Annotated in this window: 55 protein-coding genes and 1 tRNA gene (2 of these 56 cut by a window edge); 38 read left to right on the top strand and 18 right to left on the bottom strand. The window is 63.6% G+C overall.

The genetic code is table 11. The annotated features are described in order from the left end of the window. Positions 1 to 54, top strand: the end of a protein-coding gene (locus EAH73_RS12030; protein ID WP_205012993.1) for a hypothetical protein. The gene continues 237 nt to the left of window position 1, outside the view; 54 of the gene's 291 nt are visible here — the last part of the coding sequence; its start codon lies off the left edge, out of view; it ends in the stop codon at positions 52 to 54. Between the two features lie 164 nt (positions 55 to 218). On the opposite strand, the gene EAH73_RS12025 is transcribed toward EAH73_RS12030, so the two are convergent. Then, positions 219 to 1,184, bottom strand: a complete 966-nt coding sequence (locus EAH73_RS12025) for a hypothetical protein (protein ID WP_140466815.1) — start codon at positions 1,182 to 1,184, stop codon at positions 219 to 221. Between the two features lie 138 nt (positions 1,185 to 1,322). On the opposite strand from EAH73_RS12025, the gene EAH73_RS12020 reads away from it, so the two are divergent. The 13 genes from EAH73_RS12020 (at position 1,323) to EAH73_RS11960 (ending at position 13,613) form a co-directional block, all read left to right on the top strand. Further along, entirely contained in the window at positions 1,323 to 1,886 is a 564-nt protein-coding gene (locus tag EAH73_RS12020) for a terminase small subunit (protein WP_161599523.1), read from the top strand. Continuing rightward, a complete protein-coding gene (locus EAH73_RS23465) occupies positions 1,876 to 3,438 on the top strand; it encodes a terminase large subunit domain-containing protein (RefSeq protein WP_140466811.1) in 1,563 nt (520 codons plus the stop codon). The genes EAH73_RS12020 and EAH73_RS23465 overlap by 11 nt, the downstream gene beginning before the upstream one ends. 82 nt (positions 3,439 to 3,520) lie before the next feature. Beyond that, on the top strand, positions 3,521 to 5,035 hold the full coding sequence (locus EAH73_RS12010; RefSeq protein ID WP_140466809.1) for a P-loop NTPase fold protein: 1,515 nt from the start codon (positions 3,521 to 3,523) through the stop codon (positions 5,033 to 5,035). Positions 5,036 to 5,232: 197 nt separating this feature from the next. Then, positions 5,233 to 5,865, top strand: a complete 633-nt coding sequence (locus tag EAH73_RS12005; protein ID WP_140466807.1) for a hypothetical protein — start codon at positions 5,233 to 5,235, stop codon at positions 5,863 to 5,865. 47 nt (positions 5,866 to 5,912) lie between these two features. After that, positions 5,913 to 6,113 carry a hypothetical protein gene (locus EAH73_RS12000; RefSeq protein ID WP_140466805.1) on the top strand — a complete coding sequence of 67 codons (201 nt, stop codon included), beginning with the start codon at positions 5,913 to 5,915 and terminating at the stop codon, positions 6,111 to 6,113. Positions 6,114 to 6,145: 32 nt separating this feature from the next. Further along, positions 6,146 to 7,927 carry a hypothetical protein gene (locus EAH73_RS11995; protein WP_140466803.1) on the top strand — a complete coding sequence of 594 codons (1,782 nt, stop codon included), beginning with the start codon at positions 6,146 to 6,148 and terminating at the stop codon, positions 7,925 to 7,927. Continuing rightward, the gene (locus EAH73_RS11990) at positions 7,896 to 8,612 is read left to right on the top strand and encodes a hypothetical protein (protein ID WP_140466801.1); all 717 of its coding nucleotides are present in this window, start codon (positions 7,896 to 7,898) and stop codon (positions 8,610 to 8,612) included. Before EAH73_RS11995 ends, EAH73_RS11990 begins: the two co-directional genes overlap by 32 nt. 107 nt (positions 8,613 to 8,719) lie before the next feature. Next, the gene (locus EAH73_RS11985; RefSeq protein WP_140466799.1) at positions 8,720 to 9,727 is read left to right on the top strand and encodes a hypothetical protein; all 1,008 of its coding nucleotides are present in this window, start codon (positions 8,720 to 8,722) and stop codon (positions 9,725 to 9,727) included. A gap of 123 nt (positions 9,728 to 9,850) precedes the next feature. After that, complete coding sequence (locus tag EAH73_RS11980; RefSeq protein WP_140466797.1) at positions 9,851 to 10,942, top strand: hypothetical protein; 1,092 nt, start codon at positions 9,851 to 9,853, stop codon at positions 10,940 to 10,942. A 68-nt stretch (positions 10,943 to 11,010) separates the two neighbouring features. Next, positions 11,011 to 12,267, top strand: coding sequence for a hypothetical protein (locus EAH73_RS11975; RefSeq protein WP_140466795.1), 1,257 nt, complete (start codon positions 11,011 to 11,013; stop codon positions 12,265 to 12,267). Positions 12,268 to 12,269: 2 nt separating this feature from the next. Further along, on the top strand, positions 12,270 to 12,713 hold the full coding sequence (locus EAH73_RS11970; RefSeq protein WP_140466793.1) for a hypothetical protein: 444 nt from the start codon (positions 12,270 to 12,272) through the stop codon (positions 12,711 to 12,713). Continuing rightward, the gene (locus tag EAH73_RS11965; protein WP_140466791.1) at positions 12,710 to 13,039 is read left to right on the top strand and encodes a hypothetical protein; all 330 of its coding nucleotides are present in this window, start codon (positions 12,710 to 12,712) and stop codon (positions 13,037 to 13,039) included. The genes EAH73_RS11970 and EAH73_RS11965 overlap by 4 nt, the downstream gene beginning before the upstream one ends. 1 nt (position 13,040) lies before the next feature. Beyond that, positions 13,041 to 13,613 (top strand): hypothetical protein, encoded by a 573-nt coding sequence (locus EAH73_RS11960; protein WP_140466789.1) that lies wholly within the window; start codon positions 13,041 to 13,043, stop codon positions 13,611 to 13,613. A gap of 25 nt (positions 13,614 to 13,638) precedes the next feature. Here the strand turns inward: EAH73_RS11960 and EAH73_RS11955 are convergent, their stop codons facing one another. Further along, positions 13,639 to 13,905 (bottom strand): hypothetical protein, encoded by a 267-nt coding sequence (locus EAH73_RS11955; protein ID WP_140466787.1) that lies wholly within the window; start codon positions 13,903 to 13,905, stop codon positions 13,639 to 13,641. A 56-nt stretch (positions 13,906 to 13,961) separates the two neighbouring features. Between EAH73_RS11955 and EAH73_RS11950 the strand changes: the two genes are divergently transcribed. Together EAH73_RS11950 and EAH73_RS11945 are read left to right on the top strand one after the other, a co-directional pair. Continuing rightward, complete coding sequence (locus EAH73_RS11950; RefSeq protein ID WP_140466785.1) at positions 13,962 to 14,255, top strand: hypothetical protein; 294 nt, start codon at positions 13,962 to 13,964, stop codon at positions 14,253 to 14,255. A 248-nt stretch (positions 14,256 to 14,503) separates the two neighbouring features. Continuing rightward, complete coding sequence (locus tag EAH73_RS11945) at positions 14,504 to 16,258, top strand: NACHT domain-containing protein (protein ID WP_140466783.1); 1,755 nt, start codon at positions 14,504 to 14,506, stop codon at positions 16,256 to 16,258. 102 nt (positions 16,259 to 16,360) lie between these two features. Here the strand turns inward: EAH73_RS11945 and EAH73_RS11940 are convergent, their stop codons facing one another. Genes EAH73_RS11940 through EAH73_RS11925 form a run of 5 tightly spaced genes read right to left on the bottom strand, consistent with a single transcriptional unit; the run spans position 16,361 to position 18,464 of the window. Next, positions 16,361 to 16,837 carry a hypothetical protein gene (locus EAH73_RS11940; protein ID WP_140466781.1) on the bottom strand — a complete coding sequence of 159 codons (477 nt, stop codon included), beginning with the start codon at positions 16,835 to 16,837 and terminating at the stop codon, positions 16,361 to 16,363. Beyond that, positions 16,834 to 17,499, bottom strand: a complete 666-nt coding sequence (locus tag EAH73_RS11935) for a GIY-YIG nuclease family protein (RefSeq protein WP_140466779.1) — start codon at positions 17,497 to 17,499, stop codon at positions 16,834 to 16,836. Before EAH73_RS11935 ends, EAH73_RS11940 begins: the two co-directional genes overlap by 4 nt. Then, a complete protein-coding gene (locus tag EAH73_RS23075; protein ID WP_161599522.1) occupies positions 17,499 to 17,657 on the bottom strand; it encodes a hypothetical protein in 159 nt (52 codons plus the stop codon). The genes EAH73_RS11935 and EAH73_RS23075 overlap by 1 nt, the downstream gene beginning before the upstream one ends. 25 nt (positions 17,658 to 17,682) lie before the next feature. After that, positions 17,683 to 18,027, bottom strand: a complete 345-nt coding sequence (locus tag EAH73_RS11930; protein ID WP_140466777.1) for a hypothetical protein — start codon at positions 18,025 to 18,027, stop codon at positions 17,683 to 17,685. Then, on the bottom strand, positions 18,024 to 18,464 hold the full coding sequence (locus EAH73_RS11925; RefSeq protein WP_140466775.1) for a hypothetical protein: 441 nt from the start codon (positions 18,462 to 18,464) through the stop codon (positions 18,024 to 18,026). The genes EAH73_RS11930 and EAH73_RS11925 overlap by 4 nt, the downstream gene beginning before the upstream one ends. A gap of 76 nt (positions 18,465 to 18,540) precedes the next feature. Between EAH73_RS11925 and EAH73_RS11920 the strand changes: the two genes are divergently transcribed. From EAH73_RS11920 to EAH73_RS11850, 15 genes are all read left to right on the top strand, one after another. Continuing rightward, positions 18,541 to 20,739 (top strand): hypothetical protein, encoded by a 2,199-nt coding sequence (locus EAH73_RS11920; protein ID WP_140466773.1) that lies wholly within the window; start codon positions 18,541 to 18,543, stop codon positions 20,737 to 20,739. A 10-nt stretch (positions 20,740 to 20,749) separates the two neighbouring features. Next, positions 20,750 to 22,282, top strand: coding sequence for a hypothetical protein (locus EAH73_RS11915; RefSeq protein WP_140466771.1), 1,533 nt, complete (start codon positions 20,750 to 20,752; stop codon positions 22,280 to 22,282). 104 nt (positions 22,283 to 22,386) lie between these two features. Then, the gene (locus EAH73_RS23885; RefSeq protein WP_140466769.1) at positions 22,387 to 25,695 is read left to right on the top strand and encodes an Ig-like domain-containing protein; all 3,309 of its coding nucleotides are present in this window, start codon (positions 22,387 to 22,389) and stop codon (positions 25,693 to 25,695) included. Positions 25,696 to 26,060: 365 nt separating this feature from the next. Further along, positions 26,061 to 26,969 carry a hypothetical protein gene (locus tag EAH73_RS11905; RefSeq protein ID WP_140466767.1) on the top strand — a complete coding sequence of 303 codons (909 nt, stop codon included), beginning with the start codon at positions 26,061 to 26,063 and terminating at the stop codon, positions 26,967 to 26,969. A gap of 200 nt (positions 26,970 to 27,169) precedes the next feature. Further along, positions 27,170 to 28,348: a hypothetical protein gene (locus EAH73_RS11900; RefSeq protein ID WP_140466765.1), complete on the top strand. Its 1,179-nt coding sequence runs from the start codon at positions 27,170 to 27,172 to the stop codon at positions 28,346 to 28,348. Positions 28,349 to 28,456: 108 nt separating this feature from the next. Further along, positions 28,457 to 28,780 (top strand): hypothetical protein, encoded by a 324-nt coding sequence (locus tag EAH73_RS11895; RefSeq protein WP_140466763.1) that lies wholly within the window; start codon positions 28,457 to 28,459, stop codon positions 28,778 to 28,780. 147 nt (positions 28,781 to 28,927) lie between these two features. Then, positions 28,928 to 30,358, top strand: coding sequence for a hypothetical protein (locus EAH73_RS11890; RefSeq protein WP_140466761.1), 1,431 nt, complete (start codon positions 28,928 to 28,930; stop codon positions 30,356 to 30,358). 1 nt (position 30,359) lies between these two features. Then, a complete protein-coding gene (locus tag EAH73_RS11885) occupies positions 30,360 to 30,689 on the top strand; it encodes a hypothetical protein (RefSeq protein WP_140466759.1) in 330 nt (109 codons plus the stop codon). Between the two features lie 33 nt (positions 30,690 to 30,722). Next, the gene (locus EAH73_RS11880) at positions 30,723 to 31,460 is read left to right on the top strand and encodes a hypothetical protein (RefSeq protein WP_140466757.1); all 738 of its coding nucleotides are present in this window, start codon (positions 30,723 to 30,725) and stop codon (positions 31,458 to 31,460) included. Between the two features lie 44 nt (positions 31,461 to 31,504). Next, positions 31,505 to 32,071 carry a hypothetical protein gene (locus tag EAH73_RS11875; protein ID WP_140466755.1) on the top strand — a complete coding sequence of 189 codons (567 nt, stop codon included), beginning with the start codon at positions 31,505 to 31,507 and terminating at the stop codon, positions 32,069 to 32,071. Next, the gene (locus tag EAH73_RS11870; RefSeq protein ID WP_140466753.1) at positions 32,068 to 32,676 is read left to right on the top strand and encodes a hypothetical protein; all 609 of its coding nucleotides are present in this window, start codon (positions 32,068 to 32,070) and stop codon (positions 32,674 to 32,676) included. Before EAH73_RS11875 ends, EAH73_RS11870 begins: the two co-directional genes overlap by 4 nt. After that, positions 32,651 to 33,085: a hypothetical protein gene (locus tag EAH73_RS11865; protein ID WP_140466751.1), complete on the top strand. Its 435-nt coding sequence runs from the start codon at positions 32,651 to 32,653 to the stop codon at positions 33,083 to 33,085. Before EAH73_RS11870 ends, EAH73_RS11865 begins: the two co-directional genes overlap by 26 nt. Positions 33,086 to 33,095: 10 nt before the next feature. Further along, positions 33,096 to 33,365 carry a hypothetical protein gene (locus EAH73_RS11860; RefSeq protein ID WP_140466749.1) on the top strand — a complete coding sequence of 90 codons (270 nt, stop codon included), beginning with the start codon at positions 33,096 to 33,098 and terminating at the stop codon, positions 33,363 to 33,365. A 5-nt stretch (positions 33,366 to 33,370) separates the two neighbouring features. After that, positions 33,371 to 37,732: a phage tail tape measure protein gene (locus EAH73_RS11855; protein WP_140466747.1), complete on the top strand. Its 4,362-nt coding sequence runs from the start codon at positions 33,371 to 33,373 to the stop codon at positions 37,730 to 37,732. A gap of 12 nt (positions 37,733 to 37,744) precedes the next feature. After that, entirely contained in the window at positions 37,745 to 37,939 is a 195-nt protein-coding gene (locus EAH73_RS11850) for a hypothetical protein (RefSeq protein WP_140466745.1), read from the top strand. Between the two features lie 5 nt (positions 37,940 to 37,944). Here EAH73_RS11850 and EAH73_RS11845 read toward each other — a convergent pair whose 3' ends face one another. Beyond that, entirely contained in the window at positions 37,945 to 38,316 is a 372-nt protein-coding gene (locus EAH73_RS11845) for a hypothetical protein (protein WP_140466743.1), read from the bottom strand. Between the two features lie 39 nt (positions 38,317 to 38,355). Between EAH73_RS11845 and EAH73_RS11840 the strand changes: the two genes are divergently transcribed. Then, on the top strand, positions 38,356 to 38,607 hold the full coding sequence (locus tag EAH73_RS11840; RefSeq protein WP_140466741.1) for a hypothetical protein: 252 nt from the start codon (positions 38,356 to 38,358) through the stop codon (positions 38,605 to 38,607). A 227-nt stretch (positions 38,608 to 38,834) separates the two neighbouring features. Here the strand turns inward: EAH73_RS11840 and EAH73_RS11835 are convergent, their stop codons facing one another. The 6 genes from EAH73_RS11835 to EAH73_RS11810 all read right to left on the bottom strand — a co-directional run bounded on the left by EAH73_RS11835 (position 38,835) and on the right by EAH73_RS11810 (position 43,564). Further along, complete coding sequence (locus tag EAH73_RS11835; protein ID WP_161599521.1) at positions 38,835 to 39,299, bottom strand: hypothetical protein; 465 nt, start codon at positions 39,297 to 39,299, stop codon at positions 38,835 to 38,837. Positions 39,300 to 39,492: 193 nt separating this feature from the next. Then, entirely contained in the window at positions 39,493 to 39,825 is a 333-nt protein-coding gene (locus EAH73_RS11830; RefSeq protein ID WP_140466737.1) for a hypothetical protein, read from the bottom strand. Between the two features lie 116 nt (positions 39,826 to 39,941). Then, a tRNA-Thr gene (locus EAH73_RS11825) sits at positions 39,942 to 40,014 on the bottom strand. Between the two features lie 64 nt (positions 40,015 to 40,078). After that, entirely contained in the window at positions 40,079 to 40,444 is a 366-nt protein-coding gene (locus EAH73_RS11820; RefSeq protein WP_140466735.1) for a glyoxalase superfamily protein, read from the bottom strand. A gap of 154 nt (positions 40,445 to 40,598) precedes the next feature. Further along, complete coding sequence (locus EAH73_RS11815) at positions 40,599 to 42,908, bottom strand: DUF349 domain-containing protein (RefSeq protein ID WP_140466733.1); 2,310 nt, start codon at positions 42,906 to 42,908, stop codon at positions 40,599 to 40,601. A gap of 98 nt (positions 42,909 to 43,006) precedes the next feature. Next, positions 43,007 to 43,564 (bottom strand): YqgE/AlgH family protein, encoded by a 558-nt coding sequence (locus EAH73_RS11810; protein WP_140466731.1) that lies wholly within the window; start codon positions 43,562 to 43,564, stop codon positions 43,007 to 43,009. Positions 43,565 to 43,900: 336 nt separating this feature from the next. Here EAH73_RS11810 and pdxH point away from each other — a divergent pair, with 336 nt between their 5' ends. From pdxH to EAH73_RS11785, 5 genes are all read left to right on the top strand, one after another. Continuing rightward, positions 43,901 to 44,554, top strand: coding sequence for a pyridoxamine 5'-phosphate oxidase (gene pdxH / locus EAH73_RS11805; protein WP_140466729.1), 654 nt, complete (start codon positions 43,901 to 43,903; stop codon positions 44,552 to 44,554). A 105-nt stretch (positions 44,555 to 44,659) separates the two neighbouring features. Beyond that, the gene (locus EAH73_RS11800; protein ID WP_140466727.1) at positions 44,660 to 46,018 is read left to right on the top strand and encodes a DUF1015 domain-containing protein; all 1,359 of its coding nucleotides are present in this window, start codon (positions 44,660 to 44,662) and stop codon (positions 46,016 to 46,018) included. Positions 46,019 to 46,029: 11 nt separating this feature from the next. Further along, positions 46,030 to 47,793 carry a hypothetical protein gene (locus EAH73_RS11795; protein ID WP_140466725.1) on the top strand — a complete coding sequence of 588 codons (1,764 nt, stop codon included), beginning with the start codon at positions 46,030 to 46,032 and terminating at the stop codon, positions 47,791 to 47,793. Between the two features lie 88 nt (positions 47,794 to 47,881). After that, the gene (locus EAH73_RS11790; protein ID WP_140466723.1) at positions 47,882 to 48,478 is read left to right on the top strand and encodes a Maf family nucleotide pyrophosphatase; all 597 of its coding nucleotides are present in this window, start codon (positions 47,882 to 47,884) and stop codon (positions 48,476 to 48,478) included. Between the two features lie 52 nt (positions 48,479 to 48,530). Further along, positions 48,531 to 50,342 (top strand): hypothetical protein, encoded by a 1,812-nt coding sequence (locus tag EAH73_RS11785; protein WP_140466721.1) that lies wholly within the window; start codon positions 48,531 to 48,533, stop codon positions 50,340 to 50,342. 77 nt (positions 50,343 to 50,419) lie between these two features. Here the strand turns inward: EAH73_RS11785 and EAH73_RS11780 are convergent, their stop codons facing one another. Then, entirely contained in the window at positions 50,420 to 50,848 is a 429-nt protein-coding gene (locus tag EAH73_RS11780) for an EamA family transporter (protein WP_140466719.1), read from the bottom strand. 99 nt (positions 50,849 to 50,947) lie between these two features. Here EAH73_RS11780 and EAH73_RS11775 point away from each other — a divergent pair, with 99 nt between their 5' ends. Further along, positions 50,948 to 51,283 (top strand): DUF3592 domain-containing protein, encoded by a 336-nt coding sequence (locus EAH73_RS11775; RefSeq protein ID WP_140466717.1) that lies wholly within the window; start codon positions 50,948 to 50,950, stop codon positions 51,281 to 51,283. A gap of 20 nt (positions 51,284 to 51,303) precedes the next feature. On the opposite strand, the gene EAH73_RS11770 is transcribed toward EAH73_RS11775, so the two are convergent. The 3 genes from EAH73_RS11770 to EAH73_RS11760 all read right to left on the bottom strand — a co-directional run. Further along, entirely contained in the window at positions 51,304 to 52,293 is a 990-nt protein-coding gene (locus tag EAH73_RS11770) for an NAD(P)H-dependent glycerol-3-phosphate dehydrogenase (protein ID WP_140466715.1), read from the bottom strand. 184 nt (positions 52,294 to 52,477) lie between these two features. Next, positions 52,478 to 53,878, bottom strand: coding sequence for an efflux RND transporter periplasmic adaptor subunit (locus EAH73_RS11765; protein WP_140466713.1), 1,401 nt, complete (start codon positions 53,876 to 53,878; stop codon positions 52,478 to 52,480). A gap of 107 nt (positions 53,879 to 53,985) precedes the next feature. After that, positions 53,986 to 55,332: the 3' portion of a TolC family protein gene (locus tag EAH73_RS11760; RefSeq protein WP_140466711.1), read on the bottom strand. 207 nt of this gene lie beyond the right edge of the window; 1,347 of the gene's 1,554 nt are visible here — the last part of the coding sequence; the start codon falls outside the window, past its right edge — the gene reads right to left on this strand; it ends in the stop codon at positions 53,986 to 53,988.

Raw genomic sequence — 55,332 nt, 5'->3', positions numbered from 1 at the left:
TACCACATCGTGGAAACCGTCGACCAGGCCCTGGCCATCATCACCCAGCCATAAAAAAATATCGTTCGGCTTGTTTACGCATCTTGGCCAGACAGCTTTTGGGCTAGTGGCAATGCTTGAACAAGCCGAACGACGTGCTTTTCCCTTATTGATTGTCTATACACGCTGGTCAAGGCCTCCTAGCAATCTCATTGAAGCTAAGTGCCTCAGCCCTCCTATTAGCTACAGCTAATATATGTTAGTGAGTTGTTGTTATTGAGTTCAACCCGGAGCCAATGCCCAGGGAATTGAGTTTGCTCTATCGACAGACTCACGCCGCCCCGTAAATCCTTCATCAAGCGTAAGAATGCCTGCTGATTCACCGCTACGCTGTTGTTGACGTTGATGCCATAGCTGACATATAAGTTTTGTAAGTCGGCCCGCTTGGCAGGGGTCGTTAAGTAGCGGTCACCAAACACGGAAAAGAAGTAAGCGTCGGATGCTACAAGGGAATACACTGGCCCGGCTGCTGTATAGATTTCGAAATTAAAGTAGCTTGGTACCTTGGCCCCCGGCAAGGTAAATCTGGCCGTATAATAATTGTACAAATCCGTCACGGTGTAAATGGAAAGCATACCCGCCGTATGGGTGCTCATTATGCCATCTAACGGAGCAGGTTGGGTGGTATTGGGATAATAGGGATAGCTAATGGCCACTTCAGGCTGATTAGGTCCGGGAGATAGTTCAGACGCCGCCGGAGTGGGATTGCCGCCAGACACGTCATAAGAATACGCGTAACCGGAGGTTTGTGATTGACTTACTCTGCTGCGCAGTTGGTTGGCCAAAGTCCTGTGCAGCGGTATCGACATATAACCATTGGCATTACAAACCACGTCTGCCTGAGTGTCGCCGGGCTCCCCACCAGGGTCACTGGGAGGTGTATCGATGCCGCCGCCGCCGCCGCCGTCATTGCCGTCTACGCAAACCCGGCCGAGGTTTTGTTCCGAAACGATATGCCCCTGGGGATCATAAGTCGTTTTGATTACATTCCAGCACTCGTCAGCAACCAGATTAGTGGCGACTGCCGAAGCGGGTTTTTTGCCTTGCGCGGGTTCTGGCGCTGCCTTCGAACAGGCTTGTAAGCCAGCTCCAGCCATGGTTAGCCCACCTAACAGCAGGCAGCTGTAATAGAATGATTTTGACATGTGTGAAGAGGAAGTAAGTGAGCTGTAATTATAGTTAAGAATGTGATTACAGAAATGTTAATTTATTTAAGCAGTAAACAATTGTGCTTATTTTACGCATTATATCGGTGTACACTTCTGTACATTTCACTCCCGCGCATGTTCACCCCCGGCAAAAAGCCCAAGCCCAAACGTCTGACGCCGAAGCAGCTGCGCTTCGTCGAGGAATACTGCGTGGATTGGAACGGCACGAAAGCCGCTGAGCGGGCCGGTTTTTCCCCGAAATCGGCCCGCCAGCAGGCCGCCAACATGCTGGCTGAGGAGCACATTCAGGGGGCCGTAGCCAAGCGCATGGAGGGCTTCTCGATGTCAGCGGCCGAGGCCATCGCCAAGCTCGCCGACTGGGGCCGCGGCACCGTGGGGCGCTTTCTGAAGGTGAACGAGGACGGCGTGGCCACCATCAACCTGGCGCACGTCGAGGCGAAGGAGTACCTGCACCTGCTCAAGAAGGTGAAGCAGAAGCGCCACATCACGCGCACCGACAACGGCGAGTTCGAGGACATCACCACCGAGATCGAGCTGCACGACGCCAAGGACGCCGTCGACAAGATTCTCAAGCTGCACGGCCGCTACGCGCCCCAGAAGTACGACCACACCACCAACGGCAAGGACCTGCCCAGTGGGCCCCCGCCCAACATCTACATGCCCGACAATGGCCGGTAGCGCGCGCATCGCAAAGCCGCGCAACAAGGTGGCCGCCGACCGCGCCCCGGGCGTCTACCCGCAGCCCGGGTTTCAGCTGGCCGCCTTGAGCACGTCGGCCGATATCGCCATCATTGGCGGCGGGGCCGGCGGGGGCAAGACCTACACGCTGCTCATGGAGGGCAGCCGCCACCAGTACAACCCGGACTTCGGGGCCGTCATCTTCCGGCGCACCTACCCGCAGATCGTGAGCGAGGGCGGCCTCTGGGACACGGCCAAGGCCCTGTACCCGCTCGTGGGCGCCGTGCCCCGCGAGAACCAGATGGACTGGAAGTTTCCTTCGGGTGCCGCCGTCTCGTTTCGCCACCTCCAGTACGAGCGCAACGTGCTCGACTGGCAGGGCTCGCAGGTCCCCCTGCTCATCTTCGACGAGCTCACCCATTTCACCAAGTACCAGTTCTGGTACATGCTCAGCCGCAACCGCTCCACGTGCGGCGTGCGGCCTTACGTGCGGGCCAGTTGCAACCCCGACCCCGACTCCTGGGTGGCCGAGCTCATCGGCTGGTACATCGGCGAGGACGGCTTCCCCATCCCGGCGCGCGCCGGTGTGCTGCGCTGGTTCACGCGTGATGGGGAAACGATGGTCTGGGGCGATACGCCCGAGGAGGTGATTGCCAAGGCCCCCCACCTGTTTGCGGGGGCCCTGGCCGGTGTGCGTCCCAAAAGCTTCACCTTCATTCCAGGCAGCATCTACGAGAACAAGAAGCTACTCGACGTAAACCCCGAGTACCTGGGCAACCTGATGGCCCAGGACCCCGAAACCCGGGCCCAGCTGCTGGAGGGCAACTGGAAGGTGAAGGTGGACGGGCTGGCCTTGTTCGAGCACCAGCGGCTCTACGACCTGTTCAGCAACCACCTGGCGGTGGAACGCGAACCCCTGCGCTGCATCACGTGCGACCCGGCCGGCTTCGGGCGCGACATGTGCGTCATCATGGTGTGGGTGGGCTACGAGTGCGTGGCCGGGGCCGTGCTGCGCAAGTCAGACAACCAGCTGGTGCACGCCGGCATCGAACTCCTGCGCAAGGCCTGGCGCGTGGCGGCCAGCGACACGCTCGTGGACCAGGACGGGCTGGGCGGGGGCGTGGTGAAACTCGGCGGCTACGCTGGCTTCAGCGGCGGCGCGCAGGCCCTGGCCGAGCCCGAGACGGGCATCCGGGAGGCTTACAAAAACCTGAAGACGCAGTGCTTCTACCGCTACGCCCAACTGGTCAACTCGGCCCTGACCACGTTCACCGTCACTACCGACAACTGGACCATCGACGGCAAGCGCGGCACCAAGCTCATGCTCGGCGGCAAGGAGGTGGATATCCGCGACCTGATCCGCGCCGACCTCAAGGCCATCAAGCGGGCCAAAGCCGACGCGGAGGGCAAGAAACACATCAACACGAAGGAGGAGCAGAAAATCCTGCTCGGTGGCCGCTCGCCCGACTTCGGCGACTGCGCCTCGCAGCGCGCCTGGTTCGACGTGCGGCCCCGGCCCGCCAAGCCCTGGTTCTTAAAAAGGGTGAATTGACCCTTAACGATTAAAAGTGCAGCCAAACAGCTGGGAATTACGCCGTAATATTACTTGGTCATTTACCTTATACTGCCAAGCCATGAAAGAAATGAAGATTTCTATTGAGGAGCAAAGTAAAGTGTTTAAAAAGCACCTTAAAGAACCGGATAACGAACGCATCATTTTTTCGGCAGCATTCGGCGCTGGTAAAACCTATTTTTTAGATGAGTTTTTTCGCTCAAATACGGAAAAGTATTTGAGAATTAAATTAACACCTGTTAATTACTCTGTTGCGAGCAATGAAGATATTTTCAAACTAATAAAGTTTGACATTCTTTTTGAGTTACTTGCGAGCCACGGTGTTGAACAACCAGGAAAAATTAGAATCCGCCCAGATATTTACTATGGCCTTAAGTTATCAGGCAAGATTGATAGCTTTTTCACGAGTATCACTTCGTTTTTTGGTGCCCTAAATAAAGACAATAGCGAAGCTATTTCAGTAATTAGTGCTCTAGCAGTAATCTATTCTCAAGTTGCTGAGTTTACTGCTAATGGCACTGAGATACCAGAGAACCCTGAGGCAACTGCTTTCCTTAAGACAATGATGGAAAGTTATTATAAGGAGGCTGATGACGTAACAAGATTGATTGAATCCGTTTTAGACCAGCTAACCAGCGATGATGATGGGAAACAGACACTCAAAAAAGTGTTAATAATTGACGATTTAGACAGACTTGATCCTGAGCATATTTTCCGGCTATTCAACGTTTTCAGTGCACATTTCGACTATAATAAATCAGATCGAAACAAATTTGGTTTTGACAAAGTAATTTTCGTCTGTGACATTCAAAATATCAGAAATATATTTCATAGCCGATACGGAGCCGAAACAGATTTTTCTGGCTATATAGACAAATTCTTCAGTCAGGAAATTTTCTATTTTAATAATGAGCAAGCAATTAAAAAATGTGTTAATTATTTATTAAATCAAATTAAAATAGAAAATAGAAACGAGACTGCGGAAATATATTTATCAACTAATATTTTACAAGGAGCTAATCACACAGAGAAATGGATAGTTTACTGGGTTTTATTTGAGCTAATAGTTTCTGGTGCATTAAAGCCCCGTCGTATTTATAGTCCACACAAAGCATGGACTTTCCCGACAGACACTATCAACATTAAAACAAAACAGCAGTATCCAAAAGAAATACCCATTTATACTGTTCCCACAATAGCATCCATTCAATTACTTAGTTCAATCTTAGGTGGCGGCGAACAGTTATTACGCGCAGTTAAGCACGCAGCTGGACAACCCAGAAGCATCGAATACGATAACATAACCGACTCAAGCTTCACTAAACGATTAGTTGCCAGCTTAATGATTGTTGATTACCATAATCATAAGTTTGATATTAGCGAAGAGTTTGGCAGGTCTAAAGAGTTTTTTTATACTCATCCCGACGGAAGAACCATTGGGTATCGCCTGGGTCTAGATACAGGTCAGCGTGAGTTATATCGTACTACTGCGTTGGAAAATAGCCAAGATATTCCATTTTTCGAACTATTGCCTATCATGGTGCAAAAGCTTCTTGCTGATAAAAGAATCCAATAATCTACTCTAATTTTCTTATCTCTTTCCACAGACCCGCTGGTTGTCCCAGCGGGTTTTTTTACGGGCCTGGCTATTGAAGCACTGCTAATGGCTTGCGCAAATCCATTATAATTGTGCTTACTTTACGCTCTAATTACGGCAGCTAAGGGACGGCGGCCGGGCTCATTCCCCTCTCTCCACCCCCTATCCCTGCTACGATGGCTTCTTGCACTCGCTCCGCCTCCCTTGCCGCCATTGCCAAAGTGCTCTGCGCGGTCCACTTCGACCAGATTGCGGCCCTAGCGCTGCAGCGCACCCAGGCCACCCCCAGCTTCGCCACCGAGGCGGAAATCAAGACCCTGGCCGCTTGGACCCCGTTGCTCACGGCTGCGGGCAACACCAAGGTGGTGAAAACCCCTGAGTTCGCCGACTTCACCGTGCCCGGCTCGGAGCCCCAGTTCGAGGGCCAGAACACCAACGCCACCATCGGCGGCCTGGGCTACTTCGCCGGTCTCAACGCCGTGCAGCCCAAGGGCAACTTCTACGGCCTGCCCTCGGACGTGCGCACCCAGCTCAGCCTGCTCCAGGACGAGAGCGCCCCCGGCCTCGACCCGGGCCTGACGGCCTACTTCCTGCTCACCGACGGCCGCATCGTCTACAGCAAGGACCCCACCACGGGCAACATCGGCGGCATTCCCATCACCAACTTCTACGTGGGCAGCCTCGATTTGGGCGGACTCAGGGCCCTCAACAAGAACGGCTTCGGCTTCTCGCTGGCCGGTGACTGGGACAAGAACATCCAGGTGGTGCAGCCCAGCTTCAATGCGCGCCAGGCCCTGGCTGGCGTCTAGGGGCCCGTCTAAATCTTCCCATTCGTCACCCTTTTAGACGTCCCCTGATGGCTAGTACGAAAACCGCTGCGGCTGCTGCCGCTGAAGCCACGCCCGACGTGGTGTACCTCAAATGCGAGAAGCTGGGCGAGAAAGCCCGGCCGTTCGCTCCCGCCCACGCCAAGGCGCTACTCCAGCTGCAGGCCGACCGCGGCCTCTCGGACTGGCAGCCGGCCGACGCCGCCGACGTTCCCACCGCTACCGAATAGTGCTGCTTCTCCGGCTCCTGCTTACCGCTCACATGCTGCTGCAACCCACGCAAATCCAAACCCTGCTCAAAAGCCCCGCCAGCGCTGCCGCGCTCCAGGCGGCCCGCGAGCACGAGGACCGGATCCGGCTGCACGCCGACCCCCGCGTTGCCGCGGCGGGTCGGCTCAACGCGCCCGGCATGGCCCAGCTGCTGGAGCTGCCCAAAGCGGTACTGCCGAAGGAGAAGTTCGACAAGCTCTGCGCCTTCATTCCCTCGCCCCTGCCCACGGCCAAAATCGTGGGCCAGGTGTTCGACGGCCTCTCGCGCCTGTTCGAAGCGCAGGACGGGGCCGTGACGCTCGACATGGCCAGCGCCGAGCTGGAGACGGATTTCGAGACGTTCCGCGGCGCGCAGCAGGAAGAAACCTTCTGGTCGCAGAAGGCCTTCCGCGCCGCGCGCCGGGCCCCGCACTCGGTGCTGGTGGTGGACATGGCCGCCGAGCAGCGCACGCCGCGGCCCGAGCCCTACGTGTTCCTGCTGCCCATCGAGCGCGTGGTGGACCTGGTGCTCAAGCCCGACGCCAGCTGCGAGTACCTGCTCTTCAAGCTGCCCAGCCGCCTCGACGCGCTGGGCAAAGTGGTGGAGCGCCGCGCCGTTTACGACGACGCGGCCTACCGCATTTTCGAGAAGCCTGAGGCCGCCACCGAGTGGCCCGTGGAGCCGGTGCTCGACAATCCGCACGCGCTGGGCTACTGCCCGGCGCGCCTGCTCTGGAGTGAGGCGCTACTCGACGAAACCACCCTCGACCGCCGCAGCCCGCTCAGCGCGCAGCTCGGCGACCTCGACGCCTACGTGCTCTGGCACGCCTGCATCGAGTACTTCAAAATGTACGGCATGTTCCCACCGCTCTGGAGCATCGAGGAGCAGTGCGACTACACGCCCGCCGACGGCGAGGCCTGCCAGGGCGGCATCGTGCAGGTGCTCACCGGCTACAACGACGGCCATCCTGCCTACAAAGCGCAGCCCTGCCCGGCCTGCGCCCTGAACAAGTACCTGGGCCCCGGCACCCACGTCACGGTGCCCAGCCCCACCAAGGAAACCGGCGACACGCGCGAGCCGCTGGGCTTCGTGAACGTGCCGGTGGAGGCGCTCAAGAACGCCGCGGCCACCCAGCAGGCCGCCCGGGCCGACATCCTGCTCTCCTGCCTCGGCGCTGATGGCGAAGCCACCACGGCCCAGCCCCGCAACGAGCTGGACGTGCAGGCCGGCTTCGAGAGCCGCCAGGACGTGCTGGTACGCGTGAAGAAGAACTTCGAAAGCGCCGAGGAGTGGGTGCTCAAAACCAAGGGCCTGCTGCGCTACGGGGCCCCGGCCTTCCGCGGCGTGAGCGTGAGCCGCGGCGAGGAGTTTTACCTGCAGACGCCCGAGCAGCTCAGCGGCCAGCTCGAATCGGCCCGCAAGTCTGGGGCCCCGGTGTTCGTGCTGAGCGACTTGCAGGAAAAGCAGTTTTTCACCCAGTACCGCAACAACCCGCCCAAGCTCGACCGGGTGCGCATCCTCTCCGACCTGGAGCCCTGGGCCCAGTACTCGGTGGAGCAGATCACCACCATGATCGCCGCCTCGCTCACGCAGGGCGCCTCTTACCTGCTGCAAGTGTACCCCACGGAGCGGCTGGCGCTCAAAGCCGATTTCCCGCGCTACGTGGCCCGGTTTGAATCTGAGCAGGCGGATGTGCGCCTGTTCGCTGCCCTGCAGCCTTACCACATCAAGCTTCAACTCATTTTAACTACGCTTCTCTCGTATGTCCAGCCCCCAACCTCACCGGCCGGTTAAGTCTGCCGACCTCGACACCCTTAAGCAGCAGCAACTCGACGCCACCCTAAGTGACGACGGCCGCGGCGACATTGAACACGTGGCCGGCAACACAGCCGAAGGCCAGAAGGCCGACTACCAGCTGCCCGCTACCGAGCAGCACCTGCTGCACGTGGAGCTGGCCACCTTCACCCGCAAGGTCGGCACGCGTGATTTCGACCGCGCCGCCAAGGTGGTGCAGCTCAGCCCCGCCGAGTTCGAGCGCATGGAGAAGAACGACTCCTTTGCCGAATACCAGGGCGAAGACGGCGAGGTGAACATCCTGCACGACCCGCGCAGCAAGGCCCGCCAGAAAGCCGACCAAACCGGCGACGCCCCCACCGGCAGCCCGGCCGAGGCCAACAAGCCCCTCACCTCGCTCCAGGACGCGCAGATGCGCTACAAGGAGCTGACCAAGCAGGACGCGCCGACCAACGTGTCGTTCGAGGAGTTGGTGGCCCTCATCGCCCCACTCGAAGCCAAGCTGAAGGCCGAGGCCAGCACCACCGGGCTAACGGGTACGGCTGACAACCCGGCCCGCGTGCTGCGCACCAAAGCCGACTACCAGGCCCGCTACAAGGAGCTGGCCGGCGAGGAGGCCCCGGCCGAGAAAACCATCGAGGAGCTGAAGCAGGCCATCGCCCACTTCGAAGCTAACCCCAAGTAACCCCCCTGCGGCTCCGCCGCCTCCCGAGTGCTCCGGTCGGCTGACGAGTCGGCCGGAGCCAGCTCGATACCCCAAGCCTGCTCACTTTTCCTTTTAGCCACCACCCGATGAAGACGTTCCTACTCGCTGGCCTTGCCCTGCTGCTGGCTACCCCTCCCCCTGCTTTTTCTCATCCTTCCACTTCTAATACCCCACTGAACGGGACTCAGATGGCCATTTCCGACAAAACTTTTGAAGCCGCCGAACTCGATGACGCCCTCACTGCCAACCCGGCGTTGAAGGAGCACGTGCTGGCTTCGATCAAAAAACTGGGCTACACGCCCTACACCACCACCGAGTTCGACGCCGCCATCGGCACGAAAATCGGCGAGAAAACCAGCGAGCTCTACACCGGGCTCGACAACGACATCTTCTCGGCCAGCGGCATCGCCAAGGAGGGTACTGAAAAGACCTACGATTACGCCAAGCGCGTGATTGGCGGCCTCAAATCAGCCCCCACGGCGCTGCAAACCGAGATTGCCGACCTTAAGCGCACCATTGCCAACGGCAGCGGCGACGCCACGATGAAGGCCCAGCTCGAAGCCCTGCAAACCAAGGAAGCCGAAACGGCGCAGAAGCTGGAGGATGCCGGCACCAAGCTGTTCCAAAAGGACGTGCTGCTCGACGTGCGCGAGGGCCTACGCGACTTGAAGTACGACCCCAACGTGAAGGAGTCGGTGCGCAAGGTGCTCGTGGACAGCGCCACCGCGGCCATTGTGGGCCGGGCCAAGGTGCAGAAGAACGCCGACAACACCGAGCAAATCGTGTACGTGCAGGAGGGCAAGACCATGCTCACGGACAAGAACGTGCCCGCTGATGCTGCCTATATCCTGCGTGACATGCTCAAGGACGTGCTCGATGCTGGCCACCAGGGCGCCGGCGGTGGCGCGGGCCGCGACGATAAGGCCCCCGAAGTGGACGCCAGCGGCAACGTGAAGGCGCCCACGGCCCGGCCGGCCGACAAGAAAACCCGCGACGCCGTGCGCCTCTGGCTGCTGGAGCTGGGCCTCAAGCAAGGCACTGCGGCCTTCAGCGAGGCTTACGCCACCCACAGCAAGGGCCTGCCAGCTCGCTAATGCCCGGCGGGGCGGCCCCACGAGACGGAGCCGCCCCGCCATGTTACGCTTACCCGAGTGATTAAGGGACGATTACTCCACTACTGCCAACCACCCACTTTATCATTTCTCCCTTAGTTCGCCATGAATAATCTCCTGGAAACCTTGATGCTGGACATTCGCTCCAACGGCATCGAGAGCCTGAGCCGCAACGAAAGCCGCCCGAGCATGACCGGCGCCCTCGACCTGTTTAACAAGCAGACGGCGGGTGACAACACCATCCTCACCCCCGACCTGAAGGCCAAGCTCGACGCCTCGTTTGGGCAGGTGGTGAAGGCCTCGGTCATCAACTACGACAACCCCACCATCAGCAACGTGCGCACCTGCGCCGTGCAGGTGGGCGGCGTCACCACCAAGCTCGTGCCCTTCACGTTCTTCACCGTTGCCTTCGGCTTTCCGATGGTGCCGGCGCAGTACGTCAACAACGACGTGGGCTACGAGACGGTGTTCATGCGCCAGCTCAAGGACCGCATCATCAAAACGCAGGCGCTGCTCGACACCAAGTGCATCGACTTTGCCAACGTGAACAAGAACAAGTTCTTCCCGGCCGAGATGCTGGCCTACTACTCCCAGGTGGCCAGCGCCATGCAGGTACCACTGCAAACCGATGCCAACGGCCAGCAGAACTGGAACGGGCTCTTCAACTTCCTGCAGTCCATTCTGGTGCAGCAGGACTTCACGGGCTCGCCCGACATCCTGACCAACCCGCGCGGTATGGCCGACGTGCGCCAGCGCCTGAGCCAGGGCGCCCAGAACGCCGTGAACAGCGCCTGGGAGGTGCCCGGTACCGGTAACTTCTTCCAGTCGCCCCGCGTGCTCAACTCGGGCCCCGGCGTGGCCGCCACCGACTACGCCATCCTGCCGGGCTCGGTGGCCATCACCAACCGCCTAGATCCGGACTGCTTGATGGCCGACAACTACATCGGCTCGAAGGAGAACCCGGTAAGCGAGTGGACGAAAGTGCCCCTGCCCGAGCTGGGCGATTATGGCCTCTACTACCAGTCGGCCTGTTCCGACCAGTCGGCCGCGCTGGCCGCCCAGCGCCTCGAAGGCCTCACCCGCACCCGCATCGAGAGCTTCGAGTGGAGCGCTGACTACTGCATTTTCGGCGCTTACAACAGCGACCCGATCACGCGCTACCAGCCCATCCAGAAGTTCGAGCTGCTCGCCGCGTAGGCTGCATAGTTCCGCAACCGAGGGGCCGGCCATCTGGCCGGCCCCTTTTGCTTTTCATCCCCTCGTCCATGTACACCCTCGCCCCCCTCGTGGCCTGCCTGGCCCCGCTGCTCTGGTTCCGCCAAGCCCCCGAAGGCTCGCCCGACGAGCCGCAGCTGGCCGCGGGCCTGCTCCAGCCGGAAGACCCCGCCGCCGGCGCCGGCCCGGTGGCCGTGCAGGAGCTGCACCCGCTGCTCACGCTGCGCCACATCTACCAGTCGGCCCCGGACCTGAGCGCCCTCGCCGTGGGGGCCCCGTACCTGGGCAGCTACCCGGTGCTGCAGCTGCGCGGCGGGCGCGCCCCAACAGTGGCTGGGGCCCCCGAGCCGAACTCGGCCGGGGCCCTGTTCAGCGCCTACCTCGACCGCACCCGCACGGCGGCCGTGGCCAAGGTGCTGGCCGCCTTCACCAGCCGCAAGAAGCTGGCGGGCGCGGGGCGCACCATCATGGCCGACGTCAAGCTCACGGGCCAGAGCGGCGAGTACCGGCGCAAGGTTATCAAGCAGGGCCGCTTCGTGGGCCTGGCCCTGCGCAGCGCCGGCACCCGCGACGTGGCGCTCAGCATCACCGGCCTGGGCACCCAGTTCTCGGACCTGAACCCCAGTTTCCGGCTCTACCTCTACCATTCCAGCCAGCCCACCGAGCCCCTGGCCACCTACGAGGTACCGCGCACGAGCCGCGTGTACTTCGAGTGGACGCCGTTGGCCATCACCCTGCCGGCGGGGCCCACCGGCGGCGAGTACCGCCTGGGCTACTTCGAGGACGACCTGGTGGGCCAGGCCGTGGACCTGCAGCACGACTTCAGCAGCCGCCCCGGCACCGGGGGCTGCTGCGGCAGCGATTACCTGCTCTTCGATGCCTACGCGCCCCACGTGCAGGTGCGCGCCTTCACGGCCACCGCCGAGGCCGGTACCGACGTGCTGCCCGGCGACGGGAAGCCTACCTACGTGACGGGCTCCAACTTCGGGCTGAACCTGCAGCTCTCGGCCGTGTGCGACCTGAGCGACTACTTCTGCCGGTACCGCGGGCTGTTCCTCGAAGCGTTGCAGCTCCAGCTGGCCGTGGACCTACTGAACCAGATGGCCTATTCGACCCGCAACAACGGCGTGAAGCAGGACGTGCAGGCGCTGGCCCTGGTGGCCCTCAACAACCGCCCCGACGCCCAGCCCGGCCTGCTCAGCCAGCTGGATGCGGCGCTCGGGGCCCTCGACGTGGATTTGTCGGGCGTGTCGACGACGTGCCTGCCGTGCACCAAACCCAAGGGCAACCGAGTGGGGGCCATTTAATCATGAGCCTCGCCCGCCTCGATGCCATCGCCGCCGCCCTGAAGGCCCTGCCCCGGCTGCTGAGCGCCGCCACCGTGCAGGTGGTGAGCGACAACACCGGCGTGCTGGAGCTCGATAACATCCACCAGCTGGAGGAAGGCCTCGACGCGGACGGGCGCGACATCACGCCCGAATACACGCCCTTCACGGTGGAGCTGAAGCAGGAAAAAGGGCAGCCCAGCGACCGCGTAACTTTGAAAGACTCGGGCGAATTCTACCGCGGCCTGGTGGCCCGGGTGCGGGGCCCTGAGCTGGAAATGGTCGGTACCGATGAGAAAACCGCGGAGTTGCAGCAGAAGTACGGCGACGCCGTGGTGGGCCTCAGCGACGAGAGCCTCGATGACTTCCGTGAGACCTACGTGCGGCCTGAATTGGAATACAAAACCCGCGAAATCCTGGGACTATGAAAGAGAACCCACTATCCACGTTCAAAGAATTGGACGCTGGCACGCTGTTCACAGCCGTCAACTTCTGGGAAGAAACCGACGACACTACCTCCCAGAAGTACGTGCGCCAGATGACGGGCACCTGGGCATGGGAAGACGTGAAGTCAGTGCTCACGATGATGGAGCCCAGCACGTTCGACGAAGTGCCGGGCCCCAAGTGCAGTCTCTGCTGGAACGACGGCTTCATCCACCTCATCGCCGATTACCAGGAGGTGCTCACCGCCTACCGCCGCTGGCGCCTGCGCTACAAACGGGCCCTGCCCATGTACCACCCCACTGTTCAGTAACATGGTATCCTACGCCCAACCCGAAGCCCCCACGCTGCCCGCCCCGGTCGGCCTCGATGCCGAAATCCAGCGCCTACAGCTACTGCTGGCCGCCGAGCTTTCCTGGCTCCAAGTGAGCTACGGCAAGGCCTACCGCGGCTCCCGGAAGGCCCCCGGCGGCAAGGTGCAGTACTTCCCGGAGGTGTACGCCGGCAAGCGTGAGTACCGCGACGTGCTACCCAACGACAACGTGGCCGCTCAGTCGTTCTTCTACCCCACGGGGCCCCAGGCCAACCCCAACCGCGAGCCGCTGCCCGGCACGCTGAGCCTACAGCAGCCGGTGGACCTGATCGTGTGGGGCAACCTGGAGGCCATAGACCCCACCAAAACGTGGCGCTACGAGGCCGAGTTGGTGGTGGATGTGGTGCGCGTGCTCAACGAGGACGGCCGGGCCCGCATCGTGCGCGTCGTCACGCAGGCCGAGGAGGTGTTCCGCGGCTTCTCGCCCGAACTGCTGCCGGCCCACCAGCTGCGCCAGCCCTGGGCCGGGTTTCGGGTGCAGATGGAGCTGAACGTGGGGAACGTGTTGTGCTGAACCTAACTTAGAATACCTATTTGTTCTACCAAACCTCCGCTTTAAAACCGTCTTTATCAGGGAGAGGCTTAGCATTTAACGCCAAAAGTAATTCAGCTAAAAGTTTTTCGTACTCCTGCTCTTGGTTTACAAAATTGTATACAATCGGCTGATTATCATTTGCTAAGAAAATCTTAATCGACTGTTCTTTATCTGTTCCATCATAAACACTGATGTATTGAATTCTCTCAGTATTGACAATAAATGTGTCAAGAGATTCCGGCGAAGTTTTCGGTAAGGCAAAGAAGGCCATTTCAATACTTTTTAAGGTGAGCTGCCAAGTTACACTATCAACGTATTTTACCCGACATGCTACTGAACCTGCTCGCCCTCATCCTACTCGCCGGCCTCACCGCCGCCTCGCTGCTGGTGTGCCTGGCCAAGTGGAAGGTGCTCCAGGCCTGGGAGGTGCACCGCCCCGCTTGGCTGATGAAGCGCTGTGACTTCTGCGCCGGCTACTGGCTGGGCGTGCTGCTGCTGGCTGGGGCTCTGGGGCTGTGGTGCCGCGTGAATGCCTTGCCGACGTGGTGGATTGCGGGGGCCCTGCCGCTGGGGCTGCCGGCGGCCGCGGTGTGCCGGGTGGTAGTTGGGCAACTTATGTAAAGCAATGTTATTGCCTTACAAAAACGGTCTTGCCAGTAGTAGCAAGACCGTTTTTGTGGGTTTATTTCTATTATTAGTTATTAATTGCGTTCTTCGACCGACTACTCATCCTTGATGAAAGCCAAAAATCGACAAGTTGTCAGTAGCTTTAGTCCATATTTCTAAATTGTTTGCGCTTTTATCAGCCAAATACAAGAAATAATACTGGGATAACATCATACTAAATATAAAAAATTTAGCCAAAACTCATGGATGCTAAACTTGAAATGTCAAATCTTATCACTCCGATAATCAGCGCATTTGGTGCGCTTAACGATGAATGGAGTGAATTTATTGAAAAGGGATTGTCAGAATATATTTACTCACAAACTGATAAGTATTATTATACAAATACGTTTATTCATAGAAGTGAAAAGGTTAAATTTAGAGACATTTATTATCCAATAAAAGCGCAATATGGCAAACTAATAACAGACTTTTCTGATCTTAACAGCGTATTAGATGAATACAAATACATCACTATTATAGGTTCAGCGGGTAGCGGCAAAACTACATTGATTAAATATATATTTCTAAATTCTATTAGTCAAAAAACACGTATTCCAATTCTTATAGAATTAAGAAACCTGAATGGTTATCAGGGTAATTTTGAGAAACTTATTGCTGAAAAAGTTCTTGATTCTCGACTAAAGCCTAATAGTAGAATATTTAAAAGAACCTTACTAAGCGGTAAATTTTTGTTTTTGTTAGATGGATATGATGAGATATTTTCTGACAAAAAACAAGAAATCAATAGACAGTTAGAAGCATTTGTAGACACATATTCCGCAAATAAATTCATATTAACTACCAGGCCAGGAAGTGGAATTGAAGGCTTTAATAGGTTTCGAAATTTCGATGTTGTTTCACTCAATGCAAATGACATTGTTGGATTTGTTAATAATATTGTTGAAGATGAAGAAAGCAGAGGCAGAATAATTGATATAATCAAGTCTCCTGACAATCCTGACTATTTAGAATTTTTAAGAAATCCTCTGCTTCTTTCTATGTTTATTTTGGCTTTCAAAAGCCATCCTGAAATACCTGGCAGTAAGAGTGCTTTTTATAAAAACGTGTTCGACACTCTTTATTCAAAACACGACAGCATAACTAAAAACAGTTTTCCACGAGAAAAACTAACAAAACTAAAATCCAACGATTTTGAAAAGATCCTGTGCCTATTATCATACTTCACTTTACTTGAAGGCAAATACACCTTTACTTATGAATATCTATTTAGCATATTAGAAAGAGTAGACCAGCATTATAAGTACAATGTTATATTAGATCATTTGATATATGATCTACACACATCGATATCAATTATTATTAGGGATGGGTTCGAATATTCCTTCCCACATAGATCAATGCAAGAATACTTCGCCGCTCTTTTTATTTCTAAGTTAGATTCTGACAAACGTGGGAAAGCATATAATAATTTAGCAATTACACTCGAAAGATTTAGTGAAGACTACAGTTTCACATTTTGGAGTTTATGTTATGAATTAGATGAAATTGTTTTCATTAGAAGTTTTTTAGTACCAAAGCTAAAGTTAATACACAGCGCGCTCAGCGATAAAGAAGGCAGAGACTTAACCAAGGCATATATCTCGTTTGCCAAACCCTATATCTATTCCGACAGAAGAGGAACGACATATATATACGCCATACATCCAAATTCAAGTCTATTGAATTCAGTTCTTGAATTTTGTCACACACAATATCCAATAGATATTTTCGCCTTTTTAAGAACATCAAAACTCGAGTCTCAATTATTTACTCTTGAAAAGGAGCTTGGAGAGAAAATTGATTTTAAAAATCCCTTAGTATTTGACTTAATAGATAAACATAATTTTTCTGATTTGATAAAGATACTACGAAAAGAAATATCTGATAAGATCCAAAAATGGGAAGAATACGTCACTCAACAGAGGCATGACATTGACGATTTACTTTCAATCTAAGCTTATAATATACCGATAAAGATCGACGAATACTTATAAATAATAAAGGTCCTATTGCACACTGCAGTGGGACCTTTATTATTTATAAGTATTCGTCGATCTTTATCGGTGTAAGATTGGAAGTAAATACAGGGCCAGCAGCAGCACGGCGCCGGCGATGGCCAGCCACGTGCGCTCCTGGCCGTTGAAGTCGTTGCGCGCCGTGGTGGTGGGCGACTGGTAGCCGTAGCGGTATTCCTTGCGGGCCGCGGCGAAGGCCTCCCCGTCGCTGAGCAGCTTGGTGGGCGTGGTGCCGGGGGCCCCTTTCCAGTCAATCCAGAGCCGGGTGAAGTTGTAGGCCTCGTCGTGCACCATCGGGAAGAGCAGCGCCGTGGGAATCACCTCAGCCAGCAGCAGCCAGGGCCCGCCCCAGGCGTAGCGGCCCACGGCGGCCGCGCCCACGAGCAGCACGGCCACGCGCTGGTAGCTCATGCCGCCGTGCTCGTTGGAGTCGAAGGCCTCACTGGCCCTGCGCGAATACAGAATCGCCTCCAGCCATCCGCATAGGACGGCAAAAATGGAATATGTGAGCGCTATCATAATTTGTATCGTTGTCCTGAGCGTATCCGCTCGATGGTGCTTTTTGAGACCCCGTAGCGCCCGGCTAGGCGTTGCATATCCCCCAACTTTTCAGGCACGAATGCACGTATTTCGACAGCTTGAGCCGGGCTTATGCTTGAGAGGTAGTGGTTGCTACCGCTCAGCGCTTTTCTGTTCTGATTGGCAGATATCTTGGCCCGCGTTTCATCGGTATGCTTGTGGCCTGTATTGCCACTGCTGGGCGTTGCCCTCATCAGCGCTATGTGCGCTTTACCGGCATCCGTTTTAGCGCGCTCTTTTCCCATTGCCCTCATCTTGGCAATGGTCTCAGGCCGGCGCTTGATGCCTGAATTTCGGTCGGCTTGCTTTCTTATGTTGAAGCTAGGCTGCTCGGAATCAATATAATGCTGCTCTCTTTCAAGCAACTGATCCTCGTCGCAAAGCTCAACCAAGTCGAATATTAGAAAGCCAGCCCCATGCTTGTCATAAAATCGCTGCATTATGACGGAGTTGTGCTTTCCTTTCAGCAGAAGGGACTTATGGCTTCTAAATCGCGCCCCTAGCTTCTTTGCACTACCCACATAAGTTCTAGAATTTACCGTGTTAGATATCCGGTAGATTCCAGCGCTATTAATGTGCTCTTTAGGGAGTAGGCTTAGCATTACGAGGCCTTCTTACCAGAGCGGACAATTGCAATGGCCAGGAAAATCAGCAACGTACCCAGGGCGAACACGGGCATGGCCCAGGCCCATTTGACGTTATAGTAAACGAGGGTGCAGGCACCGACCCAGGCGAGGAAAATCAGGAAGTTTTTCAGCATGGCAGTAAGGAAAAAGGGTGGAAAATCAAGCGGTTTTGTTCTTCTCGGCCAGGTAGTCGATGGCCGCGTTGAAGTCGAAGACGGTGAGCTCGTGGGGCCGGGGGAAGCCCTGGTCGGCCAGCGTGGCGCAGAGGTGGCCGAAGCGCCGGCGGTTGAGGGTGAGCACATTTTCCGGGGCCCCGTCGTCGAAGATTTCGGGGGTGGCCTGGTCTAGCAGCCAGGCGTCGAGCTCGGCCACGGCATCGAGGTATTTGGGGGCCCCGGTGAGGATGTAGTCGGCCAGGGCTACGGTGCGCGCCTGTTGCTGCTGGTAGTAGTGCTGGGTTTCGCGCTCGGCCCCGCCGTAGCGGGCCGGGAAGTGGACCCTCAACTCCGCTGGCAGTTTTTTTTTACGGTGGCCACGATGTCGGCCACCCGCTCCTCGGTGAGGCCCGCGCCGCTGAGCCACGTGAGCAGCCGGCGCAGGCCCTCCTCGCTGCGGTCGGCCCAGGGCTCGCCGTTCACTTCCACCACTAGGCAGCCAAAAGCGAGCTGGCGCGGGTTGAAGCGGTCGAGCATGTCGTTGAAGGCGTAGTGCAGCAGGGCCAGCTCGTCGGCGGCGGCGGGCAGGCTGGCCGGGTCCTGCTGCGCGGCGGCCAGCAGGGCCCCGAGGTGCGCGAAGTGGCGGTCCACGGCCCCGGGGTCCGCGCCGATGCCGGCGTCGCGCACCAGGTAATGCTGGAAGTCATTGTGCTGGCCGGCCGGCAGCTGGAAAATGGACTCGTGCAGCAGCACGGAATCGTGGGGAGAGAGGGTGACCAGGCGCATAGGGCGGCTAAGGTAACGAAAGCCCTGATAATTGTGCTTATTTTACACTCTATAAGCCCGCTTACAGTGCCTGCCCATGCTGCCTCCTCAGAACTCCCTCTTGCTGCGTTTCTGGTCCGATTCCGCGCTGCTCGGGCGCCGGCTGCTGCGCTACGAGCCCACGGGCTGGGACGGCCTGGGCCTGACGCTCACCCGCAGCCTCACCACCCACGGCGTGGCCACCGAGCACAGCGGCCAGCTCGGCTTTGTGAAAGACGGCCGCAGGTACATGGCCCGGACCTACGCCGCCGCCGGCATCGAGGCCGACGTGCAAGTGCTCATCGAGCAGTACGACCCCAACCTGTTCGCCTGGCGGCCCTACTACCAGGGCCGGGTGCACTTCGCCGCGGCCGAGTTCACGGCCACCAAGGCCACCGTGAACCTGGAGCAGGGCGGCTGGCTCCAGCAGTTCCTGGCCCGCAGCAGCGTGCAGGTGGATTTGCTCAGCGGCACCACCGTGGGCGGCGCCCAGGGCCCCGCGCCCACGCCCCTCTCGGTGCTGATGCACTCGCGGGCCGTGCGCCAGGGCTACGCCGCCTCGCAGAAAGCGCCGGTGACCACCACGGCCCTGATGAGCGGCGACGAGGACGACCCCAGCCGCGAGCAGCTGCTTTACTTCGGCTTCGACACGGCCGAAACCAACGAGCTGGGCCTGGGGGCCGTGGCCGGGGGCTGGGTAGTAGGCGACGCCGCAGGTGCCGTGGCCATCCTGGTCGCCCCCGGCGACGGGGAGTACGTGATCGAGCTGGCCCTTTACGCCGACATCAAGGCCGAGAACACCGCGGGGCCCCTGTTCGAGAAAGTGGACGGCCGGGTGCACTTCCGCATCAACGGCGACCCCGACACGGCCATCCGCCTGCAGCCCGACATCAGCGCCCGCGTGAACGGCTCCTACGCGGGCGTCATCGAAGTGCCGCCGCGCACGATGACGCTGACGCTCAAGAAAGACGACCGGGTGTACCTCTACGCCGACTACTACGTGCACGAGGTGGGCGGCGGGGCCGTGGGCTTCCGGTACCGGGCCACGCTGAGCGCCACCATGAAGCCGGGCTCCTACCTGCGCATCACGGCCGTGACCACGACGCCCGCCACCACCGCCCCCGGCCTGCTGCTGCACGAGGCCTTCGCCCGGCTCACGCAGGCCCTGACCGAGGAGCCCGACAGCTTCCGCTCCGATTTTCTGGGCCGCACCGACAGCCTGCCCGCCTACCCGGCCGACGGCCCGGGGGCCCTCACTTTCCTCACCGGCGGCTTCCAGCTGCGCGGCTACCCGCTGCCCGACCCCCGCGTCATCGTGCAAGCCGCGGTCGATACGCGCAAATCCCTCACCACGACCTGGGACGAACTTTACGGCTCAGCGGCGGCCACCTGGGGCCTGGGCTGCATGGTGGACCGCGAAGGGCCCCGCGAGGTGGTGCGCGTGGAGGACGCCGCCTACTTCTACCCCGCTGACGTCGTGCTCGACCTCACCAGCGCGGGGCCCCTGAAGGTGAAAACCAGCGTGGACGCGGCGGCTCACTACCAGGTCGTGGAGCTGGGCTACGACGCCTGGCAGGCCGAGCAAACCAACGGCCTCGACGAGTTCAACGCCCCGCGCCAGTGGACCACGCCGCTCACGCAGGCCGAGGCCACCTACAGCCAGAAAAGTAAGATCAGCGCCTCGGGCGTGCTGCTGGAGGCCACTCGCCGCCAGCGCTACCTCGATTCGGCCACGACCGACTCCAGCCGCGACGACCAACGCTTCTTCGTGTGCCTGCTGCGCACGAGCACCGGCTACGAAACCGAGCGCAACCAGCTCGCCACGCGCCTGGAGGGCGTCATCAGCCCCGCCACCGTCTACAACCTGCCCCTGAGCCCCGGCCGGCTGCTGCGCCGCCACGCGCCCCTGTTCGGGGCCGGCCTGCTGCCCCGGGCCGGGGCGGCCGTGCGCTTCACCGGCGGCGGCGGCAACAGCGCCGTGGTGAGTCAGCTGGTGGGCGAGGCGGCCCCGGTGGTGGAAAACGCCGACGTGCCGGTGGCCGACTTGCCCCCGCCCTGGTGGCGGCCGGAGCGCGTGGCCTTCACGGCCCCCGTGAGCCGCACGCAGCTTGGGGCCCTGCTGGCCCGCCCCATCGGCCGGGTGCGCTACCTCGACGATTACGCCAAGGTGAGCGAGGGCTGGGTCATTGAGTTCACGCACGACGCCAAGCAGCAAACCGGCGATTTCACGCTCCTGCCCTGCGCGGGCCCCCGCTAATTCCTTCCCCATGGCCACCGCTCCGTCCTTCCTCTCGTTCAACATCACCCAGCCCACGGCCACCGTGCGCACCGGCACGCTGCGCATCGTAGCCAAGCCCGGCGACTCGGTGGGGCCCCTGACCATCGACATCCCGGGTGTGACGAACGGCATCGTGGGCATGTACGCCCAGGCCGATTACCAGCTCTACGCCTACGAGCAGGCCGGCGTGCCCCCGGGCACCTACGTGGGCACCATCTACGACGCGAGCCCGGCCGCTTTCCCCAGCTTCGACACGGTGCCGCTGGTCGTCAACCCGCCCCCGGCCATCTACGGCTGCACCGACCGCGCCGCCACCAACTACCAGGGCACGGCCACGGCCGACGACGGCAGCTGCGTGTACACGCCGCCCGCCCCCGCCCCGGCCTTCTTCGACGTGCCGCCCCTGCAGGCGCTGCGCTTCGCCGTGCGCGACTTGCCCGGGGCCGAGTTCCCGGGCCCCGACGCGCAACTGTTTTGCGAGCAGGCCCGCCCAGGCCAGCAGGTACGGCCCCTGTTTTACCAGCCCGTGGCGCAGGCCGACCAGGTGCGCGTGCAGGTGCTCACCAACTACTCGGCCGTGGCCGCCAGCCTACTTGTGCACGGCGGGGGCCCGGTCGGGGCCCCCGTGGCCCTCCAGCAGGTGCTCACCCTGGAGGGCATTGCCGCACCGGTGGCCGTGGTGCTCAGCCAGGACCTGGCCAGCGGGAACACGCGCCTGGCCGCGGCCGCCGGCGGGGCCCTGCCCCCGGGCCTGCTGGCCACGGGCCGGGTGGTGCTGGCCGGGGCCGCCGCCGGCACTTACCGCGTTACGGCCGCCGTGCCGGGCACGGTGGTGGCGCTCGACGACTACCTGGTGCTTAACCGGCCCTGGGCCGCCGTGGCCGGCAACGTGACGGCCAGCTGGACCCTGCAGGGCCCGGGCTACAACGTGTGGGAGGCCACGCTGGCGGTGGCCGCCCTCAGCGGCTACTACCAGGTGCAGCTGAGCGCCACCCGCGCCGGGGCCCCCAACCGGGTGGCCGTTTGCGAGCCCATCCAGGTAAAAGCCCAGCACCCGGCCACCGTGGTACTGGACTTTCGCAACGGCGACAACTGCTTCAAAACCGTGTTCAGCACCGGCTTTGCCCCCCGCCTGCGCGTGCCGGGCACGTTCTTCCGGCAAACCAACGGCGGCACTGAGGAGAGCTACCGCGGCAGCGCCGGGGCCCTGACGGTGCTGGAAAGCACAGGCCAGCGGCTCTTTGCCTTGGAAACGTTCGTGCTGCCCCCCTGGCTGCACGAGAAGCTTTACCTCGTGTGCCGCCTCGACGAATTGCGCGTGAACGGGCAGCCCTACGCCACCGACCAGGCCTACGAGCCCGCCGAGCAGGGCCCTTACCCGCTCACCACCGGCCGCGTGGTGCTCGAGCAGCAGGAGGCCCTCGGCCTGGGCAACGGCGACGACGCCGGCGCCGACGAGACCGTGCCCGACAACGCGCTCCAACTGCGCCGCGGCGATTACCTGCAGCTGCACCGCAGTTGAGTTAGCGGCGCTGGTTTTATTGTGCTTATTTTACGACTTATTCACAAGGTTGCTAAGGGACGGCGACCGGGTGAGCGCTCCGCTTCTACCCCTACTCCGTCCCGATGGCTTACACCGATTCGCTCCCTTTTTGGCCCGTAAATCAGGCGCTGCCGCTCGACGGGGGCTTCTTCTTCTACGACCCCAACTCGGGCCTGGAGTACCGCGTGGCGCCGGAAATGCTGGCCGGCAGCGCCGCCACCCAGGGCGTGGCCGAACTCAAGCTGCCCCAGCCGGTAGTGCTCGACGCGCTCTACCTCACGCCCACCGGCGTGTGGGCCCCGCGCCGCAGCTTTAATGCCGCCGCGCCGCCCGTGGCCGGCGCCAACTGGCGCCTGGTGCTGGCCGCCGGCAACAACGCACCAGCCGGCTTGCTCGATGACCGCTACACAGCCACCGTCAGCGGCGCCCAGCCCGTGATTTCCGTCACCGGGGCCCTCAAGTTTTTCAACGTCGTCGTCTTCGATCCCGCCCAGCCCGAGGCCGGCGGCATTGAGCTCTACCGGGGTCTGCACTACACCGACGACGGCGCGGGCAACCTCACCCTGCTGGCCGCCGCCGGCATCCAGGCGGGCGAGATGGTACAGTACTGCTGGGTCACCGGGGCCCTGGCCGCCGGCAGCCCGCAGTTTAGTCCCATTGCGGCCAACCGCTACGGACGGCACCCGGCCTTCCAGGGCCAGTACGGCGACCAGGGCGTGAACGCCTTCCTGCTGGCGCAGGTGGTGCAGCTCCAGCAGGCCACCGTGGGGCAGCAGCCCGACGCGCCCACGGCCGGCCAGGTGGACGACACGGGCGACACGTTCAGCTTCCTGGCCAACCCGGCATTCCCCTCGCCCGGTCAGTACCAGGTGGCCGGCCTGCCGGGGGCCACCGGGCCGGTGTACCTCGACGGCACGAACAGCTACGTAACCGGCGGCCGCACCTACGTGAAGGTGGCGGGGCCCGTGGGCGCCGGCGGCTTGGCCGTGTACGTGGCCGGCGCCACCACCCGGCCCGACGGGCTACCGCTGACCAACAAGGAGCCTTTCACCGGCAGCACCGTGGTGGTGCCGCCCACCGATACCACGGCGCCCAACGTGGCCATCACCGTGCCCGCCGCGGGCGCCGTGCTGACGCCCGGCACGCAAATCACGCTTACGGCCACGGCCACCGACAACGTGGGCGTGCAGGTGCTCGTGTTCACCAACGGGGCCACCGGCGCATTCCTCGGCAACGGGGCCAAGAACGGCAACACCTACACCTGCGGCTACACCGTGCCCAGCACCGCGGGGGCCCTGACCCTGACGGCCACCGCCACCGATGCCGCCGCCAACAGCCAGCAGGCCACGGTGAACGTCACGGTGCAGGCCGCCGGGGCCACCCAGCTCGCGGCCCCCACGGGCCTGGCGGCCACCCCCACCAGCGCCACCACCATCGGCATCAGCTGGAACCCGGTCACGAACGCCACGGGCTACCGCCTGCGGCGCAAAACGGACGGGGCCACCGTCTACGCCAGCACCGGCACCAGCTACGTGGACACGGGCCGCACGGCCAGCACCACGTACAGCTACGACGTGCTGGCCGAGGGCAGCGGCGCCTACAGCAACTCCGATTACTCGGGCGCCGCGAGCGCCACCACGCCCGCGGGGGGCTCGGGTCCTACCGTGCTGAGTCCGGCCGAGGCCAACTGGTTTTACAGCCAGGGTACCTACCGCACCTACAACGGCGTGAACTACCCCGCCGGCCTGGCTGTGCTCAAGGTGCTCACCAACGCCGCGCAGCTCGTGCTCCGGGCGGCCAGCAACTACCCCGACAACAACGGCAGCATCAGCGTGCGCCAGGGCGCAACGCTGATCGGCACGTACCCCATCACCGCGCAGGCCGGGCAGGACTTCACGGTGGCCGTGCCCAACCCCGGCAGCGGCACGGCCGTGGAAATCGCCGTCAACAACAGCCAGCGGGGCAACGAGGCGGGCGACGTGTACTCGGCCACCGTGCTGAGCGTGACCGTCCCGGCCGGCGCCACGGGCAGCCTGCTGGCGCGCACGCAGGCGGGCGTCGTGGTGTTCGACGACGCCGACTCGCTCGGCGTGGGCTACGGGGCCTCGGCGCCGGCCTTCACGAGCACGGCCGGCCTGCTGCGCTCGGCCGGCCAAGACATCAACGAGGCCAACTACGGCAGCGCCCGGGGGGCGGTGCAGTACTCGCTGGGCAACTGGAACGCCAAAAAGGCGCAGCTGCACGCCGCCCTCGACGGGGCCAGCACGCCCAAGTACCTCATGCGGCTCATGGTCAACGACTATTTGAGCAATACCCTCAACCCCACCGATTTCAAGGCCCTGCTGCTGGCCCACATGGGGCGCGTGCACGCCGAGTTTCCAACCCTGCGCATGGGCCTGGAAACGGCCACCGCCATTCAGAACGAGGCGGCCAACGCGCTCGGCTTCACCCTACCCCAGTACCGGCAAGCCGCCATTGATGCCTGCACCACGTTCGGCATGGCCTACAAGGACGGCCTGGCCTACGGCGGCTACGACAGCGGCTTTTACTTCGACACGGTGCACCTCAACGACGCCGGCTACGCGCGCACCGTCAGCGGCCGGCAAACGTTCATCAACAACCTCACGGTACCAACCGGCACCACCGCGCTCCCGGACGGCGGCACCTATTCGGCCAGAACCAGCGCCGACAACAAGTACATCGAGATGGCCAACAGCGTGGGCCTGGTGAGCAGCGCCTTCTTTATGTCGGGCGTGTTCACCATTTCGAGCTACACCCAGTTGTCCATGGTGCTAGCGGGCATTTTGCGTGTACAGAACGGCGACGACTCCACGGCCGGCTTCTTTATCTACGAGCCGGTAAGTGGAAGTGCTGAGCGGGTGCTGCGCGCGTCGTATCGCACGAATCAGGGGCAACGGTTTGACGACAGTTTGGGCGTAACCCTGGCCCTGAACAAGCCCTACTGGTTGGCCATCAAGGCCGTGATCGGCCAGCCCATCAAGGCCTGGATTGGCGACGTGAACGCGGGCACGATCACCGCCTACACGCCCAACGGCACGGTGCTGGCCGGGGCCTTGCAGGCCAGTAGTGTGCCGCTCATGATTGGGGCGGCCTATTTTCAGGATGGCACGACGCGCATCGGCTTCGTGGACCAAGCTGTTCAAGACTTTGCGTTAAGCGGCAATGTCGATGTAACCGACGAGCAGGTCGCCTACGCCTTCTCCACCACCGGCGGCAAGCGCCGGGGCCAAATCAAAGCCGATGGCGGCGCCTTCAACCTGAGCACGCCCGGCCTGATTGCCGTTAGCTCCTTGCTCAGCACGTCGCCGAACGCCACGAGCTGGGGCAACCTGGTGGACAGCACGCGGAATTTTGTGCTCAAAACGGGCTAGTAAAAAGCCCTGGCCACCAGCAGGGCTTTTTCGTAAGCACCTAGCATAGACTGCGCCCGATTGCTTATGAAAGCTGTATTCCTCCTGTTGCTCTTGGCTAGTTGCACTACGCAGCAGCTAGCGCACTCCCCTAAGCACCACCAACGGGTCAACCAGCGCATTCGGGACCGCAATCACTTACACAACGGGAAAATTCATAAGCAGAATTTTTTCAATATGTAGAATAAGCTAGCCCCGCCCACCCGGCGGGGCTTTTGTTTTTGTAGGTTTGGCAGCTAACCTTCCTCTACTGGCCATGCCCCGCCGCCATCGGAAGCGCTGCCGCAAGTCGTTTATGACCCGCCTTAAAATTGCCCTATCTTCTGATGAGATATTTTATCGTTCTGCTTCTCGCCTGCCTTTCCCTGTCTGTTACTGCCCAAAAGAGCACCGGGCAACGTGCGGCGGATAGCTTGACCCTGTTAGGTTCTCTCAAACCGGTCAAGCCGCCGGGTCCCCCGGCTAGGATGGATGCACCGATGAGCGAGAAAGATTACTACAGAAAGATGTACGAACTGTCCCAAAAGGAAGTAGAGGCCCTGCGTTCGGACGTTCGATGGGCCGTCGATGTTGAAGTAGGCGTTGTGCTGGGCGTTGTAGCATTCCTTCTTGGAGCTCAGTATCTCAACAACGTCCGTATCAACACCCAGAAATTAGGCGCTGTTGAGACCAGGCTAACAAGTGCATTACAGAATCAAGCGGCAGAGACGCGAACCGTAGTAGCGGATACGCAACGAGCAGCTTTGGCACAATTAAGCACTGGTTTTGCCGAAAATCAGCAGGAACTGAGAGCCTTAGCAAATCAAATCGAGAGCAAGCTTCGGGAGACGTTTACGCGGGAAATAGCGGAGGCTGCCGCGTCAAGGCCAGCAACTACTTTTCCGCAAACTCCCAAACCGAATCAACCTGGAAAACCAATTGATGCAGCCTCACTTGAAAAACTTAACAAGACAGATGCCGAAATACAGCGCCTTCGCGGAATAGTGTTGAGTAAGATTGATGGGCCTAACTTTTTAGAAACGGATGTAAGGCCTCTCGCTGAAGCGATGGAAGTGGAAACGGAATTGTCATATGGCACCTATAATGGATTAAACGCACTGATTCCGCGGTTGGATAATTCGATTCTGCAAGGGAATCCAGTAATCACAGAGTTTAAAACTGCACTCCAAAAGCTGAAGCGTTACCGAATTTTTCAGGGTTTCTCTGATAATGCTCCTATAAAATACGATACGTAAATCATAACAACTCCATAAATCACCGCCTTATGCACGAAAGCGCCCCGCCCTATCCGGCGAGGCTTTTTCATGCCCAAAACATACAGCAAACAGCCTGCGTATTTTTTATTTGTGCTTATTTTACACCCTATTATCCGAGGCAGCTACGGGACGGCCCCTCGACCATTTACCCACCTGGTCGATCATCTACCCTGCTCGCCATGCGCTCCACCACAGCCGCCCGGATTATAAGAATCGAAGGCGTTACGGCCTCGGCCCTGCCCGCCCTGCCCACCGTTGACGAACGCTTTGCGCTCGTTATGGGCCAGTTTTACCCACTGCTGCCCCCCGGCGTCGCCCGCTGGCCGATGTCGAACCGGGCCCTCTACGAGGCCGTGCAGGAAATGCAGCGCGTGCAGGCCGGCGAGCAGCAGGCCCAGCAAGCCATGCGACTGGCCCTCGACACCGTGGACCAGCGCATCAGCAGCGCCGTGGGCGGCATCATGGGCGCCGTGGAAACGCTACTCAGCCACGTCACTGATCAGTATGCGCAGGCCCTGCGCGCCCAAGGCGACGCCTTTGCCCAGGCCCTGGCGCAGCAGCGCACGGACCTGCACCAGGAAATCCTGGGCTCGGCGGGGCCCCTGCTCGAAACGATTCGCCAGATCCAGGCGCTGGACTTGGCCGACGAGGCCGACGACGCGCAGGTGCACACCCAACTCTTCGGCCTGCTCGGGGCCCAGTCTACGCAGCTCACCCAGGCGCTGGCCGCCATCACCCAGCTCACCAGCGGCCTGGGCGCTACCGATGGGCGCGTCACGGGCCTGCAAACCACCGTGGGCACCCACACGGCCGACCTGGTGGCCCTGCACCAGGCCGACACAGCCCTGCGCACGGACCTGACCAGCACCGCCGCGCAACTGGGCACCACTACCGGCACTGCCAACAGCGCCCAGGCGGCGGCCGTGGGGCTGCGCACCGACGTGGGCGCGTTGCAAACCACCGTCAGCGGCCACACCCAGGAACTGGCCAAGCGCCTCCGGAGCGACCAGGCCGACACCACGGCCTTCAATCTGAGCGCCAAGGCGGCCACGGCAGCCGGCCAGTTGGTGGTGTTCGAGCAGCTGGGGGCCCGCCAGCGCAGCGTGCGCGTGGCGGTCGCGGGCCGCACAATCGCCGCCGGTACCAGCACCACGGTGAGCGTAACGTGGCCGACGCCGTTCCCGGACGCCAACTACACCGTGTCGGCCCCGCTGGCCAGCAACGTCACCCTGCTCGGCGGGCAGTGGGTGCTCACCTCCCAGTCTGCCACCGGCTGCGTGCTCACGCTGGCCAACAGCGCGCTCGTGGCGCTCAACCTAACCACCGGCACGCTGCACGTCACGGCTACCCACGATTAGGGACACGTGGACTTTCGGAGTTATTGTGCTTATTTTACACACTATACCAGGCCGCTACGGGACGGCAGCCAGGAGCACCGCTGGTTTTGCACCTCCTCACGCGCCCCCATGGCCTTCCTCGACACGCTCAAACGCTGGCCCCTCGACAAGCCCCTGCCGGCGGACGGGGGGTTTTTCTTCTTCGACAAGCAGAGCAACGACGAGTACAGCGTGCTACCCGAACAGGTGGCCGCGGGCCTGGGGGCCCAGCAGATCACGCCCACCACGGCCGAAGAAATCGCCCTGTTGGGTACCGAGTCGCTGACGATACCCGCAGCCATCGCGCGCCTGGTGCAGCTCGTGGCGGGCCTGGGGGGTACCGTCCCCCCAGCGCAGCCCACCGACCCCACCACGACCAGCAGCTACCCCTATGGCTACCCGCAAGCCTACTAAAGCACCGGCCGCGGCCGCCTTTCCCTGCGCCTACCCAGTGGCCTATTCAGCCGCCGCAATTCCCGTCGTCACGGCCCCCGTCATCCCCCCACGCCCGGCCCCGGCAAGCGGGGCTTATCCCTTCGCTTACCCTCAGCCCCTCTAACCATGACTGCTTTCGCAAACTTCTTCGGCGGCCAGATTCAGCTGCTACGGCCCGCTTTCCTCGCCAAGTCGCAAACCGCGGCTTATGACCCAACCAAGCACAACGCGCAGGACACGAACGACCTGCTGCAGGCCTCGCAGTCGCACGCCGACGCCCTGGCGGCGCTGGCCATGGGCACTACCTACGCGGCGCTGAGCGATTTCGGGTCCAAGCCCGCTGACGGCGACCACACGGCCAAGTTCAAGCAAGCGGTCACTTGGTGCATCGCCAACGGCAAAACCCTGGTCTGCCCGTTTCCCATCCGCCTGAGCAGCACGACGGACATGCTGCCGCCCTCCGGCAAAAGTGAGTTCACGCTCAACATCCTGGGCACCGGGGCCATCGGTGTGGCGCCCGTGACGTGGATCGGCCCCAGTGGCACGCCCGACAATTGCCAGCGCATTTTCAACGTGGCGGGCATGCGCAGCAGCACGGTTTCCAACATGGGTTTTGAGGTACCCAAGGGCACGCACGACGTGCTGGGCTGGGACCTGGACACGCTGGCGGGCAAGCCGGCCGCGGGCAGCACGCCCGCCGAGCCCAACATTTCGACCACGGGCACGAACACCTTCAATTTCTGTGGCTTCAACATCCACAACGGCGTCAACAACAAAGGTTTTCGGCTGGGCCACCTCTCCCAGGCCGGGGCCGATTTGTCCAACATCGGCTGGGAAAGCTGCTATTTCTACGGCAATGGCGAGTTTGCCGCTGACGGCAGCAGCCCCGCAGCGGCGGCGGCCATCGAGGGGCAGTTCGCGATTCAGATTGAGGGCCCCAACTGCCTGACTAACTACGCCAAAAACTGCACGTTCGGCTACCTGAAGAACGGCATTACCACCAAGCCCGGCAGCTTCAACAGCACCAGCGCCTACGCCCCATCCGTGCTGACGGGCAACGGCGACTTCACGTTGTACGGCGGCGTGTTCTCGCACTGCTACCGCGACGTGCACTACAACAACGGCCAACCGTTCCGCTTCCTCGGCACGCGTCACGAAAACGGCCGCCAGCTGCTGTGGATGCCCGACGGCGGCGACGCTCCGCTCATCACCTTCCGCGACTGCATGGTGGACGACTACACGGGCGAGACCAGCGGCCCGGAGCTGGGGGCCGTCATCCGCATCGGCCGCCCAGCCTCGCTCATGCTCGACCAGGTGCACATCGGCCCGGGCTCCGGAAAGCCGAGCAACCTGATCATGCTCAACAACTTCAACGGCCGCGCTAAAATGGGCAGCCTGACCGTGATCGGCGGGGGCTACCCGGCCGGCAACACCTTTTACACCGTGGAGGGCGACGCCGCCGGGGCCCCGCGCTTCGGCATTACGGTCATCAACGCGACGCAGCTCGACGGCAACAACGAGCCAACAACGCCCTTCGCTAACCGCATGACCCAATAAAATGGGCACCGACTACTCCGCCCCCGCCGCCCTGCTGCCCCCATCCGCCCCGCAAAAGGTGGACGCCCCCGCCGCCTGGCAACTGCCGCTGACGCCCCACCGCGAGCGCATCCTCGGCCGGGCCCTGGATCGCGTGCCAGGCGCGGCCACGCAAACCAAGCGCCTGGCCCAGCGCCGCGTGGCCGCCGTCAAGAACCTGGCCTACGCCCAGCGCGAGCTGGCCTGGATCGACGAGCGGCTGGCAGTACTGGCCGCCGCTGAAGCCGCCGGGGTAGCCCCGCCGCCAGCGCCGCCGGCCGACTTCAGCAAACCCACGCCGGCCTTTCCCTAGCCCCGCCCCCTCAAACCGCTGCTGCCATGCCTTATGGACTTCACTCACCTGCCCCACATCACGCCCCCGGAATGGATCGGGGGCGCGGTGCTGGTCGTTTGGGGCATCTACAAAAAAGAGATTCAGGAAAAGCTCAACGCCTGTGGCAAGTACTTGCTGGCACGCTTGCAGGGCTTTGGCACTTCCTTGGTGCGCCTGGTGACCCCACCGCCGGTGGAGCGCATTTCCGACAAAGAGTGGGACGAGCTGCTGGCCGCCGACTTGGAGGAATTGGAAACGTTGTTATCAGTACTGCTCGGCGAGTACAAGGCCGACCGGGTGACGGTGACCGAGTACAGCGAAAGCGCTGGTGGGCACTTGGCCACGTGCGCGGTGGAAGCACGCAACTCGGCCATGCCCTCGGTGCTCGGCATGCAGCTGATGCCGCTCACGCCGGAGGCCTGGGAAATGATCGAAGAGATTCACCGGCGGCCGGGGCGCTACCGCTATGTGCCGGATGTCCACACGTTGGAGCATGCTCCGCTGCGGGCTGTGCTGCTCAACTCCGGGGTTTGGAGCGCCTACTACCAGAGTCTTTCCAATGGCCGGGGGCCCCGGGCGATGCTCTCGCTCAGCTGGTATACGCTGCATCCACTGAGCGAGCTGCAGCTGACGGTGCTCCACATTTCTGGCATCGCCTGCGCCGCCATCTGGCGGAACAAAACCCGCTGGAAGGAGAAGTCCGCTGGAAAGACGCCTCCGAAGGGGGCTGGTGGGGCGGGCTCCTCGTGATCATCAATGTTTTACTGGCTTCCATTTTTTAATGCTTGTTCCCCATGATTGACTACAGCAAAGACCCCTCGGCTCCCCCTACCCCGCCCGACCTGAGCGGCCTCGGCCGGCTCTGGCGCAAGTCCTGGCGCTGGCTCATGCTGGCGGCCTCGCTCGTGGCCCTGTTCTTCGGCCAGGCTGCTTTGCAGAAAACGGCCGACGTGGCCAAGGGCGTCACGCCCGAGCGCATCCAGTCGGTGGCGCTGCTCGACTCGCTGCACGCCATCGGCGACACCACCGGCGTGAAGCTGCTGCTGCGCGCCGACCCGACGCTGGGCAACGCGCCCATCGAGATGGTGGAAGCCGACCACGCCGCCGGCGGCTACCTGCAGGTGGGGGCCGTGCTGAGCCGCATCCTTGCCTTCGTTTTCTACTTCGTCTCCTTCACCATCGTGCTGTTCGCGGCCCAGAAGCGGACCCACCCGGGGCCCACGCTTTGGGCCGAGACCGACTACCGGGCGGAGTTCCTGGCCCTGCCACCGCGCGAGAAGTTTGAGGTCTACCAGAACATCCGCCTGCACTACACCATCCTGGGCGCCGCGGCCCTGCTGGCCGCCGTCCTCACCCAATGATCAGTCGGCAGGTGTTCACGCGCTTGGGCTGGCTGCTGTTCGTGGTCTTGCTGCTGCTGGGCCTGCGCCAGTACACCCACGCCCAGCCGGTGCCCAGCCGCGCCATACAGGCCCGCTACGGGGCTCAGTTGGTGGCCTGGACCCGCACCCAACTCTACCTGCGTGAGTTAACGGGCAACAACGACGCCCCTGAAATAGACGCCTGGGCCCGGGCCAACGGCGTGGCCCTGCGTTCCTCGTGGTGCGGCCTCTACCAGTGGAAAGCCAATAAGGTGCTGGGCTTGCCCACCCCACGCGGGGCGGCCGGCTCCTACAACTGGGCGCTGGACCCCGTGCGCACCTACTACCTCCGGAACCGGCGTGGCACGCTCGACAGCCTGAAGGTTGGGCACCGCGTCATGTTCTACTATTCCAACCTGGGCCGCATCGGCCACATCGGCCTGGCCGTGGCCGCCTCGCGCAAGGTGCGGGCGGGCCGGCCGGCGCGGGGCTTCATCATCAACGCGGGCAACACCGGCCGCGGCGGCGGGCGCAACGGCGCGGGGGTGTACGACCTGTTTTACGCTTCCTCCGACATCTATGCTGCTGCTAACTGGAATTACTAGACTGCTGCGCTGGGGCTGGTATGCCCACCCGCGCTTGCTGCTGGCCGTGGGCCTGGTGCTGGCGCTCAGCATCGGCCTGACCGTGGGCCGGCTCACGCGCCCGGGCCCCACGGCCGACTCCCTCACCCGCGCCCAGCAGCGGACGGCCCGCGCGGCCGTCACCGCCCACCTGGCCCAGCTGCGGCGCGACACCGTGGCCGCCGCCCGCTTCGACACGCTGGCCGCCCAGCACCACCGCGCCGCCGTGCACCACGAGCGGGCCGCCGACAGCCTTCACGCCCTCACCCACCCTGCCCATGTACCGCCCCCTGGTGTTATTCCTGTTACTCTCCAGCGCGAGACTGACAGCCTTCTCGCAATCTACGAGCGGGTATTCGACTACCACCCTCGACCGCACGCGCCTCGCTGATTCGCTGCGCATGCTGCCTCAGGTGCGCCGCGAGGCCGCCGCCTGGCGCTCGACAGCCTACGCCTACAAGGCCGAGGCCCGGGCGCTGGCGCAGGCCGACAGCTTGCACCTGGCCGCCGTGCGCAGCGGCGTGGCGGCTAACACCCACCTCGGGGCCCTGCTGGCCAGCCAGGCGGCGGAAACAGCCACGTGGCGCCACCGGGCCCGCACCCGGGGCTTCCTGAACTACGTCCTGGCCGCCGCGCTGGGGGCCCTCACCTACCTCTCGATTACCAAGTAACTCCCATGGCTGGCACCCCCATCTCTCTCTCAGATTTCTTCGACCCGCTGGGCCCCGGCGCGCAGGAGGTCAAGGATTTCACCACCGCCATTCAGGGCCTGGGCCGCAACTACAGGGCCTTTGCCAAGAACCTGGAGGGCGACGCCCAGCGGGTGAACGCCGGCCTGGCCACCCTCAAGGACCTGGCGGGGCCCCTGCGCCAGCAGGTGGCCGGGCTGGCGATGGCCACCGACCAGGAGCGCACGAGTTTTGCCGCGCTGAGCGCCGAGATCAGCCGCCTGGCCATCGAGCAGAAGCGCCTGCAGGACGTGCAGGCCAGCCAGGCGCGGGGCCAGGCCGCGGTGAAGGACGCCACCCAGCAGGCGGCGGCCACGCTGCGGGCCATGCGCAACGAGCTGCGCGAGGCCTACGCGGCCCAGGACACGGCCCGGATTGAAAAGGCAGCGGGTGCCATCCTGCAGTACAAGAACGAAACCCAGGCCCTGAGCCTGGCCGTGCGCGGGGCCAACAGCGAGCTGACAGCCGCGCGGGGCAGCTACGACGCGCTCGATGCCAAGAACAAGCAGCTGATTGTCTCGCTGCGGGCCCTGGGCAACGGCATCGAGGGCGGCGGTGAGCAGGCCGCGCAGCTGCGCAAGCAGATTGCCGACAACACCCAGACGCTGAAAAGTTTCGACGAGAGCATCCTGATTTTCGGCCGTAACGTCGGCAACTACAAGGACGGCTTCGCGCCCCTGGTGCAGGAGCTGGCCAAAATCCGGGCCCAGCAGAGCGGCCTGGCCCAGGACTCGCAGCTCTACCAGAACCTGGAGCAGAAGCGCATCGGCTTCCTCACCGCCGCCCAGAAGGCAGCCGCCCAGGCTGGGCTGAGCTACGAGCAGGCAGGCATCAAGATCGAGCAGTACACGGCCGCCATCCAGCCCACGGTGAACAACCTGGTGCGGCTGGAGAAGGCGCAGCAGGACGTGGCCAAGAGCGCGGGGGCCGACTCAGAGGAGTACCGCAAGCTGGGCTTCCAGATTCAGTCGACGAAGCGCGAGCTGGAGAGCATCCCGGCCGCCACCGAAAAAGCGGGCAGCGGTTTCAAAGCGGTGGGCGAACAACTGGGCTTTACCCGCGACGGACTCGTGGGCCAGCTGACTCAGCTCGGCGTAGGGCTCATCGGCGTGCAGGCCATCTTCAGCGGCGTGGGCGCCGCCTTTGCCACCGATAAGGCCTTCGAGTCGGCCCTGAGCAGCGTTTCGGCGCTGACGGGGGCCACCGGGGAGGATTTACAATTCATGGCCGACAAAGCCAAGGAATTGGGCCCCGCGGTGGGCAAGTCTGCCGACGAAGTACTCAAGGCCTTCGAGCTGGTGGGCTCGGCCCAGCCGGCGCTGCTCGACAGCAAAGAGAACCTGGCCGGCGTCACCGAGCAGGCCCTGCTGCTGGCGGCGGCCGCAAAGGAAGAGCTGCCCGCCGCGGCCGAGGCCTTAACGGGCGTGATGAACCAGTTTTCCGCGTCGGCCGGCGAAGCGGGCCGCTACGTGAACGCGCTGGCCGCCGGCGCTAAGGAGGGCGCGGCCACCATCCCCCAGACGGCCGAATCGCTCAAGTATTTCGGCGTGAACGCGGCCACGGCTAACATCTCGGTCGAGAAGTCGGTGGCCCTGATCCAACTACTGGCCGAGCGCAGCATCAAGGGCGAGCAGGCGGGCACGCAGCTGCGCGCGGTGCTGGCCAAGCTGGCCAGCGGGGCCCGGGAAACAAACCCCGAGGTAGTGGGCCTGAGCACGGCCCTCGACAACCTGGGCAAAAAGAACCTGAGCACGGCCCAGTACACCAAGCTATTTGGCCTGGAAAATGCCAACACGGCCCGGGTGCTAACGGAAGGCCGCGAGAAAGTGGAAGCCCTGACGCTGGCCGTGACGGGTACGGGGGCCGCCAACGAGCAGGCCGCCAAGCAGCTCGACAACATCGCCACCGCCGGCGGCCGCTTCACGTCGGTGCTCAAGAACCTGGTGGTGGGGGCCCTCGACCCGTTCACGCGCGGGGCAACCCGGTTCCTCAATGAGATTTCAGGCATCGGCCAAAAGCTGCTGGGCCTCACCAAATCCAACCAGGAAAATACCGCCGCCACCCTGGCCGGGGCCCAGGCCAACGAGGCCACAGCCGCCTCGGCCCAGAAGCTGCTGGGCCGCTACCAGGACCTCACGGCGCGGGGCCTGAAGCCCACCAAGGACGGCAAGGGGGAGCTGAACGCTATCACCTTGCAGTTGCGAGACAGCCTGGGCGAGAGTGTGGCCAGCCTCGATAAGGAAACCGGGGCCCTAGTCCTCAACGAGGAGGCCACCAAGAAACTCATCAAGCAGAAGCTGCTGCTCAGCAACCAGGCCGTCTCCACCCTCATCCTCGAAGCCGACGCGCTGAAGGACCGGCAGAAGCAGGAGCAGCTAGACATAAAATCCGGGGAGCTGCAAATCACCACCCGCGAGCGGCTGCTGGGCCTCACCCGCGCGCAGGCCCAGGCGCAGGTGGACGATTTTGTCAACAACCAGGGCTACGGTGAGCTGAACAAGGATGTGGAAAGGCTCAGCGTAGCTACCTACAACCTGTCCGGAGCCCGGCAGAAGCTGGCCCAGACCACGGCCGATTACAACGCCAAGCTGGCCGCCCTCGACAAGCTCGGGGCCAAGCAGGACTACCTCGACGGCGTGTTTGGCGGGGCCACCAAGGCCGCCGACGCCCTGGACAAGGTGCCCGCGGCGCTGGGCGCGGTGGACGTCATCCTCGACCGCAACGCCAAAGCCGAGGCCGAGCGCCGGCGGGCTGCCCTGCAGGGCCAGCTGGCCGACACCCAGAAGCGCATCGACGACCTGAAGAAACTCCAGGCCGAGCAGGGCAAGCTCTTCGACGACAAGCAGCTCAGTCCCGAGGTTTTCAAGGCATCGGTGGCCACCACCCAGGACCAGATCACGGCCCTGGAGCGCACGGCCAGCGCCACGCGCATCGCCGTGCTGCGGGCCGAGCGCGACGAAAAGCTCATTACCATCAATGACGAGGCCATCAAAGCCAAGAAGGCCAAGGGCGTGAGCGCGGCTGAGCTCACGGACATTGAGCAGGCGGCGGCCACCAAGCGGCTCGCCGTGGTGCAGCAGTTCGGGCGCGACGTGGCCAAGGAAGCCACGGCCCTGGGCGAGAAGCTGGAGGTGAAGCCCATCGAGTTTAAGGTGGCCATCCTCAGCGACATCACGCTCGCCCCAGTGGAGAAGGCCCTCAACGACCAGCTGCGCGTCAACAAAAAGACCTACGAGGAAACCGTCGAGCTGGCCCGCAACTCGGAAACGGCCAAGGACAACGTGCTGCTCGGGGCCCTGGCCCGGCGCGAGATTACCCAGGGCCAGTACGAGGCCCAGGCCCGCAAGAACCGCCGCACGGCCAACGAGGAAATCCTGGCCGCCGACAAAGCTTTTCATAAAGCCAACCTTGACGACCAGCAGAAAGCCAACCGCGACATCCTCGACGACGTGCAGGCCACCGTGGCCAAGCGCGTGGCCCTGATCGAGAAGGTGGGCGGTTACGTCCAGGAGGCCGAGGGCGCCTACAGCCAAATCCGCGGCAACCTGATTGATGGGCAGATTCAGCGCGAAAACGACGCCTACGCCCAGCAAATCAAGGTGGCCGGCGACAACGCCGAGCTCAAAACCAAGATTGAGGAGGACCACCAGAAGCGACTGGCGAAACTCAACTACGACAAAGCCAAGGCCGAGCGCGACGCGGCCGTGATCAGCATTGCCATCAACACCGCCGTGGCCGTGGCCAAGGCCTTCGCCGAGTACGTGTTCCCCTTCGCGCTGATTCCCGCCGGCATTGCCCTGGCCGAGGGCGCCCTATTGGAAGCGGCGGTGCTGAGTAGGCCCCTGCCCAGCTACTTCGTCGGCCGGGAAGACGGCCCGGCCGAGTACGCCCACCTGGCCGAGCGGGGCCCCGAGCTCGTGGGCCAGCCCGGCTCCTTCCGGGTGGTGGCTAAGCAAGCTGTGGGCTACCTCGAAGCCGGCGACCGGGTGTTCACCGCGCCCGAGACGCGCCAGATTCTCCAGCAGAACGAAGTGGTGGAGGGCCGCATCGTGCAGCGCCAGCAGGGCCAGGACCAGGAGCGCCAGACCCAGCAGCTGCGCACCGGGGCCCAGGCCCGGCAGGCGGCCGAGCGGGCTGCGGCCCAGCAGTCCAATCAGGAAGTGGTGAAAGAGCTGCGCGCGGTGCGCCGGGCCATCCACGAGCAGGAATACCAGCGGCTCAACGAGCAGGACGACCTGGTGCGGCGCCGGCACCGGGAGCAGGGCTGGCAGGATATGGTGAACCGCCGCTACAAGGGCGGGAAGTCGTAATTATCTTTGGCCATGGTCAAGATTTACGACGACGGCAAGGGCAAAGCGCAATCGGTCGAGGCGTCCATGACGGACGTGGACTTGCCCGCCAGCGTGAACTACGGTTACGGGGTCACCGAGCCCGAAGCGGTGGCCGACCTGCGCCAGCGCGTACTGGCCTACATCGCCAGTCTGCACGACCTGGATTTTACGGTCATCATCCGCTAACGCGGCTACCCGGTTGCCCCGCCCCCCTGGCGCCGCGCGGGCCGCGGCCTCGACGCGGCGGTCGCGGCGCGCTTGCGCTCGTTTCGCGCCAACTGGGCGCGCCGGTTGGTGATCCGTCGCTTTTCTTCCGAGGTCAGGGGCACCACGCCCCGCGCCACCGCCGCCGCTGCGGCCTTTTTTTTGGCTTTGCGGACCGCCACTGCTTGGGGTGTCCAATAGCCCCGCCCCGCGGCCTTAGCTCTGGCCGCAGCGGCGCGGTTTCGGGCGTTGATTGCGTCCACTTGGGCCTGCGCCACGGGGTCACCCGCCTGGGCCTGCTGGCGCAGGGCATGGAAACGTTCGGATTGGGTCGGTTTGCGGGCGGGCGGCTCTTCCATGCGCCCAAAATAAAGCGTGGGCGCCCTACTTTGTGCCCCATGACGCTGTACGATTTCAACCTCTTGCCCTACGAGCAACAACTGGCGGCCGTCTTCGACGCCGGCACCTACCTGGCCCGGCGTTGGGAAGAAGAGGACAGCGTGAATCTCTACCACTTGCCCGGGGGCTTCTTCGTCGAGCTCTACTACGACACGCACGCCAACGAGCTGGTGCGGCTGCGCAGCTTCAGCAGTTCTGAGCCGCTGGAGGACTACGCCGTGGGGATTCGGCTGCCAGACGATTGGGCATGAAAAAGCCCCGGCCGGTTGGTCGGGGCTTTTTGCATATTGCTACCGTACTTTGTGCGCCGAGACGCTTTCTTATGCTTCAGATCGCCGCCATTCTTTGGAAGCACTTAGCTGTTATTATTGTAACAGTGCTGTTAAATATTGCCTATTGGGTAGGCTTGCTAACCCTGCAAGAATTTAGGATAAGTGCTGGCCTTGTTGTAATCTGGACCCTTGCTCGCTACGCCAGCTTATTTGCGCCGCTTCTTCGCACGCTGTTTCTTGGTAAGCGGAGGCGTTAGGTTGTTGCCTCGCTTCTGCTCTCTACTAATTTCGGTTTGTGGTTTTAATGACACCGCCGGAAACACGTTGTAGGTGTTGTTGATAACAGTTGGCTGCGAGTTTCCCAACACCGTATATAAGTAGGTAAGTACCGCTATTAATATACTAAGGGCGGCCATGCTGTACTGATTTTCCTGAAAGAAGGTGTTGATGGTTCTGCCCAATTCAGGACTAATTGCAGTCGTTTTTTCTGTGAATTCTGCCAGAGATGCATTGCCCGTCTTGGCCTCTTCGACAACAACCCTGAATTGCCTTGCTATTTCGGGTGTTAGGTCTACTTGCTTAAACATACTGATAAAGCCAGCGCGCGAAGGCACCCCGTTTTCATCAAAATTGTAAGTCCCTGCGCGTCCACCAGGGTCAGCAGACGTCATCTTACCGCAATTTGGGCATTGAGCCGAGTTGTTGCTGAAAGAAACATTGGTGGCATTAACAATATGAAACGGGCTGGGGAATTCAAACCAACAATGGGAGCACTTAATATTCATTAGGCAGAATTATTTAGAACCAAACTATTGCTAGAGGCTGCGGAAAGTGAGGGTTTGGGTTTTGCTTTTCATCGAGTAGTTAAGCTGCTGGTGTCACCTTGGGCCGGGGCCCCCGGGCGCGGTGAGGTAACTCGGTGGGCTCGGGGCGGGCATACACCGCAGAGCCAAACACCACGTAATTGAAGTCGCAGGCGGGGAAATGGCGCACCGTGTTATAGAGCATGGCCAGGTTGCAGTGGTAGGTACCGCGGGCGATGGCACTTGCATAGTTCTTATTCACGCCCACGGTCGTCGCCCATTCGGCATAGGTGGGGAAGGCCCCGGCGTGGAGCAAGCGGTCGAGTTCGGCTAAAAATCGCTTATCGACCTGGGCTTGGTCGTAGGCGGGCAGCGGGGTAGCGTCGGAAAGCATGGGCTGAGGAAAGGGGGTAAAAGCGATTCAAAGCCAGCAAAAGGTCACACTCAGGGTCACACTACGAAAGAAGCCCACCGTAAACACTTGATTTACAGTGGGCTTCCTAAATAATGAGCCTCCTGTCGGACTCGAACCAACGACCCTCTGATTACAAGTCAGAAGCTCTACCAACTGAGCTAAGGAGGCTAGTGGTGGGGCAAAAGTACGGTTTCTTCGCCATTGCGCCAAATATGACGGTTGGCAAAAAGGGCTACCCAGACAGGCCGGCCGGCTCGCAGAACACGATGCGGTTGCCAAACGGGTCGATGACCGTCATTTCCAGCACCCGCGGGTTCCACTCGGCGCGGGCCAGCACGGGCGGGGCAAACGGGTGGGGCTGGCGCAGCAGCTGGTGGTGGTAGGTTGCCAGGCTCTGCACCTCCGCCCGGGCCAGGCTGCCCGGGGCCCCGTCGGTGGGGTGGCCGCTGAGGTGCAGCACCACGTCGGCCCGCGCAACTTGCAGGTACGCGGGGGCCCCGGCCGGCCGGTCGGCCCAGTCGATGCGGAAGCCCAGCCACTCGATGTAAAAAGCCAGGGCCTCAGCGTAGTCAAGGATGCGGAAAACAGGCGTTACCATGCAGAGAACGAAGGCGAAGGATGCAACCGCGCAGACGGCCGGGGCCCTAAAGTACAGCCGGCCCGCCAAGCAGGGCCCCTACCAAAAAAAAACGCCGCCGGCGGGCCGCACCGCAGTGCGCCCGCCGGCGGCGTGGCCGGCTGGGGGCGGGCGCTTAGGCGCGCACCGTTTTCAGCTGTTTCTTGAGCACGTCGATGCGCTTTTGGCCTTCGGCCATCCGGCCCTCGTACTCCTCGCGCAGCTGGGCCGCGTTCTTGGAGCGGGCAAAGAACGCCAGGTTGGTTTGCAGCGTGGCGTGGTCGTTTTCCAGCTCGTTAATTTCCTTGCGCAGCGCCATTTCCTTGCGTGTGAGTTGCTGCTGGGCCTGGGGCCGCGCCTTAAGGCGAGCCACTTCGGCCTGGAACAACAGCTCGGCGCGCTCGGCGTAGCTCAGGCCGGGCACGGCGGCCAGGTACTGGCCCAGCAACCCAAGCAACTGCTCTTCGCTGCGGTCGCCGGTGCCGGTGGCGTCGAACGCCGCCGACCAGTCGGCCAGCACAGCGCGGAAGCCTTCCAGGGAAGCCGGGTTCTCGTCGCTGAGGGCACCCACTTGCGTTCCCACCTGCTCAAGGTAGGCCAGCTGCTCGCCCGAGGAGGCCGTAGCCTTCTCTTCGCGCTGGCGGGCCTCGTGCTTGGGCCGGTCAAATACGGCGTCGCAGGCGTTGCGGAAGCGGTGCCAGAGCTTGTCGGCCAGTTTGTCGGGCACGCGGCCCACGTCCTTCCACTCCTTCTGGATGCGCATCACCACGGCGCGGGCGGCCTCGGCGTCGGGGTTTTGCTGGGCTTCCTCGGCCTGGTCGATGAGGGCCTGCTTGGCCTTCACGTTGGCCGATTTCTCGTTGTCGAGCGACTTAAAGAAATCGTTTTTGCGGTTGAAGAACGCCTTGTAGGCGGCCCAGTACTGCTTGTTGAGGGCGTCGGCCTGGGCGCGGGGCACGAGGCCGGCGGCTTCCCACTCGGCCTTGATTTCCTGGAGCTCGTCGGTTTTCGAGCGCCACAGGTTCACGCGGTCGGTGTCGAACTCAGCAAACGGCTGGATGCGCTCGAGCAAAGCCTTTTTCACCACCAAATTGGCTTTCTCCTGGGTCGAGCGGCCGTCGGAAAACTCCTTGCGGCGCTGGTGCAGGGCGTCGGAGGCGGCAATGAAGCGCTGCCACAGCGGCTCGCGCTGGTCGTTGGGCACGGGCCCGATGTTCTTCCAGTCCTCGTGCAGCTTGGTGAGCTCGTCGAGGGCCTTGTTGATGCCGGTGAGGGCCATCAGGCCCTCGGCGCGCTTGATGAGGTTTTCCTTGGCCTCCTGGTTGCGGCGGCGGTCTAGGTCCTTCATCTCCAGGAAGCGGCCCTGCTTGCTGTAGTAAATGTCGAGCAGGCCGTGGTAGGTGTCCCAGATGGGCTGGCTGTCGGTCTGGGGCACCGGGCCGGTGGATTTCCACTCGCCTTGCAGCGCCTTTAGCTTGGCCGAGCTGTCCTTGGTTTCGGCGGCTTCCACCAGCTGGCGGAGCTGGTCGAGGAGCTGCTGCTTCTTGGCCAGGTTGTCGCCGCGGCTGGCGTCTTCGGCTTTGGCGTTCTTGGCACGGCCCTCGCGGAACTCTTGCAGGGCTTTATTCAACTCCAGCTGGCCCTCGGGCTGCTGGAAGGCGAAGGCTTCGGCCTCAGCCCCGCCTTCGGCAAACTTCTGGCGGGCGGCCGAGCGGGCCTGGCCCACGTTGGCCTCGTACTGGCGCACGAGGTCGAGCACGGTTTTGCGGTTGCGCTGGGCGTTGGGGCCCCGCAGCTCCTGCACCAGGTACTGGGCCTGGGCGGGCAAGTCGAGGGCCGTAAAATCGGGGGCTTCCAGGGCCACCGGCGCGGCGGGGGCCCCTTCAGCGGCCGACAGCGCGTGGGCTTCTTCGGCCTCGGCGGCGTTGGCTTCGGGCTGCGCGCCTACTTCGGGCACTTCGGGCAGCGCCAACGCGGCGGTGTCGGCGGGGGCATCGTCCAGCGGGGTTTCCGACGAAGCCGGCAGCGTGGCCACACCCTCGGGGGCGTCGAGCAGCTCCGCGGCATTGTGCAGGTCCACGGTGGGCAGCGGCGCGGTTTCCTCCACGGTGTGGCCGTGGGGGGCATCGGCCGCGGCCTCAGCCGTGGCGGGCAGGGCCGAGGGGTCGGCCGCGGGGGCAGCCTCACCGTAGTGGGCCGCGGCGCGGGCCTGCGGCGCCGACACGTCGGCGCCGTCCACCGTCACGGCTTCGGGCACGTGGTGGGCGGTTTCGGCGGCGGCGGCGGCTTCGGGCGTACCCGGGTCCGGGGCCGTGCCGGGGGCCGGCTCGGCGGCACTTTTGGCCTGAATTTCGGCCAGGCGGCGCTCGAGAATGTTCATGCGGTCCTCGCCCCCGGGCTGGGGGCCGCCCGACTGCGGGGCCTGGGGGGTTTGTTCGGTTGACATACGCAACGGCGGAAAGACCGGTCCACAACGCGGGGCCGGGTGGGGGGAGCTAATGGGAGCGGGTGAAAGCGGGGTACGGGGCGCGAAAGTACGGCGGCTCAGTTTAAACGCGGGTCAACGGGGTAATTGGCCCAGGCTTGGAAGCGTCCGCCCTTCTCCCGCAAAATCGCCCGCCAGAACGCATCCGTTGCCAAAGTAAACACTTTCCCGGCGCTTGCCGGGTGCGTGGCCCAGCGGCGGTCCTGCCGCTCGGCGGCCAGCTGCCCGGGGCCCCAGCCCGCGTAGCCCACAAACAAGCGCACGTCGGCCGCCGCCAGGGCCCCGCTGCCGAGCTGCGCCAGCAGCGCCGCAAACTCGCCGCCCCAGTACACGCCCTGGCCCAGGGCAGCGGCCCCGGGCACGCCGGCGCTGCGGTGCAGGTAGTGCAGCGTATCGGGCCCGACGGGGCCCCCAGCCAGGAGCGGCAGGGCGGCGGCAGACGAAGCCGAGCCCAACGGCAGTGTCATCACGTCGCTGAGCATCAGCTCGGTGGGGCGGTTCAGCACGAGCCCGAAGGTACCGCTGGCGGGCGCGTCGCGGCACACCAGCACCACGCTGCGCTCAAAGTTGGGGTCGCCCAAAAAGGGCTGCGAGATGAGGAGCGTACCGGGCGTCATGGGCAGGGGGCAGTTAAGTGCTGGGCTAATAGCCGATGGCTTTTGTTTTCAAAGGCAAGCAGTTGGGCCAAAAGTGTCGGCTGTTTACTTGTGCACGGGTGTTTAATAAGTATCCGTTGGCAGTTGCCAGGGCGCTGCTTTGGGTGAACAGGGCCCCGGGGCGGCCGTAGTACCTTGCGGCCGCATTTGCGCCACGGCCGGGCCGCGGGGCTACCCGGCAACCGCTGCCGGCGCGGACGGGTTCCGCCGCGGACGCAGCCGGTGCCCCAGCGGCCCGGGCCTTTATTGACTGAAAACTGTTAACTGCTCCCCGCCCACCGTTAACTAAAAATTGCCATGACCGACCAAGAGCTTGCCGACCTGCGCCAATCGTACACCCAGCGCACCCTGGCCGAAGCCGAGGCCCAGCCCGATGCCGTGCGCCAGTTCCGCGCCTGGCTCGACGAGGCCGTGGCCGCCCGGCTCGACGAGCCCACCGCCCTCACCCTGAGCACCGTAGACGCAGCCACCGGCCAGCCCAGCGCCCGCGTGGTGCTGCTCAAGGGCCTGCCCGACGACGCCGGCTTTTTGTTTTACACCAACTACGACTCGCGCAAGGGCCGCGAGCTGGCCGGCCAGCCGCTGGCCGCGGCTACTTTTTTCTGGCCCGGCCTCGAGCGCCAGGTGCGCGTGGAGGGACGGGTGGAAAAAGCACCGGAAAAAATGTCGACCGACTACTTCCGCAGCCGCCCGCGGGGCAGCCAGCTCGGGGCCTGGGCCTCGCCCCAGAGCCAGGTCATCGGCAGCCGCGAAGAGCTTGAAGCCCGCGAACAGGCCGTGGAGACCGAATTTGCCGGCCAGGACCCGCTGCCGCGCCCGCCGCACTGGGGCGGCTACATTTTGCGGCCGCACCGGCTCGAGTTCTGGCAGGGCCGCCCCAGCCGCCTGCACGACCGCCTGGTGTACGAGCTGGTGGACGGGGCCTGGCACATCACGCGCCTGGCCCCCTAGGCAATGGGCCGTTATCAGTTAACAGTGAGCAGTTAACCGATAAACAGGCCACGGGTCATTCGAGCCAACCGCTCACTGGTAATTGCTAACTGATAACTGAAATAAGTGGCTGAAATTCAACCCTTGCGCGGCTGGCGCTACGCCCCGGCGTTGGGCGCCGACATCGACGCCTACGTGTCGCCGCTGTTCGACGTGGTGTCGGCCCGGCAGCGGGCGGCGCTCTACCGCAATCCGCTCAACTCCATTCATTTGGCCGTGCCGCAGGGCGACGATCCGGCCGGTGCGGCCCTGGCCACGCTGCGGCGCTGGGAGGCCGAGGGCGTGCTCCGGCAAGACGCGCTGCCCGGCATTTACGCCTATTACCAGTACTTCCGGCTGCCGGGCAGCCCCCGCGAGTACTGCCGCAAGGGCTTCATGTGCCACATCCGGGCCTACGACTGGGCCGAGGGCGTGGTGCTGCGCCACGAAAACACGCTGCCGGCCAGCGTGAGCGAGCGCGCCGCCCTGCTGGCCCGCACCGAGTTTCAGACCAGCGCCACCCACGGGCTCTACCGCGACGATGCCTTTGAGCTGGAAGCCTACCTCGACGAGGCCATGCGCGCGCCCCTCTACCAAACCGAGGACGACTACCAGGGGGCCCGCGACGTGCTGGCCGTGGTGCAGGACGCGGCCGTGATTCGGCGGTTTCAGGAAGTGCTGGCCGGGCGCACGGTGATTCTGGCCGACGGCCACCACCGCTACGAGGGCTCGCTGGCGCACCGCCGCGCCCGCCAGGCGCAAGCCGGGGCCGCCGCCACCGGCCGCGAGCCCTGGAACTACCACCTCATGTACCTCACCAACGCGGCCAGCGACGACTTGCGCATCCTGCCCACCCACCGCCTGCTGCTGGCGCTGCCCGACGGCCCCGGCGGCCCCGCGCTGACCGACGCCGAGTTTCTGGACCGCCTGGGGCCCTACTTCACGGTGCTGCCGCTGGAGGAAGCCGCCGACTTGCCCGAACGCATTGCCGGCAAGCGCTGGGCCTTCGGGCTGTACCTGGGCGGGCAGGCCTATAAAATCCGGCTCCGGCCGGAGGCCCACGCCCTGCTCGACTGGGACACGGCCGCCGAAGTGAAGGACCTGGACCTGACGGTGCTGCACTATTTTGTGCTGGAAAAAGCCCTGGGCCTGGGGGGCCCCGCCGCGCAGCGCGCCTGGCCGGGCGTGGCCTACGTGCGCAGCTTCGCCGAATGCCTCCAGCGGGTGGACCGCGGCGAGGCCCGCGCCGCGCTCATCGTGAACGAGGTGAGCATGGCCGAGGTGGAGGCCGTGTGCCACGCCGGGGCCGTGATGCCGGCCAAGTCCACCTTCTTCTACCCCAAAACCCTGGGCGGCTTCCTCTTCAGCAGCATCGCCGACGAGGAGGCCGGCAACGGGTTTGACCAGTACTTCCAGGGCCCCGCGGCGGGCGCGGGGCCCGCGTAGGCCCGGCCGGTATGCGCTTTTTGCTGCTGCTCTTGTTGGCCGGCGCGGGGCTGGTGGGCCTGCACCTGGTGCTGCTCTACGGCGGAGTGCCCTACGGGGCCCTGGCCCCTGCCCTGGACGCGGCCAACGCCGCCGCCGGGCTCGCCAGCGCCCCCTGGCCCGCCCAGCCCCTGGCCCACAACGCCCCGGACTACGCCCGCCTGCGCGCCGTGGCCGGCGGGCTGCTGGCCGCCGGGGCCCTGGGGCTGGGCTTTTGGCGCCGGGCCGCCGGGCACGAGGCCCGGCGGCTGGCCCACGACGTGCGCCGCGCCGGGCGGGCGCTGGCGGCGGGGTGGCGGCGCACGCCCGGCCCGGCCCGGTGGGCGGCCGGGGCCCTGCTGCTGGCCGTGGCCGCCGTGCGCACGTACCTGCTGGCGGCCACCCCGCTCAACCCCGACGAGCTCGTGACGCTCGACTACTTCGTGGCCCCGGGGCCGGCCGTGGCGGCGGGCTTCTACCTGCTGCCCAACAACCACGTGCTGCACAGCCTGCTGGTGTGGCCGCTGCTGCGCGGGACCCCGCTGGAGGCCCCCGAGCTGCTGGCCCGCCTGCCGGTGTTTGGGCTGGGGCTGGTGGGGCTGGTGGTGGGGTTTGCGGGGCTGGCGCGCCTCACCACCTGGCGCGTGGCGGCGCTGGCCACGCTGCTGTTTCAGTTTTTGCCCATGGGCCTGGAGTACGCCGTGACGGCCCGCGGCTACGGGCCCCAGGCGCTGTGCGCCCAGGCGGCCTGGCTGGCGGCGCTGGTGCTGCTGCGGGGCCCCGCCGGCCACCGCCTGGCCTGGGCCGTGTGGGCGGGGGCCAGCGGGGCGGGCTTTTACTTGATTCCGACGTTTCTCTACCCGTTTGCGGGGTCGGTGGCGGCGCTGGTGGTGCTGGGCCGGGGCCGCGCCGCGGCCCGGCGGCGGCGCCAGGCGCTGGTGGCCGGCGCGGGCGTGGCCGTTTTGGCCGCGCTGCTGTACCTGCCCGTGGGCTGGCTCACGGGCTGGCCCCTGCTGCTGGCCAACCCCTACGTGGCGCGCCTGGCCCCGGCCTTTTTCTGGCAGCACCTGCTGCCCTACTACGTACCCGTGACGGTCACGCTGCTCTACGGCCGGGCGGTGCTGGGGTGGCCGCTGCTCGGGCTGCTGGCCCTGGGGCCCGCCGCCGTGCGGCGCTGGGGCGCGCCCGCGTGGCGGCCCGCGGCGTGGCTGGCCTGGGCGGGCGCGGTAGCCCCGGTGCCCCTGCTGCTGCTCCAGGGGGTGATGCCGCCCGGGCGCACCCTCTACCACACCGCGTGGCCGGCCCTGGTGCTGGCCGGCCTGGCCCTGGAGGCCGGGGCGCGCCGGTGGCGGGGCCCCGGGCGGGCGGCCTGGGCCCTGGCCGGGGCCCTGGGCCTGGGCCACGCCGGGTTTCGGGTGGCGCAGCAGGTGCGCACGCAGGCGGTGGCCCGGCGCGACGACCAGAGTTACCGGCGGGTGGCCGACTGGCTCGCCGCCCGCCCACCGGGCCGCGTGCTCGTTGGCGTGCCCGGCTACGACCTGTACCTGGCGCACCAAGCCCGGCGCCACCGCCGCCCGCTGCCCGCCATGCGGGGCCCCGACACCCGGCCCGGGGTTCGCGCCGGCAGCTACGACTACCTGGTGCTCGGCCGCGGCGAGGCACTGCCGGCCTGGCTCGCGCCGCGCCGCTACCGGCCCGGGCTCTGCACCGGCCCGCTGTGCGTATACCAGCGCGCCGGCGCGGGGCCCCGCCCCTGAGCGGCGCGGCGCGTAGTTTTGCGGCGGGGCCCCGCTGCTGCTTGCTGCTGCTTTCTTTGGGTCCCCGCGCCGCTTTCCCTTCGCCACCATGCGCCTGATTTTAGCTTCCAACTCGCCCCGCCGCCGCCAATTGCTGACGGACCTGGGCCTGGCCTACGAAATTCGCCTGCGCGCCGTGGACGAGGACTTTCCGCCCCACTTGCGCCGGGCCGCGGTGGCCGAGTACCTGGCCGCCCACAAGGCCGCCGCCTACGCCGCCGACCTGGCCCCCGACGAGCTGGTGATTACCGCCGACACCATTGTGTGCCTGGGGGACGAGGTGCTCAACAAGCCCGCCGACGCGGCCGACGCCGCCGCCATGCTCACGCGCCTGCAAGGGCGGGCCCACGAGGTGTTCACGGGCGTGTGCCTGCGCACGGGCGACGGCCGGCAAGTAGTGTTTTCGGACCAGACCACCGTGCACTTCCGCCCCCTGAGCTCCGCCGAGATTGACTTTTACATTACCCATTACAAACCCTTCGATAAGGCCGGGGCCTACGGGGCCCAGGACTGGGTGGGGATGGTGGGCGTGACGCGCCTCGAGGGCTCCTACTTCAACGTGATGGGCCTGCCCGTGCACCGGGTGTGGGCCGAGCTGGCGCGGCTGGGGGCCCTGCCGGCGGCGGCCCCGCAGCCGGGGCACTAGTTTTCTTTTGACCGGCCGCCCCCGCTGGTTATCCCCCTTGTTGCCCCGCGCCATGCCCGCTTCCCCGTCGCCTTTGGGCCCCGCCAATGCGCGGTTTTTGGCGGCCCTGCTGCTGGGGGCCCTGGCCCTGTGCGCCGCCTACGCGGCGCTGGTGCTCGGCCAGGCCACCTACGCCGACGTGCGGGCCCTGGGCCGCATCACCTTCCACAACGGGTACTACGACTACCTGCCGGTGCGCGTGTCGGCGGCGGAATTTGCCCGTGCCCAGCAGCTGGCCCTGGGCGGCGCGGGGGCCCTGGCGCTGGCCGCCGCCCTGGCGGGGGCCGGCCGGCGCGGGCGGCGGCAGCTGGGGGCCCTGGCCGCCGAAACCCGGGCCGCCGGGGCCGGCGCGTGGCACACGCTGGCCGGCCTGCCCTCGGCCCAGCGCTGGGCGGCGGGGGCCAGCCTGGCGCTGCTCACCGGGGCACGCCTGTTTTTCGGGCTTGTCAAAGCTTACCACCCGGACGAGATTGCGGGCTACGACTTTTTCGTCCGCCCGGGGCTGCTGGCGGTGAGCAGCTTCTACCCCGTGCCCAACAACCACGTGCTGGCCAATACGCTGAGCTGGCTGTTTTTTCAGGTGAGTCCCGACCTGTGGTTTACGCTGCGGCTGCCGGTGCTGCTCACGGCCACGGCCGGCACGGGGGCCCTGTTTGCGGGGCTGGTGCGCTTCGGTACGTTTCGGGCGGCACTGGTGGCCCTCACGCCCTTCGCCTGGCTCCAGCTGAGCCTGTACCACGCCGTGGCCGGGCGCGGCTACTGGCTGCTGATGACGCTGGCGGGCGTCCACTTTTTGGCGCTGGTGGCGCTGCGGGCCCGGCCCCAGGCCCCGCGCGTGGCCTGGGCGGCGCTGCTGGCCAGCGGCATCCTGGGCTGCTACACGGTGCCGGCGTTTGCCTACGTGGTGGCCTCGGCCAGCGGCTACCTGGGGCTGGGGTGCCTGGGGCGGCGCGACTGGGCCGGGCTGGGCCGGGCGGTGGCCGTGGGGGCGGGCATCGGGGCGGGGGCGGCGCTGCTCTACGCGCCGCTGCTGCTGCTCTCGGGCTGGCGCCTGCTGCTGGCCAACGGCTACGTGGCGTCGCGGCCGTGGCCGGTGTTTGCGCACGCGCTGCCGGCCTTTGCGTGGTTCACGGAGGGCACGCTGGCCGGGCAGCGCACGGTGGGGGCCCTGGCGTTTGGGGCCGGGCTCGGGGCGTTTGGGTGGCTGCTGTGGGGCCCGGCGGGGGCCCGGTTGGCGCCCGACCTGCGGGCGGCGGTGCGGCGCCTGGGCCTGCCGGCGCTGTGGTTCGTGCTGCTGCCCTACGCCCTGCTGGCGGTGCAGCGGGTGCTGCCGCCCGAGCGGGTGCTGCTCTACAAGGCGCTGTACTTCTTTGTGTTGGTGGGCCTGGTGGTGGATGCCGGGCTGCGGGCCCGCCCGGGGCCCTGGGGGCCCCGGCTGGCGGGGCTGGCCCTGGGCTTGTTCGTGGCCTACCAAACGTACACCATGTGCTACCTGGTAGCGGCCAACCGCCGCTACGTGGGGGCCACCTGGCGGGCCTTCGACTGGCTGGCCACCCAGCCGCCGGGCCGCGTGCTGGTGGGCAATAACGAGTCGTCGCTGCACTTTCTATTCCTGGCCCACTACCGCACGCCCGGCCGCCGCTGGCAGTTCGACACCAGCGCCCAGCCCGGCGTGCGCTACCGCTACGTGGTGGTGCCGCCCGATTACCAGGGCCCCTACCGCCCGCCCCGGCCCGCCCGCCCCGCCTACCACGACGGCGTGGACGACATCTACGCGCTGCCCGCCCCGGGCCAGCCCGTCGGCCACGACCCGCTCTTCGACTGAGGCAGTTGTTCGTTGTCAGTTGTCAGCCAATAAGTTGCGAACTAACTGACAACGAACAGCTGACAACTAAAAACCTACTACCCGCGCGCCAGCAGCGCAATGCCCGCCACCACCAGCACCAGGCCCCCCGCCTGGGGCCAGCTCAGGCCCTCGCGCAGCACCACCAGCCCCAAGATGGCGGTGAACAACACCGAGCCGCCCACAATCACGGGCGTGCCCACGGAAGCCGGCACCCCGCGCCGAAACACCACAAACGCCAGAATTTCGGCCAGCCCCACGCCCAGCCCGGCCAGCGCCGCCAGCCCCAGGCCCTTGCCGCTCACCGGCAGCGGCTGCCCTTGCAGCTTCAGGTGCAGCAGCCACGCGCCGCCCAGGGCCGCGGCCACCAACTGCAGCACCACGGCCCCCACAGCGGGCGGAACGTGCTCGGCGGCCAGCTTGAGGAAGAAGTTGTAGCCGGCCAGGCACAGGGCCGTGAGCAGCGCCAAGGGAAGCCAATTGGGCATAGTTGAATTTGTCATTCCGAGCGCAGCCGGGAATCTGAGATGCTTTTGAATTGGCTTCTCCAGCGTTTTTTACGCCCGCGTGTCCGTTAAATTTATGGTATGGAACCCCTATACTTTTTTATCGCGCTGTTAGTCGGGGCAATCTTGCTTGTGGTCGTTGGCAAAGCAAAAGACCAGGAAATGGAATGGTTTCGAAAGAACGGCATCCGAGTACAGGGAACCGTTGTAAGAAATACGCTTTCTTGGGGAAGGGTTAGCGTAACTCGTCCAGTTGTTCGATTTACCACCGAGAACGGCGAGACCATCGAATTCTTGGATGAAAACGGACTAGCACTCGCCGTTCCCAGGTTTTCCGTTGGCCAGAAGATTACGCTGATTTACGAGAAATCAAATCCCCAAAATTTCCGGATTATTACCAGTGGAAGCTTCGCTTGAATCAGCGGGCTCCTGAGCAATTACCGCAGTTGCTCCTTCAATAGCTCCATTTCTACTTGCGGGGACACCTTTTCGTAGAGCACGCGGTAGGCGGCCGTGGTGATGGGCATGTGGACGTTGAGCTTGCGGTTGATTTCGTGGATGGACTTGACGGCGTAGTAGCCTTCGGCAATCATGTTCATCTCCAGCTGCGCCGATTTCACGGAGTAGCCGCGGCCCACCATGCCGCCGAAGGTACGGTTGCGCGAGAACTGCGAGTAGGCCGTCACCAGCAGGTCGCCGAGGTAGGCGGAGGCCGAGAGGTCGCGCGCCAGGGGGCTGATGGCTTGCAAAAAGCGGCGGATTTCCTGCACCGCGTTGCTCACCAGCACGGCCAGGAAGTTGTCGCCGTAGCCCACGCCGTGGGCAATGCCGCCGGTGAGGGCGATGATGTTTTTCATCACGGCGCAGTACTCGATGCCGTCGAGGTCGAGGGCCGGGTGGGCGCGCACGTAGCGGTTGCGCAGCAGCTCGCAGAAATCATGCGCCAGGGCCGCGTCGGGCGAGCCGATGGTGAGGTAGCTTTGCTTTTCGAGGGCCACTTCCTCGGCGTGGCAGGGCCCGGCGATGACGCCGAGCTGGGTGCGCGGCAGCCGGAAGCGCTCGGCCACGTAGTCGGTCACGAGCTGGTTTTTGCCCGGCAGCATGCCCTTGATGGCCGACACGACCTTTTTGTGCTTGAGCGCGTCGCGGTCGAGCTTGTCGAGCACGGGCTGCACGAAGGCGGCGGGCACGGCCAGCACCACCCAGTCGGCCTCCTCCACCACGTCGGCCAGGTCGGTGGCGGGGTACACCAGGTTCAGGTCGAACTGCACCGAGGAGAGGTAGCGCGGGTTGTGGCGGGTGCGCAGCAGGTGCTGCACGTCGTCTTTGGCGCGCAGCCACCAGTCGACGCGGGCGCCGTTTTCGCTCAGGATTTTGACGAGGGCGGTGGCCCAGGAGCCGCCGCCGAGCATGGCAATTTTTTCCAACGGAATGGGTGGGGAAAGAAGGATGGCTTTTCAGTTGTCAATCGCTCGTTGTCAGGGACAGGGGCCCCTTTTAGTTGTCGGTTGCTCGTTGTCAGTTGTTAGGGACAGGGGCCCCAGACGCAGACGACAAGTTTGGGCAACGCACAACGAGCAACGGACAACTAGCAACGGACAACTACACTATCTACGGCTTGGGGTCGGCCAGGGCTTCCTTGCTCAGCGTTTTGGCGTCTTTGATGACCACCCGGCCGCCGTCTTTGAGCTCTTTGGCCACGGCCCGGAAGGGCCCCGTGACGACGACCGTGCCGGCCGCGACGCCGCCCAGGATTTCAATGTTCTTGGAATCGGTGATGCCCGTTTTCACCGGCGTGAGCACCGCCTTGCCGTCCTTCACCACAAACACCACCTCCTGGATGGCGGGCTTGTCGGGGCTGGTTTTGGGGCCCACCAGGGTGGCCGTGCCGCCGGCCCGGCCCATGCCGCTGCCGCCGCCGGGGCCCTCGGCCGTGGCCACGGCCGAGTCGGAACGGGTGGTAACGGCAAACAGCGGCACGCTGAGCACGTGCGGCTTGCGCTCGGTGATGATGTCGACCGAGGCCGTCATGCCCGGGCGAAAGGGCACGACGGTTTGGCCCTTCACCACGCGCACCAGGTGGCGGTAGCTCTCGGGCAGCAGCCGGATGCGGACCTCAAACTCGGTCACGGCCTCGGCCGTCAGGGCGTCTTTGGCCGTGTTGGCAATGTTGGTGACGATGCCCCGGAACTTCTCGTTGCGGCTGGCGTAGGCGTCCACCTCCACCTCGGCCGAGTCGCCCAGGTTCACGTTGGTTACTTCGTTCTCGTTCACGCTCACGCGCACTTCCATGTTGTTGAGGTTGGCGATGCGCATGATTTCGGTGCCCGCCATTTGGGTGGTGCCCACCACGCGCTCGCCCTTCTTCACGTTGAGCTTGCTCACCGTGCCGCTCACCGGGGCGTAGATCGTGGTCTTGTTCAGGTTCTTGCGCGCTTCTTCCAGCGAGGCCGAGGCGGCCGTGACGGTGCTCTGAGCGGCGCGGATGGACTGGCGAGCCGAGTTGATTTCTTCCTGCGAGGCGTTGTAGGCGGCCTGGCTGGCCTCGTAGTCGGACTGCGAAATCACCTTTTGCTTGTAGAGCGAGGCGTTGCGGCGGTACGTCAGCTCAGTTTGCTTGGCCGTGGCAATCAGCTGCTGCAACCGGGCGTCGGCCTGGCCCACGTTGGCGCGCTGGGTGCCCACCTGGGCGCTTTGCAAGTTCACCTGGGCCTGGTAGTTGTCGGGGCGAATGCGCAGCAGCAGCTGGCCTTTCTTCACGGAGTCGCCCTCCTGCACGTACAATTCGATGATTTCGCCCGATACGTCGGGCGAGATTTTCACTTCCGTTTCGGGCTGCACCTTGCCCGAGGCGCTCACCTTTTCGGTGATGTTGGCCGGGCCGGCGGTTTCCACGAGCACCTCGGTGCCGACGGGCGCGCCCACCCAGCCCTGCTTTTTGGCGATGGCGAAGCCCCCGATCAGCACGAGCACCAAGGCCCCCAAGATGTAGAGTAAGCGGTTATTTTTCATTTAACATGTATCAATTAACATTTAACACTTCGCATTCAACCCCCAACATTCGCAACCGCCGCCACTGGCTTAGCGGTTGTTAAATGTTAATTGGTAAATGTTAAATGCTACAACGCGAGCGGCTTGCCCTGGTAAAAGTCGAGCACCTTGCGGCGGAAGATGAAGGTGTACTTGGCCTGCAGCTGGTTGGAAACGGCGAAGGTGAGGTTGTTTTTGGCGATGTTGAATTCGGTGCCATTGAGCAGGCCGTTGTTGAAGCGGATTTCCGAATTGCGCTGCGTGAGCGTGAGGGCCGCCACTTGGCGCGTGGCGGCGGCGTACTGGAGCTGGGCGGCGCGGGCGTCGGCGTAGGCTTGCTCGATGCCCTGGCGCAGCGTGAGGCGGGCCTGCTCGGCGCGCACGCTGGCCGACTGCTCGTTGATGAGGGCCCGCTGCACGCCCGTGCGCACCTGCAGGCCGTTCAGCACCGGAATTTGCAGGGCAAACTGCACGGCCTTGCCGTAGTTGTTGCTCAGCTGATCAAAAAAGTTCGTCGGCAGCGTTTCGAAGTTGGGCTGCTTGCCGGTGAGCACCTGAAAGGAGGTGGGCAACAGTCCGTTGGGCGTGTTCTGAAACACCGGAATCGACTGGGCGCTGGTGGAGTCGCCGGTGAAGATGCGCGTGGACTGCGACGAGGAATACAGCGTGGAGAGCGAGCCCCCGAGCACAAAGCGGGGGTAGTACCCCGCCCGGGCAATGTCGGTGCCGCGGCGGGCGCTTTGCACGCGCAAGTCGGCCGCCCGGATTTCGGGCTTGGTGCTGGCGGCAATCTGAAACGTTTGGTTGAGGTCCACCACGTAGGGCGCCTCCTGGTCGGGGTCGGGCAGCGGGGGCACCTCAATGGCAAAGCCCTGGGCCCCGGCCGGGTCGATGTTCATGAGCTGCAACAGGGCCAGGCGGGCCAGGTCGGCCTGGTTTTGGGCCGTAATCACGTTCAGCTCGTCGGTGGCGAGCTGCGACTGGCTGTCGAGCAGCGTGCTTTCGGGGATGCTGCCGGCCTTGAGCAGGATGTTGGAGCGGTCAATTTGGGCCTGGTCGCTGGCCACCCGCGTTTGGTTGGCGCGCACCAGCTCCTGGGCCAGCACCAGCTGGAGGAATTGCGAGGCTACGTTGAGGCTCAGGTCGTTGCGCGACTTTTCGGTATCCTCCAGGCTAGCCTCGTAGTCGAGCACGTTGCGCTTGATGGTGTTGCGCAGCTGAAAGCCCTGGAACAGCACCACCTGCGCCTGCCCCGCCAGGTTGTTGGAGCGGGTGGTGGCGTTCTGAAACTGCGAGGTTACCGGGTTCACGTACGTACCGTAGTTCCAGCCCTGGGTGGCGTTCAGGTTGATGGTGGGCAGCAACGCGGCCTTGCTCTGGCGCAGCACTTGGCCGTTGCTCTGGGCCTGGAGCTGGTTGAGGCGCACCGTCAGGTT

This window comes from Hymenobacter nivis (genome assembly GCF_006439025.1).
GTDB lineage: Bacteria > Bacteroidota > Bacteroidia > Cytophagales > Hymenobacteraceae > Hymenobacter > Hymenobacter nivis_A.
The sequence above is the reverse complement of the archived record's forward strand: the minus strand, read 5'-3'. Positions and strand labels throughout refer to the sequence as shown.

Excerpts from the sequence above, each read along its gene's own strand:
- EAH73_RS12025 (WP_140466815.1), bottom strand. The coding sequence starts at position 1,184 with ATGTCAAAATCATTCTATTACAGCTGCCTGCTGTTAGGTGGGCTAACC.
- EAH73_RS12020 (WP_161599523.1), top strand. The coding sequence starts at position 1,323 with ATGTTCACCCCCGGCAAAAAGCCCAAGCCCAAACGTCTGACGCCGAAG.
- EAH73_RS23465 (WP_140466811.1), top strand. The coding sequence starts at position 1,876 with ATGGCCGGTAGCGCGCGCATCGCAAAGCCGCGCAACAAGGTGGCCGCC.
- EAH73_RS12010 (WP_140466809.1), top strand. The coding sequence starts at position 3,521 with ATGAAAGAAATGAAGATTTCTATTGAGGAGCAAAGTAAAGTGTTTAAA.
- EAH73_RS12005 (WP_140466807.1), top strand. The coding sequence starts at position 5,233 with ATGGCTTCTTGCACTCGCTCCGCCTCCCTTGCCGCCATTGCCAAAGTG.
- EAH73_RS12000 (WP_140466805.1), top strand. The coding sequence starts at position 5,913 with ATGGCTAGTACGAAAACCGCTGCGGCTGCTGCCGCTGAAGCCACGCCC.
- EAH73_RS11995 (WP_140466803.1), top strand. The coding sequence starts at position 6,146 with ATGCTGCTGCAACCCACGCAAATCCAAACCCTGCTCAAAAGCCCCGCC.
- EAH73_RS11990 (WP_140466801.1), top strand. The coding sequence starts at position 7,896 with ATGTCCAGCCCCCAACCTCACCGGCCGGTTAAGTCTGCCGACCTCGAC.
- EAH73_RS11985 (WP_140466799.1), top strand. The coding sequence starts at position 8,720 with ATGAAGACGTTCCTACTCGCTGGCCTTGCCCTGCTGCTGGCTACCCCT.
- EAH73_RS11980 (WP_140466797.1), top strand. The coding sequence starts at position 9,851 with ATGAATAATCTCCTGGAAACCTTGATGCTGGACATTCGCTCCAACGGC.
- EAH73_RS11975 (WP_140466795.1), top strand. The coding sequence starts at position 11,011 with ATGTACACCCTCGCCCCCCTCGTGGCCTGCCTGGCCCCGCTGCTCTGG.
- EAH73_RS11970 (WP_140466793.1), top strand. The coding sequence starts at position 12,270 with ATGAGCCTCGCCCGCCTCGATGCCATCGCCGCCGCCCTGAAGGCCCTG.
- EAH73_RS11965 (WP_140466791.1), top strand. The coding sequence starts at position 12,710 with ATGAAAGAGAACCCACTATCCACGTTCAAAGAATTGGACGCTGGCACG.
- EAH73_RS11960 (WP_140466789.1), top strand. The coding sequence starts at position 13,041 with ATGGTATCCTACGCCCAACCCGAAGCCCCCACGCTGCCCGCCCCGGTC.
- EAH73_RS11955 (WP_140466787.1), bottom strand. The coding sequence starts at position 13,905 with ATGGCCTTCTTTGCCTTACCGAAAACTTCGCCGGAATCTCTTGACACA.
- EAH73_RS11950 (WP_140466785.1), top strand. The coding sequence starts at position 13,962 with ATGCTACTGAACCTGCTCGCCCTCATCCTACTCGCCGGCCTCACCGCC.
- EAH73_RS11945 (WP_140466783.1), top strand. The coding sequence starts at position 14,504 with ATGGATGCTAAACTTGAAATGTCAAATCTTATCACTCCGATAATCAGC.
- EAH73_RS11940 (WP_140466781.1), bottom strand. The coding sequence starts at position 16,837 with ATGATAGCGCTCACATATTCCATTTTTGCCGTCCTATGCGGATGGCTG.
- EAH73_RS11935 (WP_140466779.1), bottom strand. The coding sequence starts at position 17,499 with ATGCTAAGCCTACTCCCTAAAGAGCACATTAATAGCGCTGGAATCTAC.
- EAH73_RS23075 (WP_161599522.1), bottom strand. The coding sequence starts at position 17,657 with ATGCTGAAAAACTTCCTGATTTTCCTCGCCTGGGTCGGTGCCTGCACC.
- EAH73_RS11925 (WP_140466775.1), bottom strand. The coding sequence starts at position 18,464 with ATGCGCCTGGTCACCCTCTCTCCCCACGATTCCGTGCTGCTGCACGAG.
- EAH73_RS11920 (WP_140466773.1), top strand. The coding sequence starts at position 18,541 with ATGCTGCCTCCTCAGAACTCCCTCTTGCTGCGTTTCTGGTCCGATTCC.
- EAH73_RS11915 (WP_140466771.1), top strand. The coding sequence starts at position 20,750 with ATGGCCACCGCTCCGTCCTTCCTCTCGTTCAACATCACCCAGCCCACG.
- EAH73_RS23885 (WP_140466769.1), top strand. The coding sequence starts at position 22,387 with ATGGCTTACACCGATTCGCTCCCTTTTTGGCCCGTAAATCAGGCGCTG.
- EAH73_RS11905 (WP_140466767.1), top strand. The coding sequence starts at position 26,061 with ATGAGATATTTTATCGTTCTGCTTCTCGCCTGCCTTTCCCTGTCTGTT.
- EAH73_RS11900 (WP_140466765.1), top strand. The coding sequence starts at position 27,170 with ATGCGCTCCACCACAGCCGCCCGGATTATAAGAATCGAAGGCGTTACG.
- EAH73_RS11895 (WP_140466763.1), top strand. The coding sequence starts at position 28,457 with ATGGCCTTCCTCGACACGCTCAAACGCTGGCCCCTCGACAAGCCCCTG.
- EAH73_RS11890 (WP_140466761.1), top strand. The coding sequence starts at position 28,928 with ATGACTGCTTTCGCAAACTTCTTCGGCGGCCAGATTCAGCTGCTACGG.
- EAH73_RS11885 (WP_140466759.1), top strand. The coding sequence starts at position 30,360 with ATGGGCACCGACTACTCCGCCCCCGCCGCCCTGCTGCCCCCATCCGCC.
- EAH73_RS11880 (WP_140466757.1), top strand. The coding sequence starts at position 30,723 with ATGGACTTCACTCACCTGCCCCACATCACGCCCCCGGAATGGATCGGG.
- EAH73_RS11875 (WP_140466755.1), top strand. The coding sequence starts at position 31,505 with ATGATTGACTACAGCAAAGACCCCTCGGCTCCCCCTACCCCGCCCGAC.
- EAH73_RS11870 (WP_140466753.1), top strand. The coding sequence starts at position 32,068 with ATGATCAGTCGGCAGGTGTTCACGCGCTTGGGCTGGCTGCTGTTCGTG.
- EAH73_RS11865 (WP_140466751.1), top strand. The coding sequence starts at position 32,651 with ATGCTGCTGCTAACTGGAATTACTAGACTGCTGCGCTGGGGCTGGTAT.
- EAH73_RS11860 (WP_140466749.1), top strand. The coding sequence starts at position 33,096 with ATGCTGCCTCAGGTGCGCCGCGAGGCCGCCGCCTGGCGCTCGACAGCC.
- EAH73_RS11855 (WP_140466747.1), top strand. The coding sequence starts at position 33,371 with ATGGCTGGCACCCCCATCTCTCTCTCAGATTTCTTCGACCCGCTGGGC.
- EAH73_RS11850 (WP_140466745.1), top strand. The coding sequence starts at position 37,745 with ATGGTCAAGATTTACGACGACGGCAAGGGCAAAGCGCAATCGGTCGAG.
- EAH73_RS11845 (WP_140466743.1), bottom strand. The coding sequence starts at position 38,316 with ATGGAAGAGCCGCCCGCCCGCAAACCGACCCAATCCGAACGTTTCCAT.
- EAH73_RS11840 (WP_140466741.1), top strand. The coding sequence starts at position 38,356 with ATGACGCTGTACGATTTCAACCTCTTGCCCTACGAGCAACAACTGGCG.
- EAH73_RS11835 (WP_161599521.1), bottom strand. The coding sequence starts at position 39,299 with ATGACGTCTGCTGACCCTGGTGGACGCGCAGGGACTTACAATTTTGAT.
- EAH73_RS11830 (WP_140466737.1), bottom strand. The coding sequence starts at position 39,825 with ATGCTTTCCGACGCTACCCCGCTGCCCGCCTACGACCAAGCCCAGGTC.
- EAH73_RS11820 (WP_140466735.1), bottom strand. The coding sequence starts at position 40,444 with ATGGTAACGCCTGTTTTCCGCATCCTTGACTACGCTGAGGCCCTGGCT.
- EAH73_RS11815 (WP_140466733.1), bottom strand. The coding sequence starts at position 42,908 with ATGTCAACCGAACAAACCCCCCAGGCCCCGCAGTCGGGCGGCCCCCAG.
- EAH73_RS11810 (WP_140466731.1), bottom strand. The coding sequence starts at position 43,564 with ATGACGCCCGGTACGCTCCTCATCTCGCAGCCCTTTTTGGGCGACCCC.
- pdxH (WP_140466729.1), top strand. The coding sequence starts at position 43,901 with ATGACCGACCAAGAGCTTGCCGACCTGCGCCAATCGTACACCCAGCGC.
- EAH73_RS11795 (WP_140466725.1), top strand. The coding sequence starts at position 46,030 with ATGCGCTTTTTGCTGCTGCTCTTGTTGGCCGGCGCGGGGCTGGTGGGC.
- EAH73_RS11790 (WP_140466723.1), top strand. The coding sequence starts at position 47,882 with ATGCGCCTGATTTTAGCTTCCAACTCGCCCCGCCGCCGCCAATTGCTG.
- EAH73_RS11785 (WP_140466721.1), top strand. The coding sequence starts at position 48,531 with ATGCCCGCTTCCCCGTCGCCTTTGGGCCCCGCCAATGCGCGGTTTTTG.
- EAH73_RS11780 (WP_140466719.1), bottom strand. The coding sequence starts at position 50,848 with ATGCCCAATTGGCTTCCCTTGGCGCTGCTCACGGCCCTGTGCCTGGCC.
- EAH73_RS11775 (WP_140466717.1), top strand. The coding sequence starts at position 50,948 with ATGGAACCCCTATACTTTTTTATCGCGCTGTTAGTCGGGGCAATCTTG.
- EAH73_RS11765 (WP_140466713.1), bottom strand. The coding sequence starts at position 53,878 with ATGAAAAATAACCGCTTACTCTACATCTTGGGGGCCTTGGTGCTCGTG.